Origin of the sequence: Pseudomonas rubra, from assembly GCF_028656935.1 — a bacterium.
GTDB lineage: Bacteria > Pseudomonadota > Gammaproteobacteria > Pseudomonadales > Pseudomonadaceae > Aquipseudomonas > Aquipseudomonas rubra.
Genome location: NZ_JAMDGZ010000014.1, coordinates 56,993 through 114,208, shown reverse-complemented (window position 1 = coordinate 114,208; position 57,216 = coordinate 56,993). Strand labels below are relative to the sequence as shown.

The 57,216-nt window shown below is 60.6% G+C and carries 50 protein-coding genes, 3 tRNA genes, 2 pseudogenes and 1 riboswitch (1 of these 56 running past the window's edge); of the genes and pseudogenes, 24 read left to right on the top strand and 31 right to left on the bottom strand.

The window, feature by feature from the left end; genetic code table 11:
* Window positions 1–3 precede the first annotated feature (3 nt).
* The gene (locus M5G17_RS07135) at window positions 4–558 is read right to left on the bottom strand and encodes an NADPH-dependent FMN reductase (RefSeq protein WP_273892278.1); all 555 of its coding nucleotides are present in this window, start codon (window positions 556–558) and stop codon (window positions 4–6) included.
* A 150-nt stretch (window positions 559–708) separates the two neighbouring features.
* Here M5G17_RS07135 and M5G17_RS07130 point away from each other — a divergent pair, with 150 nt between their 5' ends.
* A complete protein-coding gene (locus M5G17_RS07130) occupies window positions 709–927 on the top strand; it encodes a hypothetical protein (RefSeq protein ID WP_273892277.1) in 219 nt (72 codons plus the stop codon).
* Between the two features lie 6 nt (window positions 928–933).
* On the opposite strand, the gene M5G17_RS07125 is transcribed toward M5G17_RS07130, so the two are convergent.
* From M5G17_RS07125 to M5G17_RS07095, 7 genes are all read right to left on the bottom strand, one after another.
* Window positions 934–3,189, bottom strand: coding sequence for an Orn/Lys/Arg family decarboxylase (locus M5G17_RS07125; RefSeq protein WP_273892276.1), 2,256 nt, complete (start codon window positions 3,187–3,189; stop codon window positions 934–936).
* A 93-nt stretch (window positions 3,190–3,282) separates the two neighbouring features.
* On the bottom strand, window positions 3,283–4,056 hold the full coding sequence (dnaQ, locus tag M5G17_RS07120; RefSeq protein WP_273892275.1) for a DNA polymerase III subunit epsilon: 774 nt from the start codon (window positions 4,054–4,056) through the stop codon (window positions 3,283–3,285).
* Between the two features lie 24 nt (window positions 4,057–4,080).
* Window positions 4,081–5,505: an ArnT family glycosyltransferase gene (locus M5G17_RS07115; RefSeq protein ID WP_273892274.1), complete on the bottom strand. Its 1,425-nt coding sequence runs from the start codon at window positions 5,503–5,505 to the stop codon at window positions 4,081–4,083.
* Entirely contained in the window at window positions 5,502–6,482 is a 981-nt protein-coding gene (locus M5G17_RS07110; RefSeq protein WP_273892273.1) for a glycosyltransferase family 2 protein, read from the bottom strand. Before M5G17_RS07110 ends, M5G17_RS07115 begins: the two co-directional genes overlap by 4 nt.
* Window positions 6,439–6,858 carry a GtrA family protein gene (locus M5G17_RS07105; RefSeq protein ID WP_273892272.1) on the bottom strand — a complete coding sequence of 140 codons (420 nt, stop codon included), beginning with the start codon at window positions 6,856–6,858 and terminating at the stop codon, window positions 6,439–6,441. Before M5G17_RS07105 ends, M5G17_RS07110 begins: the two co-directional genes overlap by 44 nt.
* A gap of 144 nt (window positions 6,859–7,002) precedes the next feature.
* The gene (gene rnhA / locus M5G17_RS07100; RefSeq protein ID WP_273892271.1) at window positions 7,003–7,449 is read right to left on the bottom strand and encodes a ribonuclease HI; all 447 of its coding nucleotides are present in this window, start codon (window positions 7,447–7,449) and stop codon (window positions 7,003–7,005) included.
* 50 nt (window positions 7,450–7,499) lie between these two features.
* Window positions 7,500–8,258, bottom strand: a complete 759-nt coding sequence (locus M5G17_RS07095; RefSeq protein WP_273892270.1) for a class I SAM-dependent methyltransferase — start codon at window positions 8,256–8,258, stop codon at window positions 7,500–7,502.
* 79 nt (window positions 8,259–8,337) lie between these two features.
* On the opposite strand from M5G17_RS07095, the gene gloB reads away from it, so the two are divergent.
* The 7 genes from gloB to M5G17_RS07060 all read left to right on the top strand — a co-directional run bounded on the left by gloB (window position 8,338) and on the right by M5G17_RS07060 (window position 18,145).
* Window positions 8,338–9,117: a hydroxyacylglutathione hydrolase gene (gene gloB, locus M5G17_RS07090; RefSeq protein ID WP_273892269.1), complete on the top strand. Its 780-nt coding sequence runs from the start codon at window positions 8,338–8,340 to the stop codon at window positions 9,115–9,117.
* A 99-nt stretch (window positions 9,118–9,216) separates the two neighbouring features.
* Window positions 9,217–10,638: a transglycosylase SLT domain-containing protein gene (locus M5G17_RS07085; RefSeq protein WP_273892268.1), complete on the top strand. Its 1,422-nt coding sequence runs from the start codon at window positions 9,217–9,219 to the stop codon at window positions 10,636–10,638.
* Between the two features lie 122 nt (window positions 10,639–10,760).
* A complete protein-coding gene (locus M5G17_RS07080; RefSeq protein WP_273892267.1) occupies window positions 10,761–12,593 on the top strand; it encodes an extracellular solute-binding protein in 1,833 nt (610 codons plus the stop codon).
* Complete coding sequence (locus tag M5G17_RS07075; RefSeq protein ID WP_420793395.1) at window positions 12,593–14,437, top strand: extracellular solute-binding protein; 1,845 nt, start codon at window positions 12,593–12,595, stop codon at window positions 14,435–14,437. The genes M5G17_RS07080 and M5G17_RS07075 overlap by 1 nt, the downstream gene beginning before the upstream one ends.
* Before the next feature lies 1 nt (window position 14,438).
* Window positions 14,439–15,512, top strand: a complete 1,074-nt coding sequence (locus M5G17_RS07070; protein ID WP_273892265.1) for a microcin C ABC transporter permease YejB — start codon at window positions 14,439–14,441, stop codon at window positions 15,510–15,512.
* Window position 15,513: 1 nt separating this feature from the next.
* Entirely contained in the window at window positions 15,514–16,533 is a 1,020-nt protein-coding gene (locus M5G17_RS07065) for an ABC transporter permease (RefSeq protein ID WP_273892264.1), read from the top strand.
* A 1-nt stretch (window position 16,534) separates the two neighbouring features.
* Entirely contained in the window at window positions 16,535–18,145 is a 1,611-nt protein-coding gene (locus tag M5G17_RS07060) for an ABC transporter ATP-binding protein (RefSeq protein ID WP_273892263.1), read from the top strand.
* 89 nt (window positions 18,146–18,234) lie between these two features.
* Here the strand turns inward: M5G17_RS07060 and M5G17_RS07055 are convergent, their stop codons facing one another.
* The 7 genes from M5G17_RS07055 to M5G17_RS07025 form a co-directional block, all read right to left on the bottom strand.
* Window positions 18,235–20,106: a SurA N-terminal domain-containing protein gene (locus M5G17_RS07055; protein ID WP_273892262.1), complete on the bottom strand. Its 1,872-nt coding sequence runs from the start codon at window positions 20,104–20,106 to the stop codon at window positions 18,235–18,237.
* A gap of 197 nt (window positions 20,107–20,303) precedes the next feature.
* Window positions 20,304–20,576 carry an HU family DNA-binding protein gene (locus M5G17_RS07050; RefSeq protein WP_115087902.1) on the bottom strand — a complete coding sequence of 91 codons (273 nt, stop codon included), beginning with the start codon at window positions 20,574–20,576 and terminating at the stop codon, window positions 20,304–20,306.
* Between the two features lie 146 nt (window positions 20,577–20,722).
* The gene (lon, locus tag M5G17_RS07045) at window positions 20,723–23,122 is read right to left on the bottom strand and encodes an endopeptidase La (RefSeq protein WP_273892261.1); all 2,400 of its coding nucleotides are present in this window, start codon (window positions 23,120–23,122) and stop codon (window positions 20,723–20,725) included.
* A 151-nt stretch (window positions 23,123–23,273) separates the two neighbouring features.
* Window positions 23,274–24,557 carry an ATP-dependent Clp protease ATP-binding subunit ClpX gene (clpX, locus tag M5G17_RS07040; RefSeq protein ID WP_273892260.1) on the bottom strand — a complete coding sequence of 428 codons (1,284 nt, stop codon included), beginning with the start codon at window positions 24,555–24,557 and terminating at the stop codon, window positions 23,274–23,276.
* Between the two features lie 108 nt (window positions 24,558–24,665).
* Window positions 24,666–25,307 (bottom strand): ATP-dependent Clp endopeptidase proteolytic subunit ClpP, encoded by a 642-nt coding sequence (gene clpP, locus M5G17_RS07035; RefSeq protein WP_273892259.1) that lies wholly within the window; start codon window positions 25,305–25,307, stop codon window positions 24,666–24,668.
* A gap of 92 nt (window positions 25,308–25,399) precedes the next feature.
* The gene (gene tig / locus M5G17_RS07030; protein WP_273892258.1) at window positions 25,400–26,710 is read right to left on the bottom strand and encodes a trigger factor; all 1,311 of its coding nucleotides are present in this window, start codon (window positions 26,708–26,710) and stop codon (window positions 25,400–25,402) included.
* Window positions 26,711–26,990: 280 nt separating this feature from the next.
* A complete protein-coding gene (locus tag M5G17_RS07025; protein ID WP_273892257.1) occupies window positions 26,991–27,281 on the bottom strand; it encodes a DUF6388 family protein in 291 nt (96 codons plus the stop codon).
* A gap of 266 nt (window positions 27,282–27,547) precedes the next feature.
* On the opposite strand from M5G17_RS07025, the gene M5G17_RS07020 reads away from it, so the two are divergent.
* The 3 genes from M5G17_RS07020 to M5G17_RS07010 all read left to right on the top strand — a co-directional run bounded on the left by M5G17_RS07020 (window position 27,548) and on the right by M5G17_RS07010 (window position 29,505).
* A complete protein-coding gene (locus M5G17_RS07020; protein ID WP_273892256.1) occupies window positions 27,548–27,964 on the top strand; it encodes a hypothetical protein in 417 nt (138 codons plus the stop codon).
* Window positions 27,965–28,033: 69 nt separating this feature from the next.
* Window positions 28,034–28,549, top strand: a complete 516-nt coding sequence (locus tag M5G17_RS07015; RefSeq protein ID WP_130263947.1) for a sigma-70 family RNA polymerase sigma factor — start codon at window positions 28,034–28,036, stop codon at window positions 28,547–28,549.
* Window positions 28,546–29,505 (top strand): FecR domain-containing protein, encoded by a 960-nt coding sequence (locus M5G17_RS07010; protein ID WP_273892255.1) that lies wholly within the window; start codon window positions 28,546–28,548, stop codon window positions 29,503–29,505. The genes M5G17_RS07015 and M5G17_RS07010 overlap by 4 nt, the downstream gene beginning before the upstream one ends.
* Before the next feature lie 7 nt (window positions 29,506–29,512).
* On the opposite strand, the gene M5G17_RS07005 is transcribed toward M5G17_RS07010, so the two are convergent.
* The 9 genes from M5G17_RS07005 to M5G17_RS06965 all read right to left on the bottom strand — a co-directional run bounded on the left by M5G17_RS07005 (window position 29,513) and on the right by M5G17_RS06965 (window position 36,961).
* Window positions 29,513–30,280 (bottom strand): ATP-binding cassette domain-containing protein, encoded by a 768-nt coding sequence (locus M5G17_RS07005; RefSeq protein WP_273892254.1) that lies wholly within the window; start codon window positions 30,278–30,280, stop codon window positions 29,513–29,515.
* A gap of 1 nt (window position 30,281) precedes the next feature.
* Window positions 30,282–31,262 carry a FecCD family ABC transporter permease gene (locus tag M5G17_RS07000; RefSeq protein WP_273892253.1) on the bottom strand — a complete coding sequence of 327 codons (981 nt, stop codon included), beginning with the start codon at window positions 31,260–31,262 and terminating at the stop codon, window positions 30,282–30,284.
* A gap of 29 nt (window positions 31,263–31,291) precedes the next feature.
* Window positions 31,292–32,122, bottom strand: a complete 831-nt coding sequence (locus M5G17_RS06995; RefSeq protein ID WP_273892252.1) for a heme/hemin ABC transporter substrate-binding protein — start codon at window positions 32,120–32,122, stop codon at window positions 31,292–31,294.
* Entirely contained in the window at window positions 32,119–33,063 is a 945-nt protein-coding gene (locus M5G17_RS06990; protein WP_273892251.1) for a ChuX/HutX family heme-like substrate-binding protein, read from the bottom strand. The genes M5G17_RS06995 and M5G17_RS06990 overlap by 4 nt, the downstream gene beginning before the upstream one ends.
* A 25-nt stretch (window positions 33,064–33,088) precedes the next feature.
* Window positions 33,089–34,009 (bottom strand): ChaN family lipoprotein, encoded by a 921-nt coding sequence (locus M5G17_RS06985; protein WP_273892250.1) that lies wholly within the window; start codon window positions 34,007–34,009, stop codon window positions 33,089–33,091.
* An 11-nt stretch (window positions 34,010–34,020) separates the two neighbouring features.
* Window positions 34,021–36,432 (bottom strand): TonB-dependent receptor, encoded by a 2,412-nt coding sequence (locus tag M5G17_RS06980; RefSeq protein ID WP_273892249.1) that lies wholly within the window; start codon window positions 36,430–36,432, stop codon window positions 34,021–34,023.
* A gap of 231 nt (window positions 36,433–36,663) precedes the next feature.
* Window positions 36,664–36,739, bottom strand: a tRNA-His gene (locus M5G17_RS06975).
* Between the two features lie 28 nt (window positions 36,740–36,767).
* Window positions 36,768–36,843 (bottom strand) — tRNA-His (locus M5G17_RS06970).
* 41 nt (window positions 36,844–36,884) lie between these two features.
* Window positions 36,885–36,961 (bottom strand) — tRNA-Arg (locus M5G17_RS06965).
* Between the two features lie 284 nt (window positions 36,962–37,245).
* On the opposite strand from M5G17_RS06965, the gene folD reads away from it, so the two are divergent.
* A complete protein-coding gene (folD, locus tag M5G17_RS06960; protein ID WP_273892248.1) occupies window positions 37,246–38,100 on the top strand; it encodes a bifunctional methylenetetrahydrofolate dehydrogenase/methenyltetrahydrofolate cyclohydrolase FolD in 855 nt (284 codons plus the stop codon).
* A 113-nt stretch (window positions 38,101–38,213) separates the two neighbouring features.
* Here folD and M5G17_RS06955 read toward each other — a convergent pair whose 3' ends face one another.
* The 6 genes from M5G17_RS06955 to M5G17_RS06930 are packed head-to-tail and all read right to left on the bottom strand — an operon-like array spanning window position 38,214 to window position 44,148.
* Complete coding sequence (locus tag M5G17_RS06955) at window positions 38,214–39,953, bottom strand: ABC transporter substrate-binding protein (protein ID WP_273892247.1); 1,740 nt, start codon at window positions 39,951–39,953, stop codon at window positions 38,214–38,216.
* A gap of 50 nt (window positions 39,954–40,003) precedes the next feature.
* The gene (locus M5G17_RS06950) at window positions 40,004–40,276 is read right to left on the bottom strand and encodes a DUF2160 domain-containing protein (RefSeq protein ID WP_273892246.1); all 273 of its coding nucleotides are present in this window, start codon (window positions 40,274–40,276) and stop codon (window positions 40,004–40,006) included.
* 10 nt (window positions 40,277–40,286) lie between these two features.
* Window positions 40,287–41,087 (bottom strand): carbohydrate ABC transporter permease, encoded by an 801-nt coding sequence (locus tag M5G17_RS06945; protein WP_273892245.1) that lies wholly within the window; start codon window positions 41,085–41,087, stop codon window positions 40,287–40,289.
* A 9-nt stretch (window positions 41,088–41,096) separates the two neighbouring features.
* Window positions 41,097–41,960, bottom strand: coding sequence for a carbohydrate ABC transporter permease (locus M5G17_RS06940; RefSeq protein WP_273892244.1), 864 nt, complete (start codon window positions 41,958–41,960; stop codon window positions 41,097–41,099).
* Window positions 41,957–43,054, bottom strand: coding sequence for an ABC transporter ATP-binding protein (locus tag M5G17_RS06935; RefSeq protein ID WP_273892243.1), 1,098 nt, complete (start codon window positions 43,052–43,054; stop codon window positions 41,957–41,959). Before M5G17_RS06935 ends, M5G17_RS06940 begins: the two co-directional genes overlap by 4 nt.
* Window positions 43,054–44,148 (bottom strand): ABC transporter ATP-binding protein, encoded by a 1,095-nt coding sequence (locus M5G17_RS06930; protein ID WP_273892242.1) that lies wholly within the window; start codon window positions 44,146–44,148, stop codon window positions 43,054–43,056. The genes M5G17_RS06935 and M5G17_RS06930 overlap by 1 nt, the downstream gene beginning before the upstream one ends.
* Window positions 44,149–44,370: 222 nt before the next feature.
* Between M5G17_RS06930 and M5G17_RS06925 the strand changes: the two genes are divergently transcribed.
* The 10 genes from M5G17_RS06925 (at window position 44,371) to M5G17_RS06880 (ending at window position 53,831) form a co-directional block, all read left to right on the top strand.
* Window positions 44,371–46,182: a sigma-54-dependent Fis family transcriptional regulator gene (locus M5G17_RS06925; protein WP_273892241.1), complete on the top strand. Its 1,812-nt coding sequence runs from the start codon at window positions 44,371–44,373 to the stop codon at window positions 46,180–46,182.
* 5 nt (window positions 46,183–46,187) lie between these two features.
* Window positions 46,188–46,391: riboswitch (cobalamin riboswitch) on the top strand.
* A gap of 105 nt (window positions 46,392–46,496) precedes the next feature.
* Entirely contained in the window at window positions 46,497–46,883 is a 387-nt protein-coding gene (locus M5G17_RS06920; protein WP_273892240.1) for a (2Fe-2S) ferredoxin domain-containing protein, read from the top strand.
* Window positions 46,880–47,812: an ABC transporter substrate-binding protein gene (locus tag M5G17_RS06915; RefSeq protein ID WP_273892239.1), complete on the top strand. Its 933-nt coding sequence runs from the start codon at window positions 46,880–46,882 to the stop codon at window positions 47,810–47,812. The genes M5G17_RS06920 and M5G17_RS06915 overlap by 4 nt, the downstream gene beginning before the upstream one ends.
* Before the next feature lie 133 nt (window positions 47,813–47,945).
* Window positions 47,946–48,863 carry a citrulline utilization hydrolase CtlX gene (ctlX, locus tag M5G17_RS06910; RefSeq protein WP_273892238.1) on the top strand — a complete coding sequence of 306 codons (918 nt, stop codon included), beginning with the start codon at window positions 47,946–47,948 and terminating at the stop codon, window positions 48,861–48,863.
* A gap of 20 nt (window positions 48,864–48,883) precedes the next feature.
* Window positions 48,884–49,930: an ornithine cyclodeaminase gene (locus M5G17_RS06905; protein ID WP_273892237.1), complete on the top strand. Its 1,047-nt coding sequence runs from the start codon at window positions 48,884–48,886 to the stop codon at window positions 49,928–49,930.
* Between the two features lie 248 nt (window positions 49,931–50,178).
* Window positions 50,179–50,958 carry an ABC transporter substrate-binding protein gene (locus M5G17_RS06900; RefSeq protein ID WP_273892236.1) on the top strand — a complete coding sequence of 260 codons (780 nt, stop codon included), beginning with the start codon at window positions 50,179–50,181 and terminating at the stop codon, window positions 50,956–50,958.
* A 75-nt stretch (window positions 50,959–51,033) separates the two neighbouring features.
* Window positions 51,034–51,759 carry an ABC transporter permease gene (locus M5G17_RS06895; RefSeq protein ID WP_273892309.1) on the top strand — a complete coding sequence of 242 codons (726 nt, stop codon included), beginning with the start codon at window positions 51,034–51,036 and terminating at the stop codon, window positions 51,757–51,759.
* Entirely contained in the window at window positions 51,756–52,469 is a 714-nt protein-coding gene (locus M5G17_RS06890) for an ABC transporter permease (protein ID WP_273892235.1), read from the top strand. Before M5G17_RS06895 ends, M5G17_RS06890 begins: the two co-directional genes overlap by 4 nt.
* A gap of 3 nt (window positions 52,470–52,472) precedes the next feature.
* Entirely contained in the window at window positions 52,473–53,324 is an 852-nt protein-coding gene (locus tag M5G17_RS06885; protein ID WP_273892234.1) for an ABC transporter ATP-binding protein, read from the top strand.
* Window positions 53,325–53,336: 12 nt separating this feature from the next.
* A complete protein-coding gene (locus tag M5G17_RS06880; protein ID WP_273892233.1) occupies window positions 53,337–53,831 on the top strand; it encodes an Lrp/AsnC family transcriptional regulator in 495 nt (164 codons plus the stop codon).
* Here the strand turns inward: M5G17_RS06880 and M5G17_RS06875 are convergent.
* Window positions 53,828–54,643: a carbonic anhydrase gene (locus tag M5G17_RS06875; protein ID WP_273892232.1), complete on the bottom strand. Its 816-nt coding sequence runs from the start codon at window positions 54,641–54,643 to the stop codon at window positions 53,828–53,830. The genes M5G17_RS06880 and M5G17_RS06875 overlap by 4 nt on opposite strands.
* A 591-nt stretch (window positions 54,644–55,234) precedes the next feature.
* Here M5G17_RS06875 and M5G17_RS06870 point away from each other — a divergent pair.
* Together M5G17_RS06870 and M5G17_RS06865 are read left to right on the top strand one after the other, a co-directional pair.
* Window positions 55,235–56,327, top strand: a pseudogene (locus tag M5G17_RS06870) (IS630 family transposase).
* Window positions 56,328–56,432: 105 nt separating this feature from the next.
* Window positions 56,433–57,216 (top strand): annotated as a pseudogene (locus tag M5G17_RS06865) (IS5 family transposase); it runs 46 nt beyond the window's last position.

Sequence of the window (57,216 nt, the reverse complement as noted above, 5' to 3'; positions counted from 1 at the left end):
GCCTCACTTCTGATGCCGTTCGACCCACACGGCATACTTGTCGATAAAGGTCTGCAGGAACGGCCGGGTTTTCTCCGACAGCTTGCCTTTGTCATCAAACAGCGTCCCTGCCCCGCCAATATAAGCCTCGGGCTGCTGCATGCAGGGCACATCAAGAAACACCAGCGACTGGCGCAGGTGATGATTGGCACCAAAGCCGCCCACCGCCCCCGGCGAGACACTGATCACCGCCCCTGGCTTACCGCTCCAGGCACTCTGCCCATAAGGCCGCGAGCCCACATCGATGGCATTCTTCAGCACACCTGGTACCGAACGGTTGTACTCTGGAGTGACGAACAGCACCGCGTCACTGTTGCGGATTTGCTCGCGGAAGGTCTTGTAGGCCGCTGGTGGATCGACATCGATGTCTTCGTTGTACAGCGGCAAATTTCCGATCTCGATGATCGAAAGCTTGAGATTGGAAGGCGCGAGCTCCGCCAGCGCACGGGCGACTTTGCGGTTGAGGGACTCCTTGCGCAAGCTGCCGACGACGACGGCGACTGAATACACCTGACTCATGGCAATTTCCTGTCGTGGAAAACAAAGGGAGTTGTAGGTATAGATGATCCACTGCGGGCCTGAAGTTTTTTTCCGCTCGGGCTAAACTTACCAGGCAAAACAGTGGTCTATGCCTGACAGAGACTTTTTTCTTCAGAGGTTGCACGGTAAATGACAGCAGTACTGGTCGGACAGTTTCATGCACGGGACGCAGAAGGCCGCATCTATCCCGTTCATGAGTTCCAGGAAGCCACCCTGCAGGCCGATGGCAGCGCCCTGTCCCTGCCCATCACCACCTACCGACTGGCGATCGGCGATCGGGTCAACCACCTGGGGGATGACCGCTTCGAGCTGGTACAGACCGGCGTAGAGATCACCCGCATCCCCTGAGGCCGCTCACAGTTTGATGCAATCGACGGTGTACTCCCGCCCTTGCGCCGTGGTTACCTGCTGCAACCCGTGGACATCGGCGACAAACCCGGGAAAACCGTTATCGAACGCGGCGGCAAAGGCCAGGTAATCGATGATCGAGCGGGTCTCTTCGGTAAAGCGCTCCCCCGGCATGATCAACGGAATCCCCGGTGGATAGGGCACCAGCATCACCGCCGCGATACGTCCAAGCAACTGCTCGATCGGCACCGCCTCGACCTCCCCGCGTACCATCCGGTCGTAGGCATCTGCAGGTTTCATCACCACTTGCGGCAAGCGCGTGAACAAGCGCTTGAGCTGCTTGGCCGTGGCGTTGTTGCGGTAGCAGACATGCAACTGGTCGCACAGGTCACGCAAGCCCAGGCCCTGGTAGCGCACAGGGTCGAGTTGGGCGATGCTGGGCAAGCATTCGAGCAGGTTGGTGTTGCCATCGTAGTTGCGCTTGAACTCCAGCAGCTCAGTGAGCAGCGTGCTCCACTTACCCTTGGTGATGCCCATCGAAAACAGCACCAGAAAGGTGTACAGGCCAGTCTTTTCCACCACCAGGCCACGCTCCCAGAGAAACCTGCTGACCACCGCCGCCGGAATCCCGTACTCGCTCAAGGCGCCACCCGCACTCAGGCCCGGCATGACAAGGGTGACCTTGATCGGGTCGAGCAGCACGTAGTCGCCACTGACCTCGGCAAAGCCATGCCAGTCCGCCTGGGGCTCAAGCAACCAGTCTTCGGTCTCAACCTGGCGCACCTCCTCACCCAGTGGCGGCTGCCAGATACTGAACCACCAGTCATCCGCGGCCATGTGCTCGCGCAGCTTGGCCATGGCCCGGCGAAAGCCCAAGGCCTCCTCGAACATTTCCTGCAGCAGTGAACGCCCGGCGGGGCCCTCCATCATCGCCGATGAAACATCCAGCGAAGCGAGGATGCTGTACTGCGGCGACGTCGAGATATGCATCATGAAGGCTTCGTTGAAGCGATCACGGTCCAGTTGCCGGGCGCCGCCATCCTGGACATGGATCATCGACGCCTGGCTGAAGGCCGCCAGCAGCTTGTGGGTTGAATGGGTGCTGAATACCAGCGGACTGTCGACACTGCGCGAAGTGCCCATGGCGTAACGCCCGCGAAAGAACTCGTGGAAGGCAGCATAGGCATACCAGGCTTCGTCGAAATGCAACACCTCGACACTGCTGCCCAGCTCCTGCTTGATCAGTTCGGCGTTATAGCACAGGCCGTCGTAAGTGGAATTGGTCACCACCGCCAGCTTGACCCTGGGCGCCCGGCCCTGGGCCAAGGGGTTTGCCTGAATCTTGGCCAGGATCGACGCCTGGCTGAACTCACTCAGCGGAATCGGTCCGATGATGCCCAGCTCGTTGCGCTCGGGGCACAGGTACAGCGGAATCGCGCCGGTCATGATGATCGCGTGGACGACTGATTTGTGGCAGTTGCGGTCCACCAGTACCAGGTCATCGCGGCCGACCATCGAGTGCCAGACGATCTTGTTGGCCGTCGACGTGCCATTGATGACGAAGAAGGTATGGTCAGCACCAAAATTTTTTGCTGCCCGCGCTTCGGCTGCGGCCAGGGGGCCGGTGTGATCGAGCAGCGAGCCCAGTTCGGGCACCGACACCGACAAGTCCGAGCGCAGGGTATTTTCCCCGAAGAACTGGTGAAATGCCTGGCCCACCGGGCTTTTGCGATAAGCCACACCACCGCCGTGCCCCGGTGTGTGCCATGAATAGTTCGATTGCGCGGTATGTTGCACCAACGCCTTGAAAAACGGCGGCAGCAGGCCATCAAGGTAACTGTGCGCGGCCCGCGCCACCTGGCGGGCGAGAAAGGGCACGGTATCTTCGAACAGATAGAGAATGCCGCGCAGTTGGTTAAGCTCGCTCATGACATCGGCGGGGGCATTTTCCAGGGTCACCTGCTCGCCCAGAGCGAAGATCGGCAGGTGTGGTGCGCGCACCCGGGCCAGGCGAATCAGCTCGACCATGTTCTGCAGCAGGTGGGTGTTTTCGCCGGCGCCTTCAGCAGCAATCAGCATGCAGGCCAGGCCGTGGTGGGTCGAAGCGACCAGGCGCGCTTCGGCGTAGTCGACCGCCGGGAGTATGCTGAAACCGTCCTGAGACAGTTCCTGGGCGATAGCGCGGACACGCTCACCAGCGACAGAATCGGCCTTGATATCACGGTGCACGATCAGGACAGGAAACTTCAGGTCCTTGTACATGGGCGGGCGCCTCCTCCGAGTGACAGCGTCGTCACTGCCCGCTGTGTCACCTCAGGGTAGAAGGTCGCCAGCGCCCCTGCGCGGCAAATTGCCTCAGTTGCTTTCGGACATCTGCTGCCAGAGTGCCGGGCCGCCGGCGGACTTGGCAATGGCTTCCAGACGCGCCATGTGCAGTTCCAGCTCCTGCGCGCTAGCGCGGATGATCCGCCCCGGCTGGCGGCTGGCCGGCAGCCGGCGAATCTCGCTACCGCGACTGTTCTCGCCTTGTTCATCACCGTCGGCGCCATGGCCGGCCAGCGACAGGCTGGTCTGGCCGCCGGTCATGCTCAGGTAGACGTCGGCCAACAACTCCGAGTCGAGCAGCGCACCGTGCAACTCACGGCCCGAGTTGTCGATGCCGTAGCGTTTGCACAACGCGTCGAGGCTGTTGCGCTGCCCCGGATGGCGCGCTCGGGCCATCATCAGGGTATCGAGGATGGTGCAATGCCGGGCGATGTCGGCGCGCTCGTGCTGACCGAGCAAGGCGAATTCATTGTTGATGAAGCCAACGTCGAACGCCGCGTTGTGGATGACCAACTGGGCGCCCTGGATGAACTCGAAGAATTCATCGGCGACCTCGGCAAAGCGCGGCTTGTCGAGCAGGAACGAGTCGGTGATACCGTGGACGCCAATGGCGCCCTCGTCACTTTCGCGGTCTGGCTGCAGGTAGACGTGGAAGTTGCGACCAGTCAGGCGCCGCCCCATCAACTCGACACAACCGATCTCGAGGATCCGGTGGCCGTCGGTAACCGGCATACCGGTGGTTTCGGTGTCGAGGACGACGAACCTGTTGTCTTGAAGCTCCACGCCGAGGGTCTCCTGCAGCATTGCCTGAAAGGTGAACGAGGAATTTTAACGCAACACAGTGGGCGCGTCCCGGATTAAAGTGTCCGAGAGTCGTTGGCAGCGCAGCAACCTGCTTGCATTGACCTCAAACCGCAGCTCGCAACTGAGTTCAAGCGGCAAGGGGGCAGCCAGGTCCCGTATTCGACGGGACAGGTAGAACGTGCCTTCCTGCGGATACTCATCAGCCGTACGCACTTGCCTTGCCTGACCATCACTGTAGAACTCGGCGGAGTAAGAGCGGCGTCCGGGATACAGCAACGGGCCAATTTCCTCTTGCTGGGCCTGCTGCCAGGCGCTGACGATTTCCCGCTGGTTCTGCACCCGCTCACCCAGGCTGCCGAGGCTTGTGATCAGCACCGCCAGCAGCGGCAGACTCAGCGCACTGACAAACGCCAGCGTCGTCCAGCGCTGCTGCTCGCGGACCATCGCGCTGGCCAGCAGCAACGACCAAGCGGACAAGGACGGAAGCACGTAGGTCCAGAGGATATTGCCGGCCAGCGTGAAGAACACCGGCGTGACAAGTGCCCAGGCCCACACAAAGGTGGTGAAGCGATCTCTCCACTGCCTGCCCCTCCAAAGCACAGGCAACCAAAGGCTCCAGGGCAACAGGGCATACCCCAGGTACAACCAGATCGTAGCCGGCGGCTTGGCGTGAGCGTTGCCATACAGGTCTCCCGCCCAACCGCTGTCGACAAACCGGCTCCAGTGCTCGCCAAGCAGGAAGTAGTCCAGAAAGCCCGGTGTCTTCACTTCTGCCAGCACGTACCAGGGCACGGCGATCAGCGCCATCAGGCCAAGGCCCGACAGCCAAGGCAATCGCCAGAATCGATGCCACTGGCGGTATATCAGGGTCCAAACCAATGCCACCAGGCCCACCAACGGCAACACCAGGGGCCCCTTGGCCAACAGCCCAAGCCCCAGACCGACAAATCCCAGCCGTGCTCGCCCAACGTCGGCATGCTGCATACCAAACCAGAAGCCATAGACCGCCAGCAACAAGGCAAATGCCAGGGCTGGGTCGGTCAGAACCACGCCACTGGCCAACAACCCCAGACCACTGCTCGAATAGATGATCGCCGCCCACAGTCCAACCTGCAGGCTGCGCTCACGCCAGCCCAGGTGCAGGATCAACAGGCAACTGGCCAGGTGCAACAGCCAGGCGGGCAAACGCGCGGCAAACTCGTTGACACCCAACAGCTGCATACTCGCCGCCTGGGTCCAGAACGACAACGGCGGCTTGCCCCAGAACGGTACGCCATGGTCGAACATAGGGGTGATCCAGTCACCCGACTCGACCATTTTTCGGGCCATCTCGGCATAACGCGCCTCGGAGGTATCCATCAGCGGATAGCCACCCAAGGCGAGCAGACGCGCCAGCACTATTGTTGCCAGCAGCAGCCACAACCAGCGCTCCCTTCGCGATGCGCTCATGACCACCGCCCATGGGCCTGACGAGGTCGCGGGCCGCGCTGAACACTCTGCCCCTTGAGCAAGTAATGGGGACGTCGCTTGACCTCGGATAGTGTCGCCCCCAGGTACTCGCCGACCATCGCCACGCCGACGCACAGGAATGCACCCAGCCCGATCAACAGGTGGTGAACATCCAGTGCTCCGCCCACCAGTGCGGCAAGGAGGTACGCCACACTGGCCACCCAGATCAGCAGGCTGGCCAGGCTGAACCAGCGCAGTGGCTTGCGCGAAAAACCCAGCACACCGCTGATCGCCAGGTCCAGCAAGCCGAGAAAGTTGAACTTGCTGCTGCCCGCCTTGCGCGCGGTGCGCTCGTAGGGCAGTTCGATGGTTTTGAAGCCAACCCACCCTACCAGCCCCTTGAGCATCCGCGAGCGCTCATCCATCGCCCTCAGGGCAGCCAGCGGCGCCGGGCCGATCAGCCGGAAATCACTGACGTCGGAGGGGATTCGCATACGTTCGACCAGCACCCCCATCATTCGGTAGTACACCCTGGCGGTGGTGCGCTTGAACCAAGAATCACCTGTGCGATGGCGCCGCTGCATGTTCACCACTTCGAAACCTTCACGCCAATGCGCGACCATGTGCTCGATCAGCTCTGGCGGGTCTTGCAAGTCGGCATCGATGAACACCAGAGCCTGGCCCCGGGCATGATCGATACCGGCGCACAAGGCGGCCTCCTTGCCGAAGTTACGGCTCAGAAACAGGCAACGAACGCCGGGTTCCAGTTGCATGCGCTCCAGAAACGCAACACTGCCATCGCGGCTGCCATCATCGACGTACAGCACTTCGCTGCTCACCGGCAAACGTGCCATCAACGCGCGAATCCGCACATGAAAGGCTGGCAGGGACTGTTCCTCCTGATAGCAGGGAACAATGATGCTGAGCTGCGGGTCAGCGACTTCGCGTGGTCCGGTAACAGGTGAAGATATCGACATCGGCATAAGTCCAGTAGCGGTGGGCGAGGAATCCGAGCAGGGTCAAGCACAGGGTGGTGAGCGCCTGCGCCAACAAGGGCCCCCATGACAGGCACTCGAGCAGCAGCCACATCACAGCGGCATTACCGAGGTTATGCAGGAGGCTGACGAGGATGAAACGCAAGGGCTGCAATTTGCGCCCGGCCGATGCCGGGAAGCAGGCGCGGCGATTGCCCCAGAAGCTGACCAGCGCGCCGGTCGCAGCCCCTGCGACGCTGGCCGTCCAGGGAGCCCAGACCAGCAGCAGGCCGGCAAACAGCAGATGATGGACAAATGTCGCCAGCGCACCGACGCCCAGGTAGCGCAACAATCTGTCTTTGAGGGGGAACTTGTTCATGCACGGCAGGCTAGACAGGCGAAAGTGAAAGGAACGTCAACTGCAAAATCCGCTCACAATCGCCTTGTCATACCGCATATCTTTGTTGCTTGGAACACACGCATACTCAGCACAGCCGCCCTTGCAGCAGCTGCCAGTACCCGCTCAGCGAACGCCACGCACCTCGTCGACACCGCGATTGGCCAACTGGTCGGCGCGCTCGTTGCCAGGGTGGCCAATGTGCCCGCGCACCCACTTCCAGCTCACCTTGTGGCGGCCCACTTGCTCATCGAGTAGCTGCCAGAGGTCGGCATTCTTCACCGGCTCCTTGGCGGCGGTTTTCCAGCCGCGCTTCTTCCAGTTGACCATCCACTCGGTGATGCCTTTCATTACGTACTGGGAGTCGGTGACCAGCAGCACTTCGCACTCGCGTTTGAGTGCTTCCAGGCCCTTGATCGCCGCCATCAGCTCCATGCGGTTGTTGGTGGTCTCGCGCTCGCCGCCCCACAGTTCCTTTTCGACGCCCTTGCACACCATCAGCACGCCCCAGCCGCCCGGACCCGGGTTGCCCTTGCAGGCGCCATCGGTAAATATCTCGACGCTATCGCTCATTTACAGCCTTTTCATCAATGATTTGGCCCCGCGCCTGCGGGGCCCGGAACTCAGGGTTCGGAATGGCGCCGGTTGACCTTGGCCATCGGCAGCGGCAGCAGTTTGCCCATCGGTTCACGACGCTCCAGACGCAGTGGCCGCAAACCGACCACCATCTTGCGGGCCACCAGCAGGTAGACACCGCCGCCTGCACTCTGCCAGCCTCCGGCAATCCGCTCCCAACCGGCCAGGCGCTGTTGCCAGGCGGGGGATGCGAGCGGCGGACGATAGCACCCAAAGCGGCGTTTCTCCAGCGCGAAGCCCAGCAGGTTGAGCCAGTCGCCGACCCGTGAAGGGGAAATGCAGCGCGCTTTGCGCAGGGCATCATGGGCGAACACCCGGCGCACCCCCCAACTGCTCCAGGGATTGATGCCGACAATCAGCAGATGGCCGCCGGGGCGCACGCTACTGGCCGCTTCGCGCAGCAGGCCATGGGGCGACAGGCTGAAGTCCAGGCCGTGCTGCAACACCACGACATCGGCGGCATGCTCACTGAGCGGCCAGGCCTGCTCCTCGCAGACGATCTCGACGCCCGGCAGCGGCGCCCCCAGGCGCACGTTGCGCTGCACCCGCGGGGCCTTGGGCGGCGCCTCAGCGCAGGGTCCGTAATGCACCAGGTAACCACCGAAGTAACGCCCCAGCTCCTCTTCAAGCAGGCGTTGTTCCTCGCTGAGCATCAATTGCCCGAGTGGGCCGGCGAACCAGTCGCGGGCCAGGCTGATCAGCTCCAGCCACTGCGGATCGGCCTGGGCGAAGGCTTGATCGGTCATTGCAGTCTCCCTTGAAGGTTCTCGACAGCGCGCATAACTACTAAGATGCACCCAAGTCCACCGTTTGGCGAATCGCACCATGATACAGATCGATGCCCTGCCCGCTTTCACCGATAACTACATCTGGTTGTTACAAGATTCTGCCAAGCAGCGCTGCGCAGTGGTCGACCCGGGTGACGCGGCACCGGTGCTGGCCTGGCTGGAACGTCACCCTGGCTGGAAGCTGAGCGATATTCTCATCACCCATCATCATCATGACCATGTCGGCGGCGTCGAGCAGCTCAAGGCGGGGACTGGCGCAACCGTCTGGGGCCCCGCCCACGAGCGCATTCCGGGCCGCGACCGGGGGCTGGACGACAATGCCAGCGTGCGCGTTCTGGGCCTGGATTTCCAGGTTATCGCCGTACCCGGACACACCCTGGGGCACATTGCCTATTATTGCCCGCAAATCTCCACCCCCGTGCTGTTCTGTGGCGACACCCTGTTCGCCGCCGGTTGCGGGCGCTTGTTCGAAGGCACGCCGGAGCAAATGCACCGTTCCCTGCAGCGCTTGGCCGCCTTGCCCGCCGATACACGGGTGTATTGCACCCACGAGTACACATTAAGCAACCTGCGTTTCGCCAAGGCCGTCGAGCCTGAAAACCAGCATATTAGCCAACGCTTCGACGACGTTACTCAACTAAGGGCCGCAGATCGCATCACGTTGCCATCAACCATGGCCCTGGAAAAACTCACCAACCCTTTCCTGCGGACCGCAGAAACATCCGTTAAAGAAAAAATAGACGAACGGAATGGCCTGAAAAACCCCACGCCAAGTGCTGTTTTTGCTGGCTTGCGGGCTTGGAAAGATACGTTCTAAACAGCCTCGGTTGGTGACAAAAAGTTCTGAAAGGTTGACCGTTGAAGGACCGCTTTCTAGAATCGCCCGACATTTTTGCCCGGAACTTTGTCCCAGCCAATGTCGTCCAACAGTCGCAGAACCTTCAAGTCCGTCGCCCTGACGCGCCTGGCCCAAGCCAGTGCGCTGGCCCTGGCCGCCACACTGGTGGGCTGCCAGAGCACCCGTCAAGTCGACGAAACCGACAGCGTTCGCGCGCACAACTACCAGGCACGGGCCAAGCAGAAACCACTGATCGTCCCGGTCAAGCCGGTGGAACAAGCACCTCAGGACGTTTGGGAACGCATGCGCCAGGGCTTCGTGCTGCAGGACGGTGTTGCGGTCAACCCGCGTATCGAACAGCAGCGCCTGTGGTTCGCCAGCAACCCCTCGTTTCTGGAAACCGCCGGCGACCGTGGCAGCCTGTACATCCACTACATCGTCGAGCGTCTCGAAGAGCGCAACATGCCGCTGGAGCTGGCCCTGCTGCCAGCAATTGAAAGCTCCTACAATCCAATGGCCTACTCGCGGGCCCATGCAGTTGGCCTGTGGCAGTTCATCCCGTCCACCGGCCGCTACTTCAACCTGCGCCAGACCCGTTTCTACGATGGCCGTCGCGACATCACCGCCTCGACCAACGCCGCGCTGGACTACCTGACCCGCCTGCACGACATGTTCAACGGCGACTGGTTGCTGGCCCTGGCGGCCTACAACGCCGGTGAAGGCACGGTCAGCCGCGCCATCGAGCGCAACGAGAAACTCGGCCTGCCCACCGACTACTGGAACCTGCCGCTGCCCCGGGAAACCCGCGACTACGTGCCCAAGTTGCTGGCCCTGTCACAGGTTGTAATGACCCCGCAGGCTTATGGTGTGAACCTCAACCCGATTGCCAACGAACCCTACTTCGAAGCCGTGGCGATCAAGGACCGCCTGGACCTCTCGCGGGTCGCCGCCCTGGCCGAAATCGACGAAGACGAACTGTTCCAGCTCAACCCGGCATTCAAGAAGCGCATGACTGTCGATGGCCCGCAGCAATTGCTGGTGCCAACGGCCAAGGCGCAATTGCTGACGGCCTCGCTGTCGAACATGAAGCCCGAAGAGTTGCTGAGCCTGCAGCCGAAGAAAGCCGTGTTCGAGGCCGCCCTGGCCGAAGCCGCGCCGCGCTCCACCACGACCCGCAACAGCCGTTATCGGGTCAAGCGTGGTGATAACCTGGCCAGCATCGCCAAGGCCAACAAGGTCAGCGTCAAGGACCTGCAACGCTGGAACAAACTCTCCGGCCACGGCCTCAAGGTCGGCCAGACCCTGGTGATGCAAAGTGCCCAACCGGTTGGCGCCAAGAACCAGAAGAAACCCACCCAGTACAAGGTCCGCAAAGGCGACTCGTATTACCTGGTGGCCAAGCGCTTCAATGTCGAGATGCAGCACCTCAAACGCTGGAACCCGCGTAGCGGCCACGCCCTCAAGCCAGGCCAGACCCTGACCGTCTACCTCAACCACTGAGGTCCGCGCTCCGGTCGCTGACCGGAGCCGCCCGCCCTGCCCACGCGGCACTCTTTTTCCAGTCGATACAAGCTGTTACTGTAGCCGGAATAAAGCCCAAGCCGCCTGGATCGGATCTCGACTTGACACGTCCCCTCCTGTTGCTGTCACTCAGCCTGGCCTTGAGCTTTCCCGCAGGCGCAACGATCAGCGAAAGCCACGGTTACGCCCAGTTCGGCACGCTCAAGTATCCAGCCAAATTCACCCACTTCGACTGGGTCAATCCGCAAGCGCCCAAAGGCGGCACCTTGCGCGCCATGGCATTTGGCACCTTCGACACCCTCAATCCGTACACCTTCAAGGGCTCAAGCCCGGTCACCACCCCGAACTTCTTGCAGTACGGGGTGAGCGAGCTCAATGAAACCCTGATGGTCGGCACCGGCCAGTACGATCCTTCCGGTGACGAGCCCACCTCCAGCTATGGCCTGATCGCAGGCTCCGTCGAGTACAGCGACGACCGTAGCTGGGTGGTGTTCAACCTACGTCCCGAGGCGCGCTTTCACGATGGCAAGCCGATTACCGCCAGCGACGTGGCGTTCTCTTATCGAACACTGCTCAAGGAAGGCCACCCGATCTACCGGACCAACCTGCAGGAAGTAAAACGGGTCGACATCCTCAACCCGCGACGCATCCGCTTTGTCTTCAAGCGCGCCGGCAATCCGTTGTTGATCCTGCGCCTGGGGGAGATGCCGGTACTGCCGGCGCACTACTGGAAAGGCCGCGACTTCAAGGCCACCACCTTCGAGCCGCCGCTGGGCAGCGGACCGTACCGCATTACCCAAGTGCAGCCGGGCCGGCGGCTGGTGTTCGAACGGGTGAACAACTACTGGGGCAAGGACCTGGCGGTCAACCGTGGCAAGTACAACGTCGATCGTGTCGAGTATGAGTTCTACCGTGACAGCGCAGTGGCCTTCGAAGCCTTCAAGGCCGGCGAATTCGACATCTACATCGAGCACCAGGCGAAGAATTGGGCCAATGGCTACAACTTCCCGGCGGTACGCCGCGGCGAAGTGATCAAGGCGCAGATCCCGCACAAGATCCCGACCCAGACCCAGGGCCTGTTCATGAACAGCCGCCGCGCGGCCTTCAGCGACCCCCGTGTGCGCCAGGCGCTGGGGCTGATGCTCGACTTCGAGTGGACCAACCGCACGCTGTTCAGCAGCGCCTATCAGCGCGCCAATAGCTATTACCCCAACAGCGAGTTCGCTGCCAGCGGCCTGCCGCTAGGCAAAGAGTGGCTGCTGCTCGCACCGTACCGCAAGCAGTTGCCTGCGGCACTGTTCAGCGAACCCTACAAGGTTAGCCACACCGAGGGCCGCGGCATCAACCGTGAAACTCTGCGCCAGGCCCTAGACCTGCTTGGCCAGGCCGGCTGGAAGCTCAATGGCCAGCGTTTGCTCAACAGTGCCGGGCACCCCTTGAAGCTTGAGCTGTTGCTGGTCAATCCGAACCTTGAGCGAATCCTGCAACCTTATGTCGAAAATCTCGCCAGCATTGGCATCGATGCGCGCTTGCGCACCGTGGACCGGGCCCAGTACAAACAACGCCTGGACCAGTTCGATTTCGACATGATCCTGATGACCTTGAACCAGACCCTGAGCCCGGGCCTTGAACAATGGCTGTATTTTCACTCGAGCCAGGCCGCGACCAAAGGCAGCAAGAACTATGCTGGCGTGAAAGACCCGATCGTCGACCACCTGCTTGACACCCTGCTGGCCGCCCAGAGCCGTGAAGACCAGGTGGCTGCGGCACGCGCCCTGGACCGGGTGCTGTTGTGGCAGTACTACATGATTCCCAACTGGTATCTCGACAACCACCGCTTGGCCTACCGTAATCGCTTTGCCTTTGTGGCCACGCCGCCCTACACCCTGGGGCTCAACAGCTGGTGGATCAAGCCTTCGGAGAACGCCCAATGATGCCAATGCCCCGCCCGCACCTGAAGGCCTTCGCCCTGTTGCTGGCGTGCCTCGCTGGCCAGGCCCTGGCCGCGCCGCAACACGCCCTGACCCTGTACGACGAAGCGCCCAAATACCCAGCCAACTTCAAGCATTTCGACTACGTCAATGCCGATGCGCCCAAAGGTGGTACCTTCCGCCAGGCCGGCTTCGGCGGTTTTGACAGCCTCAACCCGTTCATCAACAAAGGCGTATCGGCCGACGACATCGGCCTGATCTACGACACCCTGATGACCCAGAGCCTGGACGAGCCCTTCACCGAGTACGGCCTGGTGGCCGGAAAAATCGAGAAAGCCCCGGACAACAGCTGGGTGCGCTTCTACCTGCGCCCCGAAGCGCGCTTTCATGACGGCCAGCCGATGCAGGCCGAAGACGTGGTGTTCACCTTCAACACCTTGATCAAGGACGGCGCGCCGCTGTACCGCGGCTACTACGCCGACGTCGCCGAGGTGATCGCCGAGACCCCACGGCAGGTGCTGTTCAAGTTCAAGCACAACAACAACCGCGAGCTGCCACTGATCCTCGGCCAGTTGCCGGTATTGCCCAAGCACTGGTGGGAAAACCGCGAGTTCACCAAAGGCAACCTGGAAATCCCGCTGGGCAGTGGCCCGTACAAGGTCGCCGAGGTCAAGCCGGGGCGCTCGATCCGTTACGAGCGGGTCAAGGACTACTGGGGCAAGGACCTGGCGGTCAACCGTGGCTTCTACAACTTCGACGAGATGACCACCGACTACTACCGCGACAGCACCGTCACCCTCGAAGCGCTCAAGGCCGGCCAGTTCGACTACCGCCTGGAAACCGCAGCCAAGAGCTGGGCCACCGCCTATGACGTACCGGCGGTGCGCCAGAAGCGCCTGATCCTCGAAGAACTGCCCAACGGCAACCCCACCGGCATGCAAGGCTTTGTCTACAACATCCGCCGCCCGCTGTTCCAGGATGTACGGGTACGTGAAGCACTGAGCCTGCTGCTGGACTTCGAATGGACCAACAAGCAGCTGTTCAACGGCGCCTACACCCGTACCCGCAGCTACTTCGAAAACTCCGATATGGCTGCCCGCGGCCTGCCTGACGCCGCTGAGCTGAAGATTCTCGAGCCGCTGCGCGGCAAGATCCCCGACCAGGTCTTCAGCCAAGCGTTTGCCAACCCGGTGACCGACGGCAGCGGGATGATCCGCGAACAGCAGCGCAGGGCCTACAAGCTGCTGCAGGAGGCCGGCTGGCGGATTGTCGATGACAAGATGGTCGACGCCCAGGGCAAGGCGGTGTCCATAGAGTTCCTGCTGGCGCAGACCGAGTTCGAGCGCGTCCTCCTGCCATTCAAGCGCAACCTTGCGGACCTGGGCATTGACCTGGTGATTCGCCGGGTCGATGTATCGCAGTACATCAACCGCCTGCGCTCGCGGGACTTCGACATGATTGTCGGTGGCTATCCACAGTCCAACTCCCCGGGTAACGAGCAACGCGAGTTCTGGCAGAGCGCCGCCGCCGACAACCCCGGCAGCCGCAACTTCATCGGCCTGAAAGACCCGGCCATCGATACCCTGGTCGAACAGCTGATCAACGCCGACTCGCGACAAAGTCTGATCGAGCACTCGCGCGCCCTGGACCGGGTGCTGCAGTGGGGTTACTACGTGATTCCCAACTGGCACATCAAGACCTGGCGCGTGGCCTACTGGAACCACATCGGCCACCCCAAGGTTTCACCTAAATACGACATCGGCATCAATACCTGGTGGATCAAGCCGGATGTCGAGCCGGCAGTGCCGCTCGCGCCCGCCGCGCAACCGGCCGAAGGGGCGAAATAACATGCTGGCCTACATCTTTCGCCGCTTGTTGCTGATCATCCCGACCCTGCTGGGCATCCTGATCATCAACTTCATCATCATCCAGGCCGCTCCCGGTGGCCCGGTGGAACAGATGATCGCCAAGCTCGAAGGCTTCGAGGGTGCCACCAGCCGCATTGCCGGTGGCGGCGCCGAAGTCTCGGTGGCCGGCTCCAACTACCGCGGCGCGCAAGGCCTGGACCCGGCACTGATCAAGGAAATCGAGCAGATGTACGGCTTCGACAAGTCGGCGCCGGAACGCTTGTGGATCATGATCAAGAACTACGCCCGGCTGGACTTTGGCGATAGCTTCTTTCGCGATGCCAAGGTCATCGACCTGATCATCGAGAAGATGCCGGTATCGATCTCCCTGGGGCTGTGGAGCACGCTGATCATGTACCTGGTGTCGATCCCTCTGGGGATCGCCAAGGCTACCCGCCACGGCAGCCATTTCGACGTCTGGACCAGCTCGGCGATCGTCATCGGCTACGCCATTCCCGCCTTTCTGTTCGCCATCCTGCTGATCGTGGTGTTCGCTGGCGGCAGCTACCTGGACTGGTTCCCGCTGCGCGGACTGACGTCGAACAACTTTGACGAGCTGAGCACCACCGGCAAACTGCTCGACTATTTCTGGCACCTGGTGCTACCGGTCACCGCCCTGGTGATCGGCAACTTCGCGACCATGACCTTGCTGACCAAGAACAGCTTCCTCGACGAGATCAACAAGCAGTATGTGGTCACTGCCAAAGCCAAGGGCCTAAGCCCCAACCGTGTGCTCTACGGCCATGTGTTTCGCAATGCCATGCTGCTGGTGATCGCCGGTTTTCCCTCGGCGTTCATCGGCATCTTCTTCACCGGCTCCTTGCTGATCGAGGTGATCTTCTCACTCGACGGCCTGGGCCTGATGAGTTTCGAGGCGGCGATCAACCGCGACTACCCGGTGGTCTTCGGCACCCTGTTCATCTTCACCCTGCTGGGTCTTGTGGTGAAGCTGATCGGCGACCTGACCTACACCCTGGTCGACCCACGCATCGACTTCGACAGCCGGGAGCACTGAGATGAACCTGTCACCTCTGAATCGCCGGCGCTTTGCGCGCTTCAAGGCCAACCGCCGCGGCTGGTGGTCGCTGTGGCTGTTCCTGATCCTGTTCGGCCTGAGCCTGGGCGCCGAACTGATCGCCAACGACAAGCCCCTGGCCGTACACTACGACGGCCAATGGTATTTCCCGGCGCTCAAGCGCTACCCAGAAACCGCCTTCGGCGGCGAATTCCCGCTGGAAGCCAACTACAAGAGCCCCTACATCCGCGAGCTGCTCGCCGCCAAGGACAGCTTTGTGCTGTGGGCGCCGATTCCGTTCAGCTACCAGAGCATCAACTATGACCTCAAGGTCCCGGCCCCTGCCCCGCCGTCGGCGCAGAACTGGCTGGGCACCGACGACCAGGGCCGCGACGTACTGGCGCGGGTCATCTATGGCTTCCGCATCTCGGTGCTGTTTGCCCTGACCCTGACTATCCTCAGTTCGATCATCGGCGTTATTGCCGGCGCCCTGCAGGGCTTTTACGGAGGCTGGGTGGACCTGGCCGGCCAACGCTTCCTGGAAATCTGGTCGGGACTACCTGTGCTGTATCTGCTGATCATCCTCGCCAGCTTCGTGCAACCAAACTTCTGGTGGCTACTGGGGATCATGCTGTTGTTCTCGTGGATGAGCCTGGTCGACGTGGTGCGCGCCGAGTTCCTGCGCGGACGCAATCTTGAATACGTACGCGCGGCGCGGGCGCTGGGCATGCAGAACGGCGCGATCATGTACCGGCACATTCTGCCCAACGCGATGATTTCGACCATGACCTTCATGCCGTTCATCCTCACCGGCGCCATCGGCACCCTGACTGCCTTGGACTTTCTCGGTTTCGGCCTGCCACCGGGGGCGCCCTCACTGGGTGAACTGGTGGCCCAGGGCAAGTCCAACCTCCAGGCGCCCTGGCTGGGCATGAGCGCCTTTGCAGTGCTGGCGTTGATGCTCAGCCTGCTGGTGTTTATCGGCGAGTCCGCCCGCGATGCCTTCGACCCGAGGAAATGAGATGAGCAAGCAAACCTTGATCGAAGTTCGCGACCTGGCCGTCGAGTTCGTCAGCGGCGATCAAACCCAGCGGGTGGTCGAAGGCGTCAGCTTCGACATCCGTCGTGGCGAAACCCTGGCCCTGGTTGGCGAAAGCGGCTCGGGCAAGTCGGTGACGGCCCATTCGATTCTGCGCCTGCTGCCCTACCCGCTGGCCCGACATCCGTCCGGTACCATCGGCTTCGAGCAGCGCGACTTGCTGACCCTGGACGAAAAGCAGATGCGCCGCATCCGCGGTAACCGCATCGCGATGATCTTCCAGGAACCGATGACCTCGCTGAACCCGCTGCACAACATCGAGAAACAGATCAACGAGATCCTCCTGCTGCACAAGGGCCTGCGTGGCAAGGCGGCCACTGAGCGCACGCTGGAGCTGCTGGAGCTGGTGGGCATACCCGAGCCGCATAAACGTCTCAAAGCACTGCCACACGAGCTCTCAGGCGGCCAGCGTCAACGGGTGATGATCGCCATGGCCCTGGCCAACGAGCCTGAGCTGCTGATCGCCGACGAACCGACCACGGCGCTGGACGTCACTGTACAGCTGAAAATCCTCGAACTGCTCAAGTCGCTGCAGGCGCGTCTGGGCATGGCCCTGCTGCTGATCAGCCACGACCTCAACCTGGTCAAGCGCATTGCCCACCGGGTCTGCGTGATGCAAAAGGGCCAGATCGTCGAACAGGCTGCCTGCGACGAACTGTTTCGCACCCCCAAGCATCCCTACACCCAGATGCTCCTGGGCGCCGAACCCAGTGGCGGCCCGGCCGGTAACCCGCCGGGTGCACCGCTGCTGCAAGTAGAGGACCTGCGCGTCTGGTTTCCGATCAAGAAGGGCCTGCTGCGGCGCACCGTCGACTACGTCAAGGCGGTGGACGGCATCAACTTCAGCCTGCCCCAGGGCCAGACCCTGGGCATCGTTGGCGAAAGCGGCTCGGGCAAATCAACCCTGGGCCTGGCGATCCTGCGCCTGCTCGGCAGCCAGGGCGCCATTCGCTTTCAGGGCGCCGCACTGGAGAACCTCAGCCAGCAGCAGGTGCGCCCCTTGCGCCGCCAGATGCAGGTGGTGTTTCAGGACCCGTTCGGTAGCCTCAGTCCGCGCATGTGCGTCAGCGATATTGTCGGCGAAGGCCTGCGCATCCACCGCATCGGCAACGCTGCCGAACAGGAACAGGCCATCATTGCCGCCTTGCAGGAAGTGGGGCTTGATCCCCAGGCGCGGCATCGCTACCCACACGAGTTCTCCGGCGGTCAACGCCAGCGGATCGCCATTGCCCGGGCGCTGGTACTCAAGCCGGCGCTGATTCTGCTCGATGAGCCGACCTCGGCCCTGGACCGTACGGTGCAACGCCAGGTGGTGGAACTGCTGCGCTCATTGCAAAGCAAATACAACCTGACGTACCTGTTCATCAGCCACGACCTGGCGGTGGTCAAGGCGCTCAGCCACCAGTTGATGGTGGTCAAACAAGGGCAGGTAGTGGAGCAAGGCACGGCGGCGCAGATCTTTGCCGACCCTCGGCATCCCTATACTCGACAGCTGCTGGAGGCGGCGTTTCTGGCGCCAGCAGTCGCTCAGTAGGCATATTCGCGGGGCAAGCCCGCTCCTACTGCCCCGTGAAAACAGAAAAGGCCGCATCTGCGGCCTTTTCTGTTTCAAGCATCAAGCACTCAGTAGCGAGTGATCTCCGCCTTGGCTTCCAACTGCTTGCGGTACGCCGCGAAGTCCTGCTGGCCGGCACGCGAGGCGAGGAAGCGGCGGTAGGCAGCCTTCTCTTCTTCAGTGGCGGCCGCGCCTTCGTTGACGCCGCTCAGGCGCAACACCACCAGGCTACCATCGGCCAGGGTGACGCTGGTGTACACCGGCTTATCCTTGGCTTCAGGCTTGCTCATGCGGAACACAGCCTGCAGCTCGACCGGGTCGATGCCTTCCTGGCTGCGCGATACTGCTTCCTGGACTTTCCAGGCCTGACCGTCCTGGCTGGCCGCCAAGGCAATCTTGCCATCGCGCAGACCGGCGATCAGGGCATCGGCCTTGGCCTTCAGCACTGCTGTCGCCTGCTCTTTGGCCAAGTGCTTGCGGATGCTCTCGGAGACCACTTCAAGACCCAGTTGCTCAGGCTTGCGGTGCTCTTTGACACGCAGTACGACGATGGTTTCCGGGTCCAGTTCGATCGCCGTGCTGTTGGCACCTTCTTCCAGCACTTCAGTACTGAATGCTGCCTGGAGCACGGCGCGATTGGCAGTGATGCCCTCGCCGCCTTCACGGCCGAACGCTGGCGAGGTGTGCAGCTTCAAGCCCAGCTCCTGAGCTGGCTGGGCCAGGTCAGAGGCTTCGAACGCCGAGTCTTCCAACTGCTTGGTCACTTCGACGAAACGCTGTTCGACCTGCTGGGTCTTGAGCTCGCGGGTCAGCTTGTCTTTCAGGCTGTCGAAGCTCGGCACTTCGGGCGCCTGTACATCGAGCAGCTTGATCAGGTGGAAACCGTACTCGGTCCGCACCGGCCCTGAGACCTGGCCCTTGTTCAGCGCATACAGTGCTTCTTCGAAGGCCGGGTCATAAACGCCCTGCCCAGCATAGCCGAGGTCGCCGCCGTTGCTGGCCGAACCTGGATCCTGGGAGAACTCCTTGGCCAGGGTGGCAAAGTCTTCGCCTTTGGCCAAGCGCGCCTGGATCTCTTCAACCTTGGCCTTGGCCTGGCCCTCGCTTGCCTTGTCGTTGATTTCGACAAGGATATGCGCGGCATGGCGCTGCTCGGCGAGGTTGGCGATGTCTTTCTCGTACAGCGCCTTGAGTTCGTCCTGATTAACTTCAACCTGGTCAAAGAACGCGGATTTCTTCAGCTCGATGTAGTCGATGACGACCTGATCGGGGCTCATGAATTCCTTGGCGTGTTCGTCGTAGTGCGCCTTGATCTGTTCGTCGGTGACCTTGACGGCGGCCGGGTCGGCCTTGAAGGTCAACGCAGCGAAATCACGGGTCTGTTTTTCCAGACGGGCAAAGGCGTTGACCTGATCGTCAGTGACAAAGCCGCTACCGGCAAGACCGGTGCGCAATTGGCCGATGAGCATTTCCTGAGCCAGCATTTCGCGAAATTGCAGACGGCCGTAGCCCATCTGGCGAATGACCTGGTCGAAACGCTCGGCGCTGAACTTGCCATCTTCCTGGAACTCGGGGGTTTGCAGGATCAATTGGTCGAGGGCCGCCTCGGAGAAAGAGAACTTGGCCTCTTCAGCGCCCTGAAGCAGCAACTTGCGATCGATCAGCCCCTTGAGCGCGGCTTCACGCAGCATGTTCTCGTTGAGCATGGCCGGATCGAAATCCTTGCCCAGCTGTTGCATCAGCTGCCGACGTTGCATGTCGACGGCCTGGCTCAGCTCGGTCTGGCTGATCTTGTCGCCATTGACCTTGGCAGCATCCTGGCTGTTGCTGGCTGCCTGGAAGATGGCATCGAAGCCGGTCAGTGCCATCAAGGCCACGATGACACCGATAATGGTCTTGGCAATCCAACCTTGTGAATTGTCCCTGATATTCTGCAGCATGCGTCCCCCAGAAACGGTTGTACTGAATGAACCAACCGTGGAGCGTGGGTAGAGTCCTGATATGAAGAAAGGCGCATCCGAGGATGCGCCTTCTCGTAACTGGCCGAGCGCCGGGAACCTTCACAGGTAACCCGACGCTCGGCAGCCGGACCAGACACGAGCCTGGCTCGGTTAGGCGTGAGCCTGAAGGAAGCGACTTAGTTGACGGCTTCTTTCAGAGCCTTGCCAGCCTTGAAGCCAGGCTTCTTGGCGGCAGGGATTTCCAGAGTCTTGCCGGTTTGCGGGTTGCGGCCGGTGCGCGCTGGACGGTCGGTGACGGAGAAGGTACCGAAACCTACCAGTACCACAGAGTCACCTGCCTTCAGGGCGCCGGTGACGGAATCAATTACTGCGTCCAGCGCTTTGCCAGCGGCAGCCTTCGAAATATCAGCAGATGCGGCGATAGCGTCAATCAGTTCCGACTTGTTCACTCTAAGTCCCCTTATATCTCTATTGAGTTTGTTTCTAAGTATGTAATGAAAAGCTAAACGAGCGCTGGGTGGCTTGTTGACACAAGTGCCGCTTTATAACAAGGGCCTGAAAATACTGTCAAGAAAGCCCCCCAGCCAAATACGTACTAATGTGTGCTGATTCTTTCCTTGGAATCGCTGTCGCGCTTTTCATCCTTGGCGACAATCTCCGGAGCCACATCGGGCAAGGGCTCCGGCGCGTATTGCAGCGCAATTTGGAGGACTTCGTCAATCCATTTGACCGGTTTAATCTGTAGATCCTGCTTAATATTCTCAGGAATTTCCTTCAGATCACGCACATTCTCTTCTGGAATGATCACCGTCTTGATTCCACCACGGTGCGCGGCCAGCAATTTTTCCTTCAAACCGCCAATCGCCAGCACTTGACCACGCAAGGTAATCTCGCCGGTCATGGCCACATCGGCACGCACCGGAATCTGGGTCAGGGCCGAGACCAGGGCGGTGCACATGCCGATACCAGCACTTGGACCATCCTTGGGCGTGGCGCCTTCGGGCATGTGGATGTGGGTGTCACGCTTCTCGTGGAAGTCGGCAGCAATCCCCAGGCTGCGCGCCCGGCTGCGCACTACGGTTTGCGCGGCAGTAATGGATTCGACCATCACATCACCGAGCGAGCCGGTCTTGATCAACTGACCCTTGCCCGGAATGACCGCAGCTTCGATGGTCAACAACTCGCCGCCCACCTGGGTCCAGGCAAGGCCAGTAACCTGACCCACCTGATCCTGCTGCTCGGCCAAGCCGTAACGGAACTTGCGCACGCCAAGGTAGTGCTCAAGCTGCTCGCCCGCGACCTTAACAACCGCCACCTGCTTGAGACCGGCGTGCTCCTTGACTACCTTGCGGCAGATTTTCGCGATCTGACGCTCCAGGCTACGCACACCGGCTTCGCGGGTGTAATAGCGAATGATGTCGCGGATCGCCGAGACGTCGATCTCAAGCTCGCCCTTCTTCAGGCCGTTGGCCTTGATCTGCTTGGGCGACAGGTACTTGACCGCGATGTTGATCTTCTCGTCCTCGGTGTAGCCCGGCAGACGGATGACTTCCATCCGGTCCAGCAGGGCTGGCGGGATGTTCATCGAGTTGGAGGTGCAGAGGAACATCACGTCCGAGAGGTCGTAGTCGACTTCCAGGTAGTGATCGTTGAAGTTATGGTTCTGCTCGGGATCGAGCACCTCCAGCAGTGCCGAGGCCGGATCACCACGCATGTCGCTGCCCATCTTGTCGATCTCGTCGAGCAGGAACAGCGGGTTGCGTACGCCAACCTTGGTCATTTTCTGAATCAAACGACCAGGCATCGAACCGATGTAGGTACGGCGGTGACCGCGAATTTCGGCTTCGTCCCGCACGCCACCGAGGGCCATGCGCACGAACTTGCGATTGGTGGCACTGGCGATCGACTCGGCCAGGGAAGTCTTGCCCACACCGGGCGGGCCAACCAGGCACAGCACCGGACCACGGATTTTCTTCACCCGTTTCTGCACGGCGAGGTACTCAAGGATGCGTTCCTTGACCTCTTCCAACCCGTAATGGTCGGCGTCGAGGATTTCCTCGGCCTTGGCCAGGTCCAGGCGTACCTTGCTCTGTGCCTTCCACGGCACCTGTACCAGCCAGTCGAGGTAGGAACGCACCACGGTGGCTTCAGCCGACATCGGCGACATCTGTTTGAGCTTGTTCAGCTCAGCCTGGGCCTTGGCGTAGGCATCTTTTGGCAAACCGGCGGCATCGAGGCGCTTTTTCAGCTCTTCGACTTCGTTGTGACCTTCTTCGCTGTCGCCGAGCTCTTTCTGAATGGCCTTCATCTGCTCATTCAGGTAGTACTCGCGCTGGCTGCGCTCCATTTGCTTCTTGACCCGGCCACGGATGCGCTTCTCGACCTGCAGCAGGTCGATTTCGGCATCCAGCAGTGCCAGCACGTGCTCGACACGGGCAGACAGGTCGAGGATTTCGAGAATTTCCTGCTTCTGCTCGATCTTCAGCGCCATATGCGCTGCCATGGTGTCGACCAGACGCCCAGGCTCATCGATGCTGTTGAGCGAGGAGAGCACTTCAGCCGGGACTTTTTTACCCAGCTGAACATATTGTTCAAATTGTGACAGCAAGCTACGGACGAAGACTTCAGACTCGCGCTCGGCGGCCTGGGACTCGTCGATCAACGAGACTTCAGCACGAATATGCCCGTCAACTTCGTTGAAGCGCTCCACCGCACCACGCTGCTCGCCCTCGACCAGCACCTTGACGGTGCCATCGGGCAGTTTCAGCAGTTGCAAGACGGTGGCAATGGTACCGACGCGGTACAGGGCATCTTCGCCCGGATCGTCGTCAGCGGGGTTCTTCTGGGCCAGCAGGAGGATCTGCTTCTCGCCCGTCATCGCGGCCTCAAGGGCCTCAATGGACTTCTCGCGCCCCACGAACAGCGGGATGACCATGTGCGGATAGACGACGACATCGCGCAATGGCAGGAGAGGCAAGTCGAGGGTGGTCTTCATGATTTCGCCTCTACAACGGCCTTATGGCCGGAAACCGATAGAATTTGAGCGTGGAGTTAATGTGGGGGCAGGCCCGCAAAAAAACAAGCGCTGCGACAGGAAAAGCAAAGGGGCCCGAAGGCCCCTTGCTTGAATCGAGCCGCATCGCGGCTCAAACGTCGGGTGCAGCCTTGGCTTGCGGCTCGCTGTTCTCGTAGATCAACAGCGGCTGCGAAGAACCTTCGATGACGCTTTCGTCGATCACCACCTTACTGACATCCTTCTGCGAAGGAATCTCGTACATGGTGTCGAGCAAAATGCCTTCGAGGATAGAACGCAGGCCACGGGCGCCGGTTTTGCGCTCCAGAGCCTTGCGGGCCACGGACTTGAGCGCATCACTGCGGAATTCCAGGTCCACACCTTCCATTTCGAACAGCTTGGCATACTGCTTGGTCAGGGCGTTCTTCGGCTCGGTCAGAATCTGCATCAGCGCAGCTTCGTCCAGCTCGTCGAGGGTCGCCAAAACCGGCAGGCGACCGACAAACTCGGGGATCAGACCGAACTTGACCAGATCGTCAGGTTCAACTTCACGCAGCGACTCGCCAACCTTCTTGCCTTCCTGCTTGCTGCGCACTTCGGCACTGAAGCCGATGCCGCCACGGGTGGAACGCGCCTGGATAACCTTTTCAAGGCCCGAGAACGCACCGCCACAGATAAACAGGATGTTACGCGTATCGACTTGCAGGAACTCCTGCTGCGGGTGCTTGCGGCCACCTTGCGGGGGCACCGAAGCGACCGTGCCTTCGATCAGCTTGAGCAACGCTTGCTGCACGCCCTCACCCGAGACGTCACGGGTAATTGACGGGTTGTCCGACTTGCGCGAGATTTTGTCGATCTCGTCGATGTAGACAATGCCCATCTGGGCTTTTTCCACGTCGTAGTCGCACTTTTGCAGCAATTTCTGAATGATGTTCTCGACGTCTTCACCCACATAACCGGCTTCGGTCAAGGTGGTGGCATCGGCGATGGTGAACGGTACATTCAACAGACGAGCGAGGGTTTCGGCGAGCAGGGTCTTACCCGAGCCCGTCGGACCGATCAGCAGGATGTTACTCTTGCCGAGTTCGACGTCATCATTCTTCTTGTCGCGTTGATTCAGGCGCTTGTAGTGGTTGTACACCGCTACCGCCAGTACCTTTTTCGCACGCTCCTGACCAATGACGTACTGGTCCAGGATGGTGCTGATTTCTTTCGGCGAAGGCAGTTTATGCGCGCTGCTTTCGGCCTGGGCTTCCTGCACCTCCTCACGGATGATGTCGTTGCACAGGTCGACGCACTCGTCGCAGATAAATACCGAGGGGCCGGCAATCAACTTGCGCACTTCGTGCTGGCTTTTGCCGCAGAAGGAGCAATAGAGCAATTTGCCGTTGTCCTCGCCGTTACGGGTGTCAGTCATTCGATCGATCCAATCCGGTAGGCTTGCAACACAAGATGAAGGCAATTGCGGGCTTTTTCAAGTCCACAGGTAGGCGGAATCACCGCCTACCTGCTCTGGCACCCGGATTCAGGAGGCCAGTTGCCGCTTGTCGTAGACCGAGTCGATCAGGCCATATTCGGCTGCGCGCTCGGCGCTCATGAAATTGTCGCGCTCGGTATCACGCTTGATGGTTTCCAGCTCTTGACCTGTGTGGAAAGCCAGCAGTTCGTTCAAGCGCGACTTGATGGAGAGGATTTCCTTGGCGTGGATCTCGATATCCGTCGCCTGGCCCTGGAAACCGCCTAGTGGCTGGTGAATCATCACCCGCGAGTTCGGCAGGCAGTGACGCTTGCCCTTAGCCCCTGCAGCCAGCAGGAAAGCGCCCATGCTGCAGGCCTGGCCGATGCAGATGGTCGACACGTCCGGTTTGATGAACTGCATGGTGTCGTAGATCGACATGCCAGCGGTCACCGAACCGCCCGGCGAGTTGATGTAGAGATGGATATCCTTGTCCGGGTTTTCCGCTTCAAGGAACAGCATCTGCGCCGCTACCAGGTTGGCCATGTAGTCCTCTACCGGGCCGACCAGGAAGATCACCCGCTCCTTCAGAAGGCGCGAGTAGATGTCATAGGCGCGTTCGCCACGAGCGGATTGCTCGATAACCATCGGGACCAAGCCGCCTGCGGCCTGGATGTCAGAGCTCTGCTGATAATAAGAATTGCGGGACATGTCCTGCACTCACTCCCAAATAGTCATGTCTTGAATACGCACAAGCCAGCTCGAAGGCTGGCTTGTGGTGTTTTCCTGCGAAGAGAAGGAAATCAGTCAGCGGCAGGTGCCTGGGCTGGCTTGACAGCTTCTTCGTAAGAGACCGATTTATCGGTCACAGTCGCTTTCTGCAGAACAGTATCCACAACTTGTTCTTCCAGCACAACCGAACGAACTTCGTTCAGTTGCTGGTCGTTCTTGTAGTACCAAGCCACGACCTGCTCAGGCTCCTGGTAGGCCGAGGCCATTTCCTGGATCATTTCGCGAACGCGGTCTTCGTCTGGCTTGAGTTCGTTCTGCTTGACCACTTCGGCGACGATCAGGCCCAGCACGACGCGGCGCTTGGCTTGCTCTTCGAACAGCTCGGCCGGCAGTTGCTCAGGCTTGATGTTGCCACCGAACTGTTGAACGGCTTGAACGCGCAGGCGGTTCACTTCGTTCTCCAGCAGGGCTTTTGGCACTTCAATCGGGTTGGCAGCCAGCAGGCCGTCCATTACCTGGTTCTTGACCTTGGTCTTGATCGCCTGACGCAGTTCACGCTCCATGTTCTTGCGAACTTCGGTGCGGAAACCTTCCAGCGTGGCTTCCTTGATGCCGAACTGAGCGAAGAACTCTTCAGTCAGCTCAGGCAGCTTTGGCTCGGCAACACTGTTGACGGTTACGGTGAACTCGGCGGCTTTGCCAGCCAGATCCAGGTTCTGGTAGCCCTCAGGGAAGGTCAGGTTCAGAACGCGCTCTTCACCCGCCTTGGCGCCAACCAGGCCTTCTTCGAAGCCCGGAATCATGCGACCGGAACCCAGCACCAGCTGGGTACCCTTGGCCGAACCACCAGCGAACACTTCACCGTCGACCTTGCCGACGAAGTCGATGTTCAGCTGGTCTTCGTTCTGGGCTGCACGGTCGGCGGTTTCAAAACGAACGTTTTGCTTGCGCAGCACTTCCAGCATGTTGTCGAGGTCGGCGTCAGCCACTTCGGCGCTCAGGCGCTCGATGGCGATCGAGTCGAAACCGGCAACGGTGAACTCAGGGAAGACTTCGAAAATGGCGACGTATTCCAGATCCTTGCCTTTTTCGAACGATTTTGGCTCGACGGCAGGGGCGCCAGCCGGGTTCAGCTTCTGCTCGACCACCGCTTCGTAGAAAGAAGCCTGGACCAGGTCGCCGAAGGCTTCCTGACGGGCGGCATCTTCGTAACGCTGACGGATCACGCTCATCGGCACTTTGCCAGGACGGAAGCCCGGGACCTTGGCGCGACGGGCAGTCTGTTGCAGACGCTTGTTGACTTCGGTCTCGACGCGCTCGGCCGGAACGGCGATGGTCATGCGGCGCTCGAGAGCAGAAGTATTTTCAACCGAAACTTGCATGGATATTCCTCGTTGCACAGACGTTAGCCGGCGATACCCGACTCCAGAATCAAGGGCAAACATTCTAGTGGCTCAAAGGCCAGAAGTCACCCCGTTCAAGACGACGGGAAAGAACGCCGGTGCATTTAATTCAAAGCCCCTGGCAAAAACCCTGCCGAAGCTTGCTCAACACACGCAGGCCTTGGCCTGGACGCCACAGCTGCGGCCATGACGATCCAGCCCCTGGACTGCAGAAAATCTTGTCAAAACACTACAAAACCGAGTCCCGGCGTTAGGACTTCTACTCGATACCGTTGAACGCGCAATACTCTTCCCACTCCATTCCCAGCGCCTGGGCAACTTCGCGGTGCACCTCAAGGCGCATGACGGCGAGCTCCTCGGCGGAGTCGGCGATCAGTTGCAAGGTCAGCTCCCAAGGCTCGAGCCCCTGCTCCTGCGCGGCATCCTCGAAGGCCCAGAGGACCTGCTGGGCCTGCTCACGCTCGCTGAGCCCGGCGATTTCCTCACGCATCTGCGGACTGGCGTCGAGATAGCGCTGCAAGGCGACGGCCTGACGTTCTGGTGAAATCATGGTGCTTTTTTCCTTTCTGCGACCGGACGCCCGGTCACTGCTTCAACCAGCTGAAATCTATCAGCTTTTGATCGGTTGTCACCAGGCCGTCAAAAGATGTCAGAATAATCGCCTCCAGTTGTCGGAAATGTACGAAACGAAAGCTGCAAACAATTGTCTAGGCCTCACCAGCCCGATAAGCTAGCGATTCGCCATATTGGTAATACGTTTCATTCCTGTTTGATAGCGTCAACGGAATGACCAGCGCTCATGCAAGGACGTCCCCCGTGCTGAACAAACTGCTCGCCGCCACCTGCCTGGCCCTCTCCTGCTCGACAGTTTCCGCCTCCTTGATAGAGGCGTCCCAGGACCCTGATGCCCTGTATTCAATCGTGAGCATGTCCGGCGACAGCTCCGATCGCACGGTCATCACCCAACGGGTGGGTATCAGCGGCACCAGCTACAGCGCTCGCCAATTTGACTGCACCAAACGCACCGTGCGTTTTCTGGGATCGGGCATTTCGTTGGACGATCTGAAAAGCGCCGTCGCCGACAAGGACGCAACCCCCATTTTCAAAGGCTCATTGGCCAGGGCCATCAGCCAGCAAGCGTGCGACGAAAGCTTGCAACCTGAGGCGACGACCGCCGCAAACAGCGCCATGTCAGCTCAAAGCCAGCCGCTCACCAGCGCGATCAAACAATAACAATTATCATTTGATAATTGTTCTCGATATACTGGCCGCCCGTTCCGCCTCACGCCGGCCAAGCACACGATGGACACCCGCCCCACTGCAACACAGCTCAACACCTGCCTGAGCACGCTGTACAACGACCATCACCGTTGGCTGCACCGATGGCTGCGCAACCGCATCGGCTGCCCGGAGCACGCCGCCGACATCGCCCAAGACACCTTCCTGAGCATTCTCAGTGCCAAGGATCTGTTCAGGATTCGCGAACCGCGCTCGTTCCTGTCGACCGTGGCGCGGCGGCTGATGGCCAATGTCTATCGCAGGCGTTTAGTGGAACAGGCGTATCTGGAAGCACTGGCCAGCCTGCCCGAGGCAGTGGAACCCTCCCCTGAAGTCCGTGTACTGGCACTTGAAGCGCTTACGCTGCTCGATCGCATGCTCGACACGTTGCCGGGCAAGGTCCGGGAAGCCTTCCTGCTGTCGCACCTGCAAGGCCTGAAGATCGCCGAAATCGCCGAACGCCTGCAGGTCAGCACCCGCTCGGTGAAGCTTTACCTGGTGCGGGCTAACCAACACTGTTTTTTTGCCGACCTGTCATGACGCCCTCGCCGTTCAACCCGCGCACTACCCGCGAAGCCGCGCATTGGCTCACCGAAACCATGGAAGGCGCCCTCAGCCCCGAGCAACGGCAAGCGCTGGACCACTGGCGCGCGGCCCATCCGGACAACGAACGCGCCTGGCTGCACATCGAGGCGCTGCGTCGGCGCATGGCCGGGCTCGAACCGCAGGCTGGCTACCAGAGCCTGTCCCAGAGCGGCCTGGGCCACAGTCGCCGGCAAGCACTCAAAACCCTCGCTGTGCTCGGCCTGTTCGGCTGCGCCGGGCAACTGGCCTACCGCAACTTCTGGCAGTCGAACCCAGGCCTGACCTACAGCAATGGCGCCAGTGCGCCGCAGCACATCAACCTGGAAGATGGCAGCCGCCTGACCCTGGATGCTGACAGCGAAATCACCGTGCATTTTGATAGCCAGCAGCGGCTGGTGCAGCTACGCAATGGCCGCTTGCTGCTCAGCAGCGGACACCCGGCAGATGCCGGCCGCCGCCCACTGCGCGTAGCAACCGCGCAAGGCTTGGTGCGAGCCGTGGGCACGCGTTTCAGTGTCGAGCTGCAAGGGCAGGTGACTCAGGTCGAGCTGTTCGAAGGTGCTGTCGAGGTCCAGCCGCAGCAAGCGCCAAGCAGCACCCTGCGCCTGGCCGCCGGGCAACGGGTGCGCTTCACTGCGACGCACATTGAACCGGCAACCGGTAACCAGGCCGAACCGGCCTGGAGCCGGGGCTTGCTGGTAGCCGACAACATGCGCCTGGATGCCTTTGTCGCCCAGCTCAGTCGTTACCGGCCTGGCCTGCTGCGGTGCAGCGATGAGATTGCCGCGCTGCGCGTCTCCGGTGTTTACCCGCTCAAAGACACCGATGCGGTACTCGACGCCCTGCCCCACTCGCTGCCCCTGCAAGTGCAGCGGCGCTCTCGCTACTGGGTAACCCTGGACGCGCGCTGAATGCCTTTCACGCCAGCAGCTCGATACGCACCTGACGCTGCTCGACTGTACTTACATGCACCTGGGCGGCAAACACTTGGGCGATGCGCTGCTCGCTGAGCACCTGGGCCGGCGCACCACTGGCGCATAGCCGCCCCTGCTCCAGCAGCCACAGCCGATCGCAGTAACGCGCCGCCAGGTTGAGGTCGTGGAGCACACACACTACGGCAATGCGCGGCGAGCCGGCGAGCGTGCGCAGCACCCGCATCAGATTCTGTTGCTGACCGATGTCCAGGGCGCTGGTCGGCTCGTCCAGCAACAGCAGGCAGCCCTGGTCATCGTCCCGGGCGTCAGCCAGGGGACTCACGCCCAACTGGTTCATGGCCCGGGCAATGGTCACCCGCTGCAGCTCGCCACCCGACAGGGACAATACCCCACGGCCGAGCAGATGACGGATATCCAGGGCGTCAACAATGCCCGGGCAAGGCTCGCCCGAATGCTGCTGACCCAGGCGAATGAACTCATCGACCCGCCAATCGAAGGCACTGTCCATCTGTTGAGTGACCAGCGCCCGCCTGCGCGCCAGTTGCCCAGGCAAATATGCAGACAGCTCACGGCCCAGCAACTCGATCTTCCCGGAACCTGGCTGCAGGTAACCGGAGATCAGCGAGAGCAGCGTGCTTTTCCCCGCGCCATTGGGACCGATCAGGCCGAGTAACTCGCCGGCCTCGATCTGCTCATTGATGGGCGCCAGGGCAAATGGCTGCTCCAGGCTGACATTGATCAGTTCCAGCATTTCAAAACTCCCGCACCTTTCGGCCCAGCAACAACCAGAGAAAGTAAGGCCCGCCAATGATGCTGGTGACCAGACCAACAGGGATTTCCGCCGGACTGGCAAGGCTGCGCGCCAGGGTATCGGCGATCAGCAGCAGGATCGCACCGCAGAGCATCGAGGCCGGGATCAGCAGGCGGTGGCCGGGACCGAAGTACAGGCGCAAGCAATGCGGCACCAGCAGGCCGATAAAACCGATGATGCCGCTCAAGGCCACGCACAGGCCCACCCCCAGTGATGAGGCCAGCACCACACGATTTTTCAGGCGCTCGCCATCCAGCCCCGCGGCATGTGCTGACACCTCGCCCAGCTGAAACAGGTCCAGATCACCCGCGCAGCGCGCCAGCACCCACAAGGTCAAGGGCAAGACCACACAGGCCACCGTCAAGGTCGACCACTCGGCGCTGCTCAGGCTGCCCATGCCCCACAAGCTCAGTTGGCGTAACTGTTCTTCACTGGCAATGAACGTGAGGACACCGCCAATGGCCCCGGTCAGGGTGTTGATTACCAGGCCCGCCAACAACAAGGTGATGGTCGACTCGCGCCCTTTGTAACCGCGGCCTATGCGAAAAATCACCAGCGTCACCAGCAACGCGCCGATAAAGCCGGCGAAAAACTGTCCATACAGCTCCAGCCCGGCAAAGCGGCCACTGAACAGCACCACCCAGATCGACACCGCCAACCCCGCACCGCTGGCCTGGCCCAGCAGGGTCGGGTCGGCCAGCGGATTGCGAAACAGCCCCTGCATCGCCGTGCCACCCACCGCCAGGGTCGAGCCCACCAGCACCGCCAGCAACAGGCGCGGCAAGCGCACCTCACTCCACACCTGCCACTCCAGTGCGCTCGGCAGGTCGCCAACCAGGATCCGTGGCGACAAGCCAATACTGCCGACCAGCGAACACATCACCAGCAGGCCGCACAGCCCCGCCAGCATCAGTATCAACATCGGCAACCTGACATTATTCCCCGCGGCCTTCATGGAAACAGCGCTCCGGCATCCTGGCGCAATTGCAGCATGGCCTGCACCGTGCGCGGCCCGAGATTGAGCAAGGCCTGGTCATCGACCTGGACCAGCCGCCGATGCTGTCCGGCCGGAGTATGCGCCAGTCCGCCCAGCTTCCACAGGTTGTCTTCCCCGCCCAGTGCCGCCAAGCCGGCCGTACTGACAATGACGAAGTCCGGCGCCAAGGTCACCATGGCTTCCGCCGCCACCTGCTTATAAGCAGTGAAAGTCGCGCAGTTTTCGATGCCCGCCTGCTCCAGTGCCGCCTGGGCTTCGGTGCCGCGCCCCATGATCAGCGGGGTCATGCCCGCATGATTGAAAATGAACAAGGCTTTCGCACCTTTCAATGCTGGCGTCTTGGACAGTTGTCCCGCCAACCGACGCTGTTCGTCGAGCAACGGCTGCGCCTGTGCCTGGCGGTTCATGGCCGCCGCGACCTGCTCGATTTTTGCCGGGATATCGCCGACGACCTTGCCGCGAGCAATACTCACCACCTCCAGCCCCAGGCCGCGCAACTGACGCAGCACCAGGACCGGGCGGGCGGCATCGCTGATCAACAGCCGTTGCGGTTTGAGGGCCAGCACGCCTTCGGCCGAGAGCTGGCGCATGTAGCCCACCGACGGCAGGCTAGCGATGGCTTGCGGGTAGCGACTGGAGTCATCGCGCCCCAACAGGCGCGAAGTGCCATCCAGGCGATCAACAATTTCCGCCAGGTCGTTGCCAATCACCAGGGTGTCGGCGGGTTCGGCCTGTACGCTGGTAAGCGCACACGCCGCCAGCACGCCAAGGATCACACCCCTCATCGGGTCGCCTCCAGCACATCCAGCCATTGGCGCCAGGCCGGCTGCTCCTCCTGCCCTGCCGGACGCCGGGCGAACACCTGGACGATCAGGCGCTGCTCAGCGTCAAAAAACTCAAGGCTGGTAACGCCGCCCACCTGGTTAGGTTTAAAAACGCGCCAGATTTGCGCATCTGCCGCATCGGCAATCCTGAAGCGAGTAGGCGCAGCCTGCTCACTGGCAGGCATGTCGAACCACAACTCTGCGCCCGCCTCGCTCATGCCCGACAGACGCCCGGTGAAGATCTGCACGCTGCCAGCACTGTAAACAAACAGCATCAGCTCCAAGGCACTGGCGGCTAGCTGCCGGAATACCTCGACCGGGCTGGTCTGCGCCAATTGCCGGGCAAATTCAGGGGCCACCAGGACGTTGCCCTCGAAGCGGGTCAGGCCATGGCGCTTGAGCAGGGCAAAGTGCTCATGAACGTTGGCCATCGCCGCCCACTCGTCGACCAGGCCTGGTAGCTGGATCGAGCGTTTGGCGAAGACTTCGCGCGGGATGAACTGCGACGGCCTGACCACACACTGGCTATAAAGCGCTGCCCAGCCCGCCAACGCAGACTCCGGCAGTGACACCAGACGCAGCAACGTCTGAGCGTGTCGGTCGAAGATGTTCAGGCTGTAGACGTTGGCAACGACGTCATGCTGCATGCACATCCAGTACCAGGCGCGCAGATTCAAGCGCAGATCCAGGCCGTCTTCGCCAATAACCAGGCCCGCTTCGCTGATGTCGTCAGACTGCGGGTAGCGTCCGATCTGCTCAATCCAGGCATGGCTAGCCGGGGTCGCGGTGCGCACAGGGCCGAGGGCATGCAATTGCGCGGCGACGTTCACCGCTGGTAGATCAAGACACAAACAATCGGTACCAAAACGCTCATTGAGTTCGACAGCAGAAAATTGAGTCACGGTAAATTCCTTGTAGAGAAGAGGTTCAATGGGCGGGCTGATCACAACCGCCTGCGCCGGCCACCAGGGCCACGCCATCGGCATCCTGAGCCGGAAGCAGCCAGACGTAATCGGCGTCACGCGCCGTCAGGCCATGACCTTGCTCGCCGATCACCAGCACCTTGAGCCCCGGATCATGTGCGCCTTGTGCCAGGTACTGCGGGGCGCCTAGGCTTTTCAGTGTGTGCAGGACCCCAGCGAACAACAAGCCGGGGGCCTTGGCGTCATCGAGCACCTGCGCCATGCGCAGGTCACGGGCGTGCTGGATTGCCAGCATGGCGCTCATGCGCGCGGAGTCGATCTGCCCACAATGCATGTCGCTGATGTGCTGACGCTGGCGAGCGGCAATGGCCGGCGACGGGAACAGTCGGTCGGGGTTGTCTACAGGCGCCGCCATCATGCGCTTGCGCTCGGCGGCCGACAGGTTTCCGGCCAGCAGCGCTGCCTGCGCTGGCATCAGTGCCTGCATCAGGGTGCCGTACTGCTCCCAGCTCCAGCGCGGGTCCCAATGGATGATCTGCTGCAGGCGCTGGCTGCGCACCTGGTTGCCCTGGCCCAGCCAGGCCTGGACGTCAGTGACCGGGCGTTGCTGGTCGCTGTCGAGCATCTCCAGCACCACCGCGCCCTGGGGGCGGCGCTTGGCCAACTGGCTGGCCAGCCATTGTTCAATCAGGTGATGGGCAACGTTGTCATGTAACTCGCCGACCATCACCGTGCGCGCAGGCGCTAATTCATCAAGCAATTGGTCCGGCGAAATCTGCCTGCCAGAGCCCAATTCGATGATCGCGCCCCATTGGGGAATGTGCGCCTCGACCCGAGTGTAGGCACTGTCGGCCACCGGCGTATTAACGCTGGTGCAGCCGACGAGCAGGGCCAGCCCCAGGCCCACAAAGGAAGACTTGAACATAGCGAGCCTCATCAGTATTCGAGGGTGAAGCCGAACGAGGTCGTACGACCACGGCCATTGCCCTGGTCCATCACCGCCGACATCAGGTAGTCCACCGAGGCACTGTTGTTGTAGACCTTGTTGCCAACGTTCTCGACGTTGAAGAACAGGCTCAGGTTGTCCTGCACCTGGTAGCTGCCATACAGGTCCCAGATCACCCCGGTGGAATTGGATTTTTTCGTCTCGTACCAGTCCCAGCTGGTTTCCGACGGCCCTGCGTATTCGCCACGAGCGCCCAGCACCAGGCGCTCGTCGAGCCAGCGGGTACCCAGATCCAGGGTCCAGAAGCGGTCCGGCTGGCTATTGATATCTTCCAGCTCGATGCCGGAGGTGGTCGGTGACTGGGTAGTGGCCTTGGTCCACGACAGGTTGGCGTAGAAGAAGCCGACGTCGTAGCGACCTTCGAGCTCATAGCCACTCATGCGCACTTCTTCCGGCCAATTGACCCAGTTCATCTTCGCCGACTCTTCGCCGTCGTCATCGACAATGTCGAATGATTGCGGGGTGATGTAGCCATCGATTTTGCTGATGAAGCGGTTGATCTTCAGTTGCCCGTAATCATCATTGCTGAACAACCCGCTGCGGGTGAAATTGACCCCGAATTCGTAGTTGGTCGAGCGCTCCTGACGCAGGAACGGGTTGGCGCCGACGCCGTCGGCGTCGCTGGCATCGGCCTCAAGCGGCACCTTTTCGAAAAACATTTCCTGCACCCGTGGCGCCCGCGAGGTACGCGACCAACTGGTGTAGAGCTGCATCCAGTCATAGGGCTTCACGGCAAAGCCGACCCGTGGATTGAAGCTGTGCTCACGACGGGTAATGTCTACGTCGCCGCCGTCGATGCCGCGGCACTGGCCGATGATCGAGCATTTGGGCACATGGCCGCTGACCTTGTAGCCGTCGTAGTGGCCGGCCAGGGTCAGGGCATAGATGTCGTAGTTGAACTCCAGGGTGCTGAACAGGCTGTGGGTGGTCTGCTTGCCTTCGGGGTTGGCGCCACGTTTTTCCGGGGTCTGGGCAACAAAATCGTCGGTGTAGTAGCGCGCACCATTGCTCCAGCTTGCTTCCACCGGCCCGAGGCTGAAACGACTGACGTTGGTCAGGTCAAGACCGTGGGCATCGTCGCGGGTCTTGCGGCCAATGTAGTGGGACTCTTCTACCGGCGGATACTCAAGTTCGGTCTTGTTCTGGTAGGCATTGACCGTCAGGTTTACCCATTCGCTGTAGGGCGTGTAGGCGTACTTGGCCCGATAGGTCTCGTTGTCCAGCTGCCAGGGGTAATTGTGATAGAACTCGTTGCGATACTTCACCCCGCTCAGGTCCAGGCGGTGCATGTCGTTCGGCTGCAGGCGCAGCTTCAGCAAACCGGAGCGCGGGTTCTGCTTGGTGGTGTCGTATTCGTTGGACTGACCATTGGTGGTCTTGTATTCGCCAGTCTGGGTGCTGCTGACGGCAGCGACCAGGCCGTAAACACCCTCGACATCTTCCGGCCGGGTGCGGGCACCGGCGGCAAACATGCGGGTGTTGCCGTAGCCATTGTTACCGGTGCGATAGGTCGTACGCAGGCCTACGCGATGGTCTGGCTTGACGATGTCATCGATATCGAAGGTACGGAAATTCGCCGAACCGCCCAGAGTGTTGGCACCTTCAGCGCCGTCCACCGAACCGCGCTGCACATCGACGCCAGCCAGCAGGTTGGCATCGACAAAAGCCATTGGCCCGCCCGAACCGTGGCCAGCATTGTTGCGAAAGGTCTGGGTGACGCCATCGATCATGGTGTTGACCCGACCCAACCCGGCCAGGCCGCGAATGTTCACCGATACCCCCGGCTGGCTACGCGAATGCAGGGTGTAGGTACCAGGGATCGAACGCACCACACTGTTGAGATCCTGACGTTCAGGATGCACTTCACGGCTACTCTGAATCGCCCCAGGCCGCTCGGCCAGGGCACCGACCATGGTCGGTCCGACTTCCAGGGCACTGTCGCTTCGCTCGTTCACCCGCAGCACCAAGGTGTGATCCTTAAGCTGCTCAACCCACAGGCCAGTGCCCATCAACAACAGGTCGAAGGCTTCCTTGAGTGTGTATTCGCCCTCAAGCCCCTGGGTGCTGCGATGCTCGCTAAGCTGCGGATCGAAGGTGAGGATCACCCCACTGGCCGCAGCCAGTTGGTTCAAGGCAGGCGCCAGCGGCCCAGCCGCAATGACATAGTGCTTGCGCAGCGACGCCTGCTGGGTGGTTGCCTTTTCAGCGGCAGATACCAGCGACGCGCCGCTACCTGCACCCACCAATGCCAGTGCCGTCAGCGCACTGCACGCAATTTTCCATGCACCGCCTTTATTGTTGTGCTGCAACCGCTGAACGGCGGCCGGCTGTGTGCTTTTCACGAGGCGCTCCCTTGCAGATTGAAATGATCTTGTAAGAGAGGTCACGCGAGGAATGGAAAAAGGGAAATGAAAATCAGTTTTATTTAAAACTAATTTCTATTTGCAGAACCGAAGGGTGAACTCGAACTGCAAAAACGACAAAAGCCGCACAAGGCGGCTTTCTCGAGGCTTTCTCGCGCTTCAGCGCAAAAAACAAAGGCGCCGGATTTTCATCGGGCGCCTTTGGGAATATGGGGTGGACGATGGGAATCGAACCCACGACAACAGGAATCACAATCCTGGGCTCTACCAACTGAGCTACGCCCACCATATTGCATTTACCGCAAAACTGCATATGGGGTGGACGATGGGAATCGAACCCACGACAACAGGAATCACAATCCTGGGCTCTACCAACTGAGCTACGCCCACCATATTGCAGTTACCGCTTTACTTGTGCCAAAGCTGCCGATTGGCGCACCCGGCAGGACTCGAACCTGCGACCATCCGCTTAGAAGGCGGATGCTCTATCCAGCTGAGCTACGGGCGCATATTTAATCTGCTTTCTGTGACGATTACAAATTAACGTTTAGCCGTACCGAACAAGCTTAAAATTCGCTCGCTCTGCCTGACCTTGCTAACCAGTGCTAGGCTCTGCCCGACAAGTGCGACGAATCTTATAGACGAGCGGAAAACCCGTCAACTATTTTATAAAAAAAATTCATTTTATTTAAGGGCTTAGGGCAATTGCCGGACCAAGCGCCTTTGCCCTCGGGCCCCTTCATGCGAGAATGCGCGCTCTTTTTATTCCTTCTCGATGGTTAATCACGCGTCATGACTGCACACCTTATCGACGGCAAGGCGATCGCCGCCAGCCTGCGCCAGCAGATCGCCCAACGTGTCGTGGAGCGTCGCCAGCAAGGCCTGCGTACGCCTGGCCTGGCGGTGATCCTGGTCGGCACCGACCCCGCGTCTCAAGTCTATGTCTCGCACAAGCGCAAGGATTGCGAAGAGGTCGGCTTCATCTCCCAGGCCTTCGACCTGCCCAGCGATACCACGCAGCAAGCCCTGACCGACCTGATCGATCGCCTCAACGATGCCCCTGACATCGACGGTATCCTCCTGCAGCTGCCACTGCCGGCGCACCTGGACGCCTCGCTGCTGCTCGAGCGCATTCGCCCGGACAAGGACGTCGATGGTTTCCATCCGTATAACGTCGGCCGCCTGGCCCAGCGTATTCCGCTGCTGCGCCCGTGCACGCCAAAAGGCATCATGACCCTGCTCGAAAGCACCGGTCAGGACCTGTACGGCATGAACGCGGTGGTTGTCGGCGCGTCCAACATCGTTGGCCGGCCAATGGCCATGGAACTACTGCTGGCCGGTTGCACCGTGACCGTCACCCACCGCTTCACCAAGGACCTGGCCGGCCACGTCGGCCGCGCCGACCTGGTGGTGGTTGCCGCTGGCAAGCCAGGCTTGGTCAAGGGTGAATGGATCAAGGAAGGCGCAATCGTCATCGACGTCGGCATCAACCGCCAGGAAGATGGCAAGCTGGTCGGCGACGTGGTCTACGAGACCGCCCTGCCCCGCGCTGGCTGGATCACCCCGGTGCCGGGTGGTGTCGGGCCGATGACCCGGGCCTGCCTGCTGGAGAACACATTGTATGCGGCTGAAGAACTGCATAAGTAAGTGTTGATGGCGAAATAAGAAACGGCACCTGTGAGGGTGCCGTTTTTTTGTGCCTGGTGTTTGGACCTGCGGGAGCTGGCCTTGCCAGCGATGGGCTGCAAAGCAGCCCCAGGTTACTTACGTGCAGCCTCCCAGGATTTGAGCAGCTCGCTGTAGCTGACGGTCTCGCCCTTGGGCTTCTCGTTGGCCAGCTTGGGCTTCGGTGCCCCCGGCTGGTCGAACCAGTACTGGGCATCGCGCTCCGGATTGAGCTTGGGCGCACAGGTCGCCTGGGCCTTGGAGCGCTCCAGGCGTTCGAGGATCTTGTCCTGGTCACGGGCCAGCCCGTCCAGAGCTTCTTGCGGGGTCTTCTCGCCACTGGCCGCTTCAGCGATATGGCTCCACCACAACTGCGCCAGGCGTGGGTAGTCGGGCACGTTGGTGCCGGTCGGGGTCCATTGCACCCGCGCCGGGCTGCGGTAGAACTCCACCAACCCTCCGAGCTTGGGCGCAAGGTCGGTCATGGCCTGGGAGTTGATGTCCGATTCGCGGATCGGCGTCAGCCCGACAATGGTCTTTTTCAGCGAGACAGTCTTGGAGGTGACGAATTGGGCGTACAGCCAGGCAGCCAAGCGCTGTTTCTCCGGAGTCGACTTGAGGAAGGTCCAGGAGCCGGCGTCCTGATAACCCAGCTTCATGCCCTCTTCCCAGTAAGGCCCCTTGGGAGACGGCGCCATGCGCCACTTCGGTGTGCCGTCGGCATTCACTACCGGTAGGCCAGGCTTGGTCATGTCGGCGGTAAAGGCGGTGTACCAGAAGATCTGCTGGGCAATGTTGCCCTGAGCCGGCACCGGCCCCGACTCGGAGAAGGTCATGCCCTGGGCCTCGGGTGGCGCGTAGGTACGCATCCAGTCGACATATTTTTGCGTGGCATACACCGCTGCCGGGCCGTTGGTGTCGCCGCCGCGGGTTACGCTGGAGCCGACCGGGTGGCAGTCTTCGACGCGAATGCCCCACTCATCCACCGGCAAGCCGTTGGGCAGGCCCTTGTCGCCGCCACCGGCCATGGAGAACCAGGCGTCGGTGAAGCGCCAGCCCAGCGACGGGTCTTTCTTGCCATAGTCCATGTGCCCGTAGACACGCTTGCCATCGATCTGCTTGACGTCCTCGCTGAAGAACTTGGCGATGTCTTCATAGGCCGACCAGTTCACCGGCACACCCAGTTCATAGCCGTACTTCTCCTTGAATTTGGCCTTCAGCTCAGGGCGATCGAACCAGTCGGCGCGAAACCAGTAGAGGTTGGCGAACTGCTGGTCGGGCAATTGATAGATCTTGCCATCCGGTGCGGTGGTAAAAGAGATGCCGATAAAGTCCTTGAGGTCCAGGGTTGGCGAGGTGAAATCCTTGCCTTCGTTGGCCATCAGGTCAGTGATGGATTCGGTCTTGCCATAGCGAAAATGCGTACCGATCAGGTCGGAGTCATTGACCCAGCCGTCATAGATATTCTTGTCCGACTGCATCTGCGTCTGCAGTTTTTCCACCACATCGCCTTCCTGCAGCAGGTCGTGGGTCAGCTTGATCCCGGTGATCTCGCTGAAGGCCTTGGCCAGCACCTTGGATTCGTACTCATGGGTGGCGATGGTTTCCGACACCACGTTGATCTTCATCCCGCGAAACGGCTCGGACGCCTTGATGAACCATTTCAACTCGTCGAGCTGCTGCTCGGGGGTCAGGGTCGAAGGCTTGAACTCGCTACCGATCCACTTCTTGGCGGCATCTTCGTAGGCATCGGCCCAGGCGCTGGCGTGAAAGCTGCCAAGCACTAGCAGGGCTGCCAGGGTCAAATGTCGCCGGTTCTTGTTGTTGTCGAACATTGCGATCTCCCGATTGAGTATTTTCACGCAGCAGTGCCGATTGCCTTCGGCTAACCCCAGCGCATCACCACCAACAGCCAGGCCAGAGACAGCAGCGAGGCTACCCACAGGTTCCAGTCGCTGAGCCCGATTACCAGCAGGTGCAGGTAAGCGCTGACCAGCAAGCCAATGAACAACCGGTCGCCACGGGTGGTGGCAATCGGCAGAAAGCCGCGTCGCTCGACGCATGGCCGACGCAGCTCATACAGCGTCATGCCCAGCAGCAACAGGCCGATCGAGGCGAAGAAAATCGCCGTCGGCAGGGTCCAGGCCATCCAGTCCATCGCGCGCTCCTCAGACCCGGCCCAGGGCGAAGCCCTTGGCCACATGGTTACGGACAAACCAGATCACCAGCAGGCCCGGCAAAATGGTCAGTACCCCGGCCGCGGCCAGCACGCCCCAGTCAATCCCCGAGGCCGACACCGTGCGGGTCATCACTGCGGCAATCGGCTTGGCGTTCACCGACGTCAGGGTGCGGGCCAGCAGCAGCTCGACCCAGGAAAACATGAAGCAGAAAAACGCCGTGACACCGATGCCGGAGCCAATCAGCGGCATAAAGATCTTCACGAAGAAACGCGGGAAGCTATAGCCGTCGATGTAGGCGGTTTCGTCGATTTCCTTGGGCACTCCGGACATGAATCCTTCGAGAATCCACACCGCCAGCGGCACGTTGAACAGGCAGTGGGCCAGGGCCACGGCGATATGCGTGTCGAACAGGCCGATCGACGAGTACAGCTGAAAGAACGGCAACAGGAACACTGCTGGCGGCGCCATGCGGTTGGTCAGCAGCCAGAAGAACAGATGCTTGTCACCGAGAAAGCGATAGCGCGAAAACGCATAGGCCGCCGGCAAGGCCACGCTCAGGGAAATCACCGTGTTCAGGCACACGTAGTACAGCGAGTTGATGTAGCCGCTGTACCAACTGGGGTCAGTGAAGATCACCCGGTAGTTATCGAAGGTGAAATTCTGCGGCCACAGGGTCAGGCCGCCGAGGATCTCGGTGTTGCTCTTGAACGACATGTTCAGCAGCCAGTAGATCGGCACCAGCAGGAACAGGATGTACAGCAACAGCGCCAGTGTCTTGCGCGCGCCCATGGCAGCCTCCTACTGTTTGTCGGCATGGGTCATGGCGGTATAGAACAGCCATGACACCAGCAGAATGATCAGGAAGTACACCAGCGAAAATGCCGCCGCAGGCCCCAGGTCGAACTGCCCGACCGCCATCTGCGTCAGGGTCTGGCTGAGGAAGGTGGTGGCGTTGCCCGGCCCGCCACCGGTGAGCACGAACGGCTCGGTGTAGATCATGAAGCTGTCCATGAAGCGCAGCATCACCGCGATCAACAGCACGCTCTTCATCTTCGGCAACTGGATATGGCGGAACACCGCCCAGGCCGAAGCACGATCGATGCGCGCCGCCTGGTAGTAAACATCGGGAATCGCGCGCAGGCCGGAGTAGCACAGCAGCGCCACCAGCGAGGTCCAGTGCCAGACGTCCATCACCAGCACCGTGACCCAGGCATCCATGGTGTTGGCGGCATAGTTGTAGTTGATCCCCAACTGGTTGAGCGAAGCCCCGAGCAGGCCGATATCGGCACGGCCGAATATCTGCCAGATGGTGCCGACCACGTTCCAGGGGATCAGCAACGGAATGGCCATGACGATCAGGCACAAGGACGACCAGCGGCCCTTGGTCGGCATAGTCAGGGCGATGGCGATCCCCAGGGGGATTTCGATCAGCAGCACGCAGGCCGAATAGATGAACTGGCGCAGCAGCGAGTCGTGCAGGCGCGGGTCCAGCAGCACCTGGCGGTACCAGTCGGCGCCGACAAAATAGCGGCTGGACTGGTCGAAAATGTCCTGCACCGAGTAGTTGACCACGGTCATCATCGGCACCACGGCGCTGAAGGCCACCAGCAGGAACACCGGCAGCACCAGCCACCAGGCTTTGTTGTTGGGCACCTTGTTCATGACCGGGCCTCCAGCAGCACGTCGTCGGCATAGAGCATCAACCACTGCGCCGGGAAGCTGATCCAGGCCTGGCCTTCGGGCAGCGTCCGGTCCTCACCCAGGCGCACCTTGAGCGGCACGCCTTGCAGGTCGAGGCTGAGAATCTTGTAGGTCCCCAGGTCTTCGACATCCACCACCCTGGCGCTGAAACCTTCATCGAAGGGCGCATCCCAGACCTGGACGAATTCCGGGCGGATGCCCACCTGCAAGTGCGTGGGGCTGCAAGCCGCAAGGCGCTCTTGCAGATCCAACGGCAACGGCAGGTGGATAGCGGCAAAGCCGACCCCGCCGGGCTGCACCTGCACCGGAATCAGGTTCATCCCGGGGCTGCCGATGAAGTAACCGACAAAGGTGTGCCGCGGGCGCTCGAACAACTCGCGGGGAGTGCCGAACTGGACGATCTGCCCGCCGTACATCACTGCGATCTTGTCCGCGAAGGTCGACGCTTCGAGCTGATCGTGGGTGACGTAGATCATGGTGATGTTGAACTGCTCATGGATCTGCTTGAGCTTGCGCCGCAGCTTCCATTTCAGGTGCGGGTCGATCACCGTCAGTGGCTCGTCGAAGAGGATCGCCGAGACGTCGTCGCGCACCAGGCCGCGACCCATGGACACCTTCTGCTTTTCATCGGCGCTGAGATTGCGGGCTTTCTTTTTCAGCAGGTTGCCCAGCTCCAGCACCTCGGCGATTTCCTTCACCTTGCTGGCGATGCGCGCTTCATCCAGGCCCTGGTTGCGCAACGGAAAGGCCAGGTTGTCGAACACCGTCATGGTGTCGTAGACCACCGGAAACTGGAACACCTGGGCGATATTGCGCGCCTGTGGCGACAGTTCGTTGACCACCTTGCCATCGAACAAAACCTGGCCGTGAGACGGGCTGAGCAGCCCGGAAATGATGTTGAGCAAGGTGGATTTGCCGCAACCCGACGGCCCGAGCAAGGCATAGGCACCGCCCTGCTCCCAGACATGCTCCAGCTCGCGCAATGCATAGTCGTCCGCCCCCTGCGGATCGCGGCTATAGCTATGGGCCAGTTGCTGCAGACGAATCTCGGCCATCAGGCGCCCCTCGCTTCACGCAGGCCCGGCGCCTGCACCAGTTGCCCGGCCGGGTCAAAGACAAACAGCTTGTGGGTTGGGATGAACACCCGGATCGGCGCATCGACGTGGTACTCGTGCACCCCCGGCAGGTGCAGGACCAGACGAAAGTGCTCGTTGCGCACATGCAGAAAGGTTTCCGAACCGCTGATTTCCGCCAGTTCCACCAACACCGCCAATTCCAGGTCATCGTCGTTGGACGGCACCAGGGCGATATGGCTTGGGCGCACTCCGAAGCGATAGTCGCCATCGCCGATACGCTGCAGGTCAGCGTTCATGGCGAAATGCACGGCACCGGCAAAGCTCACTTCATTGCCACTGATACGCCCGGGCATCAGGTTGATCGGTGGCTCGGAAAACAGTTCAGCGGCCAGCACCGTGCGCGGCTGGTGATAGACCCGGGCGGTGGGCCCACTCTGCACGATGCGCCCTTCATGAAGGATCGTGGTAGTACCGCCCAGAGCCAGGGCTTCATTGGCTTCGGTGGTGGCATACACAGCGATGCAATGGCGGGCGGCGAACAGCTCACGCATTTCCTGGCGCAGCTCTTCGCGCAGCTTGTAGTCGAGATTCACCAGCGGTTCGTCGAACAGGATCAGCTCGGCATCCTTGACCAGCGCCCGGGCCATGGCCGTACGTTGCTGCTGGCCGCCCGACAGTTCCAGCGGCAAGCGTTGCAGGTACGGCTCGATGCGCAGCATCTGCGCGGTCTGCTGGACCTTCTCACGGATCAGCTCCTCGGCCATGCGTGCCTGGCGCAAGGGCGAGGCAATGTTCTCGAACACGCTCAGCGTCGGGTAGTTGATGAACTGCTGGTAAACCATCGATACGTTGCGCTGGCGCACCGGTCGACCGGTGACATCCTCGCCATTCATCAACACCCGGCCACGGTCCGGACGATCCAGCCCAGCCATCAGGCGCATGAGGCTGGTTTTGCCGGCCAGGGTGCGGCCAAGCAGGACATTGAACGAGCCAGGTTCGAAACTCAGGCAGGCATCGTCAATGCACACCTGGTTATCCACGGTTCGGCTGACATGTTCGAGGGTGAGCGACATGGCGCGGCCTTCTTGTTGTTATCGGACAGGCGCCTGCACCAGAGCGAGATTCGTGCCAGCGCACACCAAGCCGTTCTCGCTAAACAACTTTCAGAAACCAGGCAGTTCAGAGCTGTTCACGGTTGAACAGCAATGAACAGCTTCTGGATTGACAATGAACAGGACTGAACAACACTGGACCACACAAAAACAACAACGCTGCCACCGGCAGAGGGCGGGCCCATGGCTGCATCCAGCACCAGCCACGCGCAACTCATCCAGGCCTCCTGGGCGCGCTGTCGCGACTATGGCCTGGAGCACCAATCGTTGCCGCAATTCGGTGAAGCGTCCTGCGCTGACATCCGCGAACTGCTCGAACGCCAGCAAACGCTGTTGAGCACCACCCGTGACGAGGTGATGCCGCAGTACGCGCACCTGCTTGGTAACTCCAGCTACCTGATCATGCTCAGCGACCACCAGGGTCAGTTGCTCGAGGCCTGGGGTACCCGCCGCTTCATCGACCCGCACCAGCGTCACGGTTTCAATGCCGGCGCCTGCTGGCTGGAGCAAGGGGTGGGCACCAACGCCATCGGCACCGCCCTGGCTAGCGGCGAAGCCGTGCATGTCAGCCAGGATGAGCACTTTCTCAAGCTCAACCGTTTCATGGCCAGCGCCGCCGCACCGTTGTTCGACGCCGAGCGCCAACTGATCGGCGTACTTGATGTCTCCAGCGACAGCTACCTGCCTGCGGCGCAAACCCAGGGCCTGGTGCGGATGATGAGCCAGAGCCTGGAAAACCGCCTGATCCTTGCGCGATTTTCCGGGGATTACCAGCAACTGAGCTTCAATACCGGCGCCAACAGCCTCGACAGTCAATGGGCCGGGCTGTTGGTGTTCGATGATCAGGGCCGGGTCCTGGCAGCCAATCGCCGGGCCGACAGTTTGCTTGGGCAAAATCCGTTGCAGTGCACCCTGGAGCAGTTGTTCAGAACGCCATTGGCGCAGCTGTTGGCTCACCGCAGCGAGCAGCCGTTTGCCCTGAAGGTGACCGGTCGCAACCGCTTTCACTGCTTGCTGCATGCGCCGGCCCTCCCCCCAAAGGCCGCAGCGTTCAGCCGAGCCCAACCAGGTTGCGACCCGCGTATCACCAAGGCCCTGGCCCAAGCCGCCGTACTGCTGGAAAAAGACATCCCGCTGTTGATCGAAGGTGAAACCGGGACCGGCAAGGAAGTCTTCGTCAATGCCCTGCACTGTGCCAGCAGCCGTGCCAAGCAACCGCTGATCGCCGTGAACTGCGCGGCGATCCCCGCGGAGCTGGTGGAGTCCGAGCTGTTCGGCTATGAAAAAGGCGCGTTCACCGGCGCCCATCACAAGGGCAACCTCGGCCTGATCCGCAAGGCCGACCAGGGCATTGTGTTCCTCGATGAGATCGGTGACATGCCTCTGCCGACCCAGGCCCGCCTGCTGCGCTTTCTGCAGACCCGCAGTATCCAGCCCCTGGGCAGCGGCGAAGCGACCCGGGTGGATATCCGCGTGGTCTCGGCGACCAATCAGAACCTCGCCGAACAGGTGCGCCTGGGCCACTTTCGCCAGGACCTGTATTACCGCATTGCAGGTCTGAGCCTGGTGCTGCCGCCGTTGCGTGAACGTAGCGACCGCCTGGCCCTAATCGAACAGATACACCAGCAGTACCGCGACCCCGGGGTACCAACCCAGATTCCCGGCAAAGTGTTGGAACTGCTACTACAGCACCCCTGGCCGGGCAACCTGCGCCAACTGGCCAGCGTGCTCCAGGTAGCGTTGGCCTTGGCGGGCAAGCACGCGATTGCCGTGGAACACCTGCCAGACAGTTTCTTTACCGATCTGCCCGCCGCAAGGCCCCAGGCGCCGGTATTGACACAACGCCCCCAGGCTGACGACCTTGGCCAGCGCCTGCATGCCCTTAACGGCAATATCTCGGCCCTGGCCCGGGACCTGGGCATCAGCCGCACCACACTGTATAAGCGCCTGCATGCCCAGGGCCATACCTGTGCAGTTGACGAACGCCTGGGCTGATGGTCAGATGCCTGCCAGTTTCAGGTGCCTGCCGCCGCCGTGCGTCAGGTGAAACGGGAAGCCGGTGCGTCGTTATCGACCAGTCCGGCGCTGCCCCCGCAACGGTAAGCGAGTGAAGCATTCAACACACCACTGTGCCCACCGGCATGGGAAGGTGAATGTCTTTACGCCTCGCAAGCCCGGAGACCGGCCTGAAGCCCCACGACTGCAAGCAGTCATTCAGGCAAACCTGCGGAGGGCGGGCACGAGCCGGCTCTCTGGCGCGTGTTGGCCGGGGACCCTGCTGTGCGCTTCGCGAATTTTTCGAGAAGTCCATGACAGCAACACCCCCGAAACGTCGCCGCGGCCGCCTCGCCGAAGAGCAGATCCAGAGCAAGCCCGAGTGGTCGCAGATCCCCGCGCATAGCCGTCACGTCATGCTCTGCACCGGCCCGCGCTGTGTACAACGCGGTGCCCTGCCCTTGTGGAAAATCCTGCGTCGCGAGCTGCTGGTGGCCAACCGTATCGAAACCACCGACGGCGTGCTGCTGACCCGCAGCCATTGCCAGTTCCCCTGCAACCTCGGCCCGGTACTGACGGTGTACCCGGACCGCTGCTGGTACCGGGTGGCCAACGCCGAAGAGGCGCAACGCCTGGTGCGCGTGCACCTGATCGAGGGCCAGCCGGTGCCTGAACTGCTGCTCAATGGCCAGTTGTCATGAGGTGGCTCGGCGCCAGCTTGCTGGTGGCACTGAGCAGCAGCGCCATGGCTCTGGACTATCAAAACTGCGGGCAGACCTGGCACATGGCAGCGGAGCGTCCACAGCGCATCCTGGCCCTCAATCAGCACGCCGCTGACCTGCTGCTGGCCCTTGAAGCCGGCCCAGCACTTGCCGCTGTCAGCTACATCGATGACGACCCGCAAGCACTGGTCAGCGGTCGCTATCGCGGCGTGCCGCTGCTGTCACGCCGCTACCCGGCGACCGAGGTGGTCTATGCCCAGGGTTATGACCTGCTGATCGGCGGTTTTGCCAGTGCCTTTCGCGACAGCGACGGCGTAGCCCCGCGCACAACCCTGAAGGCCAACGGTATCGACACCTACCTGCTGGAGAACGCCTGCGCGCCCACAGCAGAAAACGGCTTTGCCGCCGTGGAGCAAGACCTGCACACCCTCGGCCGCCTGCTGCAGCGCGAAGCACAAGCCAGCCAGTTGATCGCCCGCCAGCGTCAGGACCTGGCGGCAGCACGCGCCATCGCCGGGCAAGGCGAGCCCCTTTCGGTGTTCTACCTCGACAGCGAGGTCAACGGCCTGCAAAGCGAAGGCAAGCGTGGCTTCATTACCCAACTGATCGGAGCTGCGGGCGGACGTAACCTGTATGCCGAGGTCGAGCAGAACCGGGTCACGGTCGATGCCGAAAGCCTGCTGCGCGCCGACCCCGACGTGATCATTCTTGCCGATGCCGTGTGGTCGCCCGCCGCCAGCAAGCGCGCCTTCCTGCGCAAGCACCCGGCACTCTCGCACCTGCGAGCAGTGCGCAACAATCGCCTGATCGACCTGCCCTTCACCCACCTCCTGCCCGGCGAACACAGTGCCAGTACCGCCTTGGGCCTGGCGCGACAGCTGCACACCTTCAAGCAAGACCTGCAGTGAGTCATAACAGCAGATTCCGCTGTCAAACCCACTATTTCAGCTTTACCGGCTGAGCGCCCAACGCGCTTCAGCCGGGATTTATCCTTGATCACATCGACAATAAGCACACAGCCCACCCCGGATGCGTGCCTTGATGCAAACAACAAATACAGTCTTGATGATCCGCCCGGCGCGGTTCGCCTTCAACCCGGACACTGCCCTCAACAACCGCTTCCAGCAAGCCCTGCTTGACCCGGAGCAGGCACAGCATAAAGCGCTGGAAGAGTTCGATGGGTATGTCGACACCCTGCGCCAGCACGGTGTCGACGTCCTTGTAGTACAAGACACCCCGGCGCCGCACACGCCCGATTCGATCTTCCCCAACAACTGGTGGAGCAGCCACGCCGACGGCAGCCTGGTGCTCTACCCGATGGAAGGCCAGAACCGTCGCCTGGAGCGCAGCAAGGGCGTACTCAAAGTCCTCGAAGAGCGCTTTGCCGTCCGTCAGACCATCGATCTGAGCCCGCTGGAACAGCAGAGTATGTATCTGGAAGGGACCGGCAGCATGGTCCTGGACCGCGAGCACCGGATCAGCTACGCCTGCCATTCCGGGCGCACCCACACCCAGGCCCTGCGCCTGTTCGCCGAACAGCTCGACTATCGCCTGTGCCTGTTCCACGCCGTCGACCGCCAGCAGGCGCCGATCTATCACAGCAACGTGATGATGAGCGTCGGCCGCGGGCTCTCGCTGGTCTGCCTGCAAGCCCTGCCCGAGACCGACGAACGTCGCGCCCTGGAGCATTCGCTGCGCGACACCGGTAAGGACATCTTGGCCCTTGACTTCGACCAGCTCGAAGGCTTCGCCGGCAACATGCTCGAAGTCCACGACAAGCAAGGCCAGCCGCTGCTGGTGATGTCGCGCAGCGCCTGGCGCTCGCTCAGCCCTGAACAACGCCGCCAGGTGGAGGGGCACAGCCACCCGGTGGTGGTGAACATCGACCATATCGAGCGCATCGGCGGTGGCAGCGCACGCTGCATGCTTGCCGAAGTGCACCTGCCCATCCGTCACTGATTACAACAAAGGAGTTCATCATGACCCGCTATATCGACGTCACCGACCTCAGCCGCCTGGTGCTGCACAAAGGCCTGAGCACCTGCATCAGCGAGATGGCCGAGTACATCCGTGAGGACTACTTGCGCTGGCACGACTTCGAGAAATGCGCACGCCTGGCCAACCACTCGCCTGATGGCGTGATCGAGCTGATGCCGGTCTCCGACGCCAACCTGTATGCCTTTAAGTATGTTAACGGCCATCCGAAGAATACCCAGCGCAACATGCTCACAGTGATGGCCTTCGGCGCCCTGGGCGACGTCGATACCGGCGCGCCGGTGCTGCTCAGCGAGATGACCCTGACCACCGCCATCCGCACCGCCGCCACCTCGGCCCTGGCCGCCCGCTACCTGGCGCGCAAGGACAGCCGCAGCATGGCGTTGATCGGCAACGGCTCGCAAAGCGAGTTCCAGGCCCTGGCCTTCCATGCCCTGCTGGGCATCGATGACATCCGCCTGTACGACCTGGACCCTGCGGCCAGCGCCAAGCTGGTGGCCAACCTCAGTGCTTACCCGGCAATCAAGGTGAGCGTCGCCAGCTCCGTCGCCGAAGCGGTGCGCGGTGTCGACATCGTCACCACAGTGACCGCCGACAAGGCTTTCGCCACCATTCTCACCCCGGAAATGATCGAGCCGGGCATGCACCTCAATGCCGTCGGTGGCGACTGCCCGGGTAAGACCGAACTGCACCGTGCGATTGTCGAGCGCGCGCGGGTGATCGTTGAATACGAACCGCAAAGCCGCATCGAAGGCGAGATCCAGCAGATGCCCGCCGACTCGCCGACCACCGAGTTCTGGCAAGTGGTCAACGGCCAGGCAGCCGGTCGTGAAAACGCCGAGCAAGTGACCCTGTTCGACTCGGTCGGCTTCGCCCTCGAAGATTACTCGGCGCTGCGTTATGTGCTCGACGTGGCCAAGGCCCTGGACATCGGCAGCGAGATCGCCCTGGTACCGGAGCTTAAAGACCCCAAAGACCTGTTCGCGCTGTTGCGTGCACCGGTTGAAACGCTGCAGAAAAAGCGCGCCTGAGCCCGACCGAATCTGCCGTGCCAGGGCGCGGCAGATCGGAAACTGCTGCAACTGAAGCCTAAACAGGAGGTGATCCAGCCGATTCGGCTGACATACACGCTTTAACAGCACAATCCGGCAGCCGTCGCCGGTTCAAACGACACAAAAAAAACGTCGTCATCGCGCATTCTGAGCCCGACCCGAGAGTCACTAAAAGACCAGAAGCGCATCACTGCCCTACATCAACTATAAAACTCAGGGATACTCATATGACTTCGCTGCGAAAGCTCCTCAGCGTGCTGCTCCTGCCACTGTGCGCAAGTGCGGTGCAGGCCAAGGAATGGACCGAGATCCGTTTCGGCGTCTACCCCGAATACCCCCCTTTTGAATCCGTTGCCGCCGATGGCAGCCTGCAAGGCTTCGACATCGAGCTGGGCAATGCCATCTGCGCCAAGCTGCAAGTCAAGTGCACCTGGGTGCACAACGAATTCGACGGCATGATCCCGGCCCTGCGGGCACGCAAGTTCGACGCCATCATGTCGTCGATGGCGGTGACCCCGGCCCGGGAAAAGCAGATCGACTTCAGCGCCAAGCTGTTCCTCAGCCCGACCTCGGTAATCGTGCGCAAAAGCGCCGACTTCGGCGACACCCCCGAGTCGCTCAAGGGCAAGCAGATCGGTGTGCTGCAAGGTTCGCTGCAAGAAGCCTACGCCCGCGCCAAGCTGGCGCCGCTGGGAGCCCAGGTCAAGGCCTACCAGGCTCAGGACCAGAACTACGCCGACCTGCTCAACGGCCGCCTCGACGCTACCCTGACCGACAAGCTCGAAGCCCAGCTCAATTTCCTTTCCAAGCCTGAAGGCGCCGACTTCAAGAGCGGCCCGGCGATCAAGGACCCGACCCTGCCCCTGGATATCGCCATGGGCCTGCGCAAGAACGACAGCGAACTCAAGGCCCTGCTCGACAAAGGCATCGCCGCAGTGCACGCCGACGGCACCTTCGCCGCCATCCAGAAAAAGTACGTCGGCGAACTGGATATCTACAACGAGTAAGCCGTGCTACCGCGATCCGCTCGCCTTGAGCTGATCGCGGCCGCATTTGCCCTGCGTCCTACCGAGATTTTTCCCGTGAACGACTTCCTTCACTCCCATGGCTGGCAGGCCCTGAGCTTGCAGGGCTTCGGCCCGCTGTTACTGCAAGGGACCTGGATGACCTTGAAACTGGCGCTGCTGTCACTGGCCCTGAGCCTGGCGCTGGGCCTGTTCGGCGCCAGCGCCAAGCTCTCGCGACTGAAACTGCTGCGCGTCCCCGCCACCCTGTACACCACTCTGATTCGCAGCGTACCGGACCTGGTACTGATCCTGCTGATCTTCTACACCCTGCAACTGTGGCTCAACGACCTGACCGAGCTGCTCGGCTGGGACTACTTTGAAATTGACCCGTTTACCGCCGGGGTCGTCACTCTGGGTTTCATCTACGGCGCCTACTTCACCGAGAACTTTCGCGGGGCGATTCTCAGCGTGCCGGCCGGGCAACTGGAAGCCGCCACGGCCTACGGCTTGAGCAAGGTGCAACGCTTTCGCCTGGTGCTGTTCCCGCAACTGATGCGCTTCGCCTTGCCGGGCCTGGGTAACAACTGGCTGGTGCTGCTCAAGTCCACTGCGCTGGTGTCGATCATCGGCCTGGCCGACCTGGTCAAGGCTGCGCAAAACGCCGGCAAGACCACCAACAACACCCTGTACTTCCTGATCATCGCAGGGCTTGTGTACCTGCTGATCACCACCCTCTCCAACCGTTTGTTCAAGCACCTGGAGCGACGTTACAACACAGGCATCAAGGGGCTGGCACGATGATCGAACTCTTTGAGCAATACGGCCAGGCCTACCTGTACAGCGATGGCGGCGGCCTGTCCGGGCTGGCCATGACCCTGTGGCTGTTCGTCATTACCATGGTCCTGGGGTTTTTCCTGTCGCTGCCGCTGGCGCTTGCGCGGGTGTCGCGCAATCTGTGGCTGCGCTGGCCGGTGGAGTTCTACACCTTCGTGTTCCGCGGCACGCCGCTCTACATCCAGTTGCTGATCTGCTACACCGGCCTGTACGGGCTGGAAGTGGTGCGTGATAGCGCACTGCTCGACCAGTTCTTTCGCAATGCGCTGAACTGCACGCTGCTGGCTTTCGTGCTCAATACCTGTGCCTACACCGTGGAGATTTTCGCCGGGGCCATTCGCAACATCCCCCATGGCGAGATCGAAGCGGCCCAGGCCTATGGCCTGCACGGCTGGAAGCTGAACCTGTTCGTGGTCCTGCCAGCGGCCCTGCGACGCTCGCTGCCGGCCTACAGCAACGAACTGATCCTGATGCTGCACGCCACCTCGCTGGCCTTCACCGCCACCATCGCCGACATCCTCAAGGTTGCCCGCGATTCCAATGCCGCCACCTTCCTGACCTTCCAGGCCTTCGGAACGGCGGCGCTGCTGTACATGTTGCTGTCCTTCGCGCTGGTCGGGCTGTTTCGCCTGGCCGAACGCCGCTGGATGGGTTTTCTTGTTCCTGCCCGAGGCTAACTCATGACCACTACCGTACACGCCTTGTCGACGGGCGAACTTACCCATAACAGCCGCCCAAGCCCACGCATCGCCGCCGTTTCCGCCGATGCCACGATCAAACTCAGCGTTGCCGACCTGCACAAACGCTATGGCGAACACGAGGTACTCAAGGGCGTCTCGCTGCAAGCGCGCAAAGGCGACGTGATCAGCCTGATCGGCGCCAGCGGCTCGGGCAAAAGCACGATGCTGCGCTGCATCAACTTCCTCGAACAGCCCGATGCCGGGGTCATTACCCTCGACAACCAGAGCATCGAGATGCGCCAGGGCCGGGCCGGCACCCGCGCACCGCACCCGGCGCAATTGCACAACCTGCGCACGCGCCTGGCCATGGTGTTCCAGCACTTCAACCTGTGGAGCCACATGACGGTGCTGGAGAACATCTGCATGGCACCGCGGCGGGTGCTCGGGGTCAGTAGCCAGGAGGCCGAAGCCCGGGCGCGCAAGTACCTGGACAAGGTCGGCCTGCCGGCGCGGGCCGCCGACCAGTACCCGGCGTTCCTCTCCGGCGGCCAGCAACAGCGGGTGGCGATCGCCCGGGCCCTGGCCATGGAGCCGGAAATCATCCTCTTCGATGAGCCGACCTCGGCACTGGACCCTGAGCTGGTCGGTGAAGTACTGAAAGTCATACAGACGCTGGCCGAGGAAGGCCGTACCATGCTCATGGTCACCCACGAGATGGGCTTTGCCCGTCAGGTCTCAAGCCAGGTGCTGTTTCTGCACCAGGGCCGGGTCGAGGAACAAGGAAGTGCCGAGATACTTGACCAGCCGCAGAGCGAGCGCCTGCAGCAATTTCTTTCCAACCGTTTGAAGTGAAGCCGAACCTGCATGGATACCAAGGTCAACAGCCCACAGACTGCGCCCACCCTGGACCGGATCGACGAAGCGATCATTGACGTGCTGCGCCACAACGGGCGCATCACTTACGAGAAGCTCTCATCGCTGGTGCACCTGACGCCACGCCCGTGTCTGGAACGGGTGCGCAAGCTGGAACGACGCGGAGTAATTCGCGGTTATGGCGCAATCATCGACGTGCAGATGGTCTCGCCGGGGTTATCGCTGCTGGTGCTGGTGGCCCTTTCCAACCAGAGCGGGCGCGCTGCGCAAAAGGCCTTTGAGGCCTGCGTGCGCGCCTGCCCGCAGGTGTTCGACTGCCAGCTGATCAGTGGCCACTTCGACTACAGCCTGCGCATGCGTTGCCGTGACATGGAGCATTACCGGGTGCTGACCGAGACCTGGATGAACAACGACGAGCTGCACATCGACAAGCTGGTCGCCCACCCAGAGCTGGCGGTGGTAAAAAACACCGCCCCCCAGCTCTAGTCTTTATATTTCACCAGCACCCTTGCTCCAGTCGGCTGAATGGGGCGATTGTTTTTCCCCATCACGCCCTCAAACCCAGTCAAGTCGGAAGTCAATAGTCTTTGCTTGTTAAGCATAACAATCCAGGTGACCCCCTCTTTGGTGGGGGGAGTTGTTAGTGAGCCAGGAAACTGAATGTTGTCCTTTTTTTCCGGAAGCAATCCTGTGATTTTAAAAGGGGCTGGAAGGGCGATCTCGTGGTTTTTAGGAGGCAACTCTGTGATTTCAGAGGGATCCGGAAGAGCGGTTTCCTGGTGGGCGCCCGACGTAAAGATAGCGCGTGTTATATCATTAATTGGCCTATTGGGCTTACCCTTGTCAAACAGGACTGCAATTACCGCTAATCTCCCTCTGTTGTCCTCATGAACAAAGTGGACCTCTAGACTCGAGGAATGGTTGTCGAGTTGATTTTCAGATGGTGTATGAAAGTGAAACTGTTGGAGTGTGTATTTCTCACCACCCAGCAGAACATAGTTATCTTCCTTGTTCTGGGGAGTTATTTGTATGGCATGCCCATTATACACACCCCTGAAGTCACCATCTTCATACCGAATAATGAGGTTTTGAGGTTTGATGATGGCAATTTTATTGAGTTCAATGTCAATGGGCGATTGCTGATTGCCGATTGCTGTTGCAAACTCTTCACTCAGGGAAGCCCAGTGCTCAGGCCCCGTATCTCCTGAGTAAGACCACTCAGTATCTCCTGAGGCCGAGACTGATGTCGCTACAAAAGCTAAAATAGTAGTAAATGCAATATTTTTTAAGTGAGTCATACGGATGCTCCCAGCAGTTAATTTAACTCGATAAAATTTAATTAAGAGAGCGAAAAACTCCTTACTGCGCGATTAACATCCCGCTCTTCTAAAGTTCGGCACTGACTAGGATTTCTCTGAACGTCAGATTCAACCCTATTCATAACGTCCCGTATTTTACGAGGGTCGTCTACTGTTAAAAATGATAGGTAAACCAACCGCCGGTCGGGTTCTTGGTCTTCGAGGTGATTATGGTGCAGCTCTGCAGAGGTAATTGTGAGGGGTAGCGCCTGTGCGATCTAACTTTGAAAGCAGTAGATCGCCAGAGTAGGGCTGGGTAAGACAAAAACCTCAAATAGGTCAGCTTGGCATGTGCCTATATATTTATTGACTTTTTATGACGTTAAATTCTCCTCACTGCATCGTAGTTTTCATGGATAACCACTCCGCGGCATGGGCGACTTAGATATAGAACTTAATCGCGGCCACTTCTCGGTGAGATGACGCACCAATGTACTCGACGTTTAATTTGACTAGTGTCGTGAGCGGTTAGTTAATTTTCTAACCTACAACGATATACTGTGCATCCCTCGCCCCGAGATGGTTCCGGGTATGCCTCGTCCAATTGCTCCCTTTATACTGCAACCCGCCGACGTTCTTACGCTTCAAGGTTGGCTGCGCATAAGTACGCTGGAGCAGAGCCTTGCTCAGCGGGCGCGGATACTGCTTTTGCTCAATGAAGGGGGTGACGCTCATAGCCATCTGCGGGCAGTTACTGATTACGACACCGACCGTGTTCAAGTGGCGAAAGCGTTATCTGGAGGCGAGTACCGACGGCCTGAGCGACCTGCCGCGTAGCGGTCAGCCTTTGAAGCTGAATGCTGAGAAAATCAAAGAACTCCTGCCCCTGACAACGCACCGGGTTCCCAAGGAAGCAACGCACTGGAGCGTCCGGTTGATGGCTAAGTACGCTCGCGTTACCACTTGGCAAGTCCGACAGATATGGGCAGCGTCCGATCTCAAGCCGCACCGATTGAAGACATTCAAGATCAGCAACGATCCGCACTTCGCTGAGAAGGTCATTGATGTGGTCGGGCTCTACCTGAGCCCTCCGGACAACGCCATGGTGCTGTCGGTTGACGAGAAAACTCAGATCCAGGCGCTGGATCGTACTCAGCCAATGCTGCAACTTCGGCCTGGGCAGATCAAGCGGCGAACCCATGATTACAAGCGCCACGGCACGGCGAGCCTGTACGCCGCGTTCGACATCATTACCGGTGAAGTAATGGACCGGATTACCCAGCGGCACCGGACCAAGGAGTTTCTGGATTTTCTCCGGCAGATTGATAAAAACACGCCTGCCGAGTTGGATCTCCATGTGATCCTGGACAACAGTTCGACGCACAAAACCGCAGCGATCAAGGCCTGGCTGGAAAAACATCCGCGCTTCAAGCTGCACTTCACACCGACCAGTGCGTCCTGGCTAAACGCGGTGGAAGGCTGGTTTTCACAGTTGGAGAGACGCGCGCTGTATCGAGGTGTCTTCACCAGTGTTACTGATCTGAAAGTCGCGATCCGCCAGTTCATTACTGCTCATAACGAGCATTCAGCCAAGCCGTTCAAGTGGACAAAGACTGCAGCGGCCATCATCAGCTCGGTACATATGGCAACGCTGAGTGTGATGAAAAATAAGCCAATGAATTAAGCGCTCAGGGCACTAGGCTCTGTATGAAGTCCCGAGAATCCCAATCGACACCTCTTGAGCTCTGAAAATTTGTAGATTTTCCAAGCATCTACGGAAAGGAATTCTGTGGTTGCAAAGTATTACAAACTCTCGGATGAGGCTTGGACTGTGGTTGCCGATCTCTTCACCGAAACCCATGGCCGAGGGCGGCATCGCCTGAGCGACCGTCTGATGCTCGAGGCGTGCTCTGGGTGCTCTGCTCGGGTACTGCATGGCGAGATATGCAGGAACGCTTTGGCCCGTGGTCAACGGTGTATCAACGGTTTCGAGGCTGGCGAAACCAGGAGACATTCGATCAGATGCTCAAACACTTCCACCTGAGATTGAATGAGCAAGGCTTGATCGATCTGCAAACCTGGATGAACGATTCAACCGCAGTACGCGCAACCCGAGCCTCATCTGGCGCTAAAAAAAAGGAGGCCTGAGGAGTCTGCCGATCACGCTCTAGGCCGCAGTCGCGGAGACCTGACAACCAAAATCCACATGCTCTGCGACGTAAAGGGATACCGTTGCGTTTCCTCCTCTCTGGCGGTCAAGCCAGTGACATCAGCCATGCCCAACCATTGTTTGACAAAGTCAGCATTCCATCGAGCCAACGTGATCGTCCGCGTAAGCGCTATAAATGGTTGCTTGCCGACAAGGGCTACGCCGCTACTGCGATCACTATCGAATGCAACCCGTCATCCTGCTGCACTCAATGAAGCGCAAACCCAAACTTGGCTTACCCAGACTGTTTGATCGGCCCAAATACCGACAGCACAACATCATCGAACGCATGCTTGGCTGGTTGGAAATAGAACCGTCGGATCGTGACACGCCTCGACAAGCTCGCGAAAAGCCACGCCGCCAT

Coding starts and splice junctions, on each gene's coding strand:
- M5G17_RS07135 (WP_273892278.1), bottom strand. CDS start 558: ATGAGTCAGGTGTATTCAGTCGCCGTCGTCGTCGGCAGCTTGCGCAAG.
- M5G17_RS07130 (WP_273892277.1), top strand. CDS start 709: ATGACAGCAGTACTGGTCGGACAGTTTCATGCACGGGACGCAGAAGGC.
- M5G17_RS07125 (WP_273892276.1), bottom strand. CDS start 3,189: ATGTACAAGGACCTGAAGTTTCCTGTCCTGATCGTGCACCGTGATATC.
- dnaQ (WP_273892275.1), bottom strand. CDS start 4,056: ATGCTGCAGGAGACCCTCGGCGTGGAGCTTCAAGACAACAGGTTCGTC.
- M5G17_RS07115 (WP_273892274.1), bottom strand. CDS start 5,505: ATGAGCGCATCGCGAAGGGAGCGCTGGTTGTGGCTGCTGCTGGCAACA.
- M5G17_RS07110 (WP_273892273.1), bottom strand. CDS start 6,482: ATGTCGATATCTTCACCTGTTACCGGACCACGCGAAGTCGCTGACCCG.
- M5G17_RS07105 (WP_273892272.1), bottom strand. CDS start 6,858: ATGAACAAGTTCCCCCTCAAAGACAGATTGTTGCGCTACCTGGGCGTC.
- rnhA (WP_273892271.1), bottom strand. CDS start 7,449: ATGAGCGATAGCGTCGAGATATTTACCGATGGCGCCTGCAAGGGCAAC.
- M5G17_RS07095 (WP_273892270.1), bottom strand. CDS start 8,258: ATGACCGATCAAGCCTTCGCCCAGGCCGATCCGCAGTGGCTGGAGCTG.
- gloB (WP_273892269.1), top strand. CDS start 8,338: ATGATACAGATCGATGCCCTGCCCGCTTTCACCGATAACTACATCTGG.
- M5G17_RS07085 (WP_273892268.1), top strand. CDS start 9,217: ATGTCGTCCAACAGTCGCAGAACCTTCAAGTCCGTCGCCCTGACGCGC.
- M5G17_RS07075 (WP_420793395.1), top strand. CDS start 12,593: ATGCCAATGCCCCGCCCGCACCTGAAGGCCTTCGCCCTGTTGCTGGCG.
- M5G17_RS07070 (WP_273892265.1), top strand. CDS start 14,439: ATGCTGGCCTACATCTTTCGCCGCTTGTTGCTGATCATCCCGACCCTG.
- M5G17_RS07065 (WP_273892264.1), top strand. CDS start 15,514: ATGAACCTGTCACCTCTGAATCGCCGGCGCTTTGCGCGCTTCAAGGCC.
- M5G17_RS07060 (WP_273892263.1), top strand. CDS start 16,535: ATGAGCAAGCAAACCTTGATCGAAGTTCGCGACCTGGCCGTCGAGTTC.
- M5G17_RS07055 (WP_273892262.1), bottom strand. CDS start 20,106: ATGCTGCAGAATATCAGGGACAATTCACAAGGTTGGATTGCCAAGACC.
- lon (WP_273892261.1), bottom strand. CDS start 23,122: ATGAAGACCACCCTCGACTTGCCTCTCCTGCCATTGCGCGATGTCGTC.
- clpX (WP_273892260.1), bottom strand. CDS start 24,557: ATGACTGACACCCGTAACGGCGAGGACAACGGCAAATTGCTCTATTGC.
- clpP (WP_273892259.1), bottom strand. CDS start 25,307: ATGTCCCGCAATTCTTATTATCAGCAGAGCTCTGACATCCAGGCCGCA.
- tig (WP_273892258.1), bottom strand. CDS start 26,710: ATGCAAGTTTCGGTTGAAAATACTTCTGCTCTCGAGCGCCGCATGACC.
- M5G17_RS07025 (WP_273892257.1), bottom strand. CDS start 27,281: ATGATTTCACCAGAACGTCAGGCCGTCGCCTTGCAGCGCTATCTCGAC.
- M5G17_RS07015 (WP_130263947.1), top strand. CDS start 28,034: ATGGACACCCGCCCCACTGCAACACAGCTCAACACCTGCCTGAGCACG.
- M5G17_RS07010 (WP_273892255.1), top strand. CDS start 28,546: ATGACGCCCTCGCCGTTCAACCCGCGCACTACCCGCGAAGCCGCGCAT.
- M5G17_RS07005 (WP_273892254.1), bottom strand. CDS start 30,280: ATGCTGGAACTGATCAATGTCAGCCTGGAGCAGCCATTTGCCCTGGCG.
- M5G17_RS07000 (WP_273892253.1), bottom strand. CDS start 31,262: ATGTTGATACTGATGCTGGCGGGGCTGTGCGGCCTGCTGGTGATGTGT.
- M5G17_RS06995 (WP_273892252.1), bottom strand. CDS start 32,122: ATGAGGGGTGTGATCCTTGGCGTGCTGGCGGCGTGTGCGCTTACCAGC.
- M5G17_RS06985 (WP_273892250.1), bottom strand. CDS start 34,009: ATGTTCAAGTCTTCCTTTGTGGGCCTGGGGCTGGCCCTGCTCGTCGGC.
- folD (WP_273892248.1), top strand. CDS start 37,246: ATGACTGCACACCTTATCGACGGCAAGGCGATCGCCGCCAGCCTGCGC.
- M5G17_RS06955 (WP_273892247.1), bottom strand. CDS start 39,953: ATGTTCGACAACAACAAGAACCGGCGACATTTGACCCTGGCAGCCCTG.
- M5G17_RS06950 (WP_273892246.1), bottom strand. CDS start 40,276: ATGGACTGGATGGCCTGGACCCTGCCGACGGCGATTTTCTTCGCCTCG.
- M5G17_RS06945 (WP_273892245.1), bottom strand. CDS start 41,087: ATGGGCGCGCGCAAGACACTGGCGCTGTTGCTGTACATCCTGTTCCTG.
- M5G17_RS06940 (WP_273892244.1), bottom strand. CDS start 41,960: ATGAACAAGGTGCCCAACAACAAAGCCTGGTGGCTGGTGCTGCCGGTG.
- M5G17_RS06935 (WP_273892243.1), bottom strand. CDS start 43,054: ATGGCCGAGATTCGTCTGCAGCAACTGGCCCATAGCTATAGCCGCGAT.
- M5G17_RS06930 (WP_273892242.1), bottom strand. CDS start 44,148: ATGTCGCTCACCCTCGAACATGTCAGCCGAACCGTGGATAACCAGGTG.
- M5G17_RS06925 (WP_273892241.1), top strand. CDS start 44,371: ATGGCTGCATCCAGCACCAGCCACGCGCAACTCATCCAGGCCTCCTGG.
- M5G17_RS06920 (WP_273892240.1), top strand. CDS start 46,497: ATGACAGCAACACCCCCGAAACGTCGCCGCGGCCGCCTCGCCGAAGAG.
- M5G17_RS06915 (WP_273892239.1), top strand. CDS start 46,880: ATGAGGTGGCTCGGCGCCAGCTTGCTGGTGGCACTGAGCAGCAGCGCC.
- ctlX (WP_273892238.1), top strand. CDS start 47,946: ATGCAAACAACAAATACAGTCTTGATGATCCGCCCGGCGCGGTTCGCC.
- M5G17_RS06905 (WP_273892237.1), top strand. CDS start 48,884: ATGACCCGCTATATCGACGTCACCGACCTCAGCCGCCTGGTGCTGCAC.
- M5G17_RS06900 (WP_273892236.1), top strand. CDS start 50,179: ATGACTTCGCTGCGAAAGCTCCTCAGCGTGCTGCTCCTGCCACTGTGC.
- M5G17_RS06890 (WP_273892235.1), top strand. CDS start 51,756: ATGATCGAACTCTTTGAGCAATACGGCCAGGCCTACCTGTACAGCGAT.
- M5G17_RS06885 (WP_273892234.1), top strand. CDS start 52,473: ATGACCACTACCGTACACGCCTTGTCGACGGGCGAACTTACCCATAAC.
- M5G17_RS06880 (WP_273892233.1), top strand. CDS start 53,337: ATGGATACCAAGGTCAACAGCCCACAGACTGCGCCCACCCTGGACCGG.
- M5G17_RS06875 (WP_273892232.1), bottom strand. CDS start 54,643: ATGACTCACTTAAAAAATATTGCATTTACTACTATTTTAGCTTTTGTA.